The sequence below is a fragment of the Desulfonatronum thiosulfatophilum genome (genome assembly GCF_900104215.1).
In the GTDB taxonomy this organism is placed as follows: domain Bacteria; phylum Desulfobacterota; class Desulfovibrionia; order Desulfovibrionales; family Desulfonatronaceae; genus Desulfonatronum; species Desulfonatronum thiosulfatophilum.
The window spans coordinates 57672-115342 of the sequence record NZ_FMXO01000006.1; the positions used below are offsets into that span (position 1 = coordinate 57672).

A 57671-nucleotide genomic window follows, 5' to 3' on the forward strand; every position below is an offset into this window, starting at 1 on the left:
AACGGAACTCATAATTATCCTGCTCGTGGCGCTGGTGGTTCTCGGACCGGCCAAACTGCCCGGCATCGCCCGCTCTCTTGGAAAAGCTCTGGGAGAATTCCGGCGCGTGACCACGGACGTTCAGCGCACCTTGAACCTGGAAGCAGCCAGGATCGAAGAGGATGAGCGCGAAAAAACCAAGAAGGCTTCTCCCAAGGAAACGGAAGAGCCCAAGCCGGCTGCGGCCAAGGCGCAGACGGATGCCTGCGTCCCGCCGCCTCAGTGCGTTGATCCTAGCCCCACTCACACTCGGGTGACTGACAAAGCGGACCCGACACCCGAGATCAAGCCAACTTCCGAAGCGCCAGCATCTCCCGTCGAACCTTCCATCCAGAAATCTCCCGCCCAGGCCCCCCTAGGCGCTAACGCCCCGAAAACGGCGGTTCCCGAAGACGCGGTCGCCAAGGATGAACAGAACCAGCCGAGCACAAAGGACCAGGCATGAGCGAAACTTCCCAGCAACAGGAGCAACCCGGGGAGTTGAAGGAAATGACGCTTATGGACCATCTGGGGGAACTGCGCACCCGGCTGGTTCGTTCGGCAATTGCCGCCTTGGTGGGCTTTCTGATCTGTTACGCCTTTTCCAAGCAACTCTTTGAATTAATGATGAAGCCGCTGCTCGAAGTCATGCCTCCGGACAGCAGCCTGATCTTCACGGCCCTGCCGGAGGCCTTTTTCACCTATGTAAAAGTCGCTTTCGTGGCCGGCCTGTTTTTGGTCAGCCCGTATATTTTTTATCAGATCTGGAAATTCATTGCTCCGGGTTTGTACGAGAGCGAACGCAAGTACATGATTCCAATCGCAGCGGTATCTGCTCTGTTTTTCGTCTCCGGAGCATTGTTCGGCTACTTCATCGTCTTTCCCTTCGGCTTTGAATTCTTCATGGGCTATGCCGACGAGATGATCAGGCCTATGCCGAGCCTGCGGGAATATTTCAGCTTTTCACTAAAACTGCTGCTGGCGTTCGGTTTTATATTCGAACTGCCCCTGTTCATCTTTTTTCTGGCCAGAATGGGCCTGGTCACTGCCGCTTCCTTGCGGAAGAAACGCAAGTACGCAATACTATTTGCTTTTGTTATAGCAGCGATCCTGACACCGCCGGACGGCATCACCCAGATCCTGATGTCCGGTCCGCTGATCATCCTCTATGAGTTCAGCATTTTCGTAGCCCTGTTTTTCGGCAAAAAACCCAAGGTCGCCCCGGAGGCTCAGGCATGAGCGTGCCCACGGGTTCAGTACGGAGCATGACGGGTTTCGGTTCAAGCCGCCTCCAGAATGAGGACGGAGTGCAATCCTGGGAAATCCGGACCATCAACTCCCGTTATCTGGAGATCAAATGGCGCATTCCGGGCTATTGCCGCCGCCTGGAAAACGGCTGGGAAAAAATCGTTCGCAGCTATCTCACACGGGGGCGGGTGGACATCAGTCTCGACGTCCGCCTCACCCAGCCCGACGCGGTCTGCCCGACCCTGGACATAACCCAGGCCAGGGGCATGCTGAACCAGATGCAGGAATTGGCAAAGCTGACCGACCTCCCATTTCAACCCGATCTCAACCAGCTCTTCCTGCATTCCGGGTTGTGGCGCGACCCCTCCGGCGATCTTTCCGAGAGACTGGTCGATTATATGAGTCAGGGACTGCACGCGGCTTTGAAAGATGTTCAACAGGCCCGTCTCCGCGAGGGTCAAACATTGAGCCGGGATATTCTATCACGCCTGGAACGAATGACCGATATCCTGGTCAAGATTCGTTCCCGGACCGCGGGACTCGTTCCGAAACGGATGGAACTCCTGCATGAGCGTATTGATGCTTTGATTCAGTCCTACAACGCTCACCGGGATGCAGGGCCTTTGGTCCTGGACGAACCACGAATGCTCCAGGAGCTTGCCCTCCTTTCAGACCGGCTGGACGTGAGCGAGGAACTCACCCGCCTGGCCATGCACCTGGAAGAGGCCCGGCGCATTCTGAACCATGTCGCCGATTCCGGCAGGCGGTTGGACTTTTTGTTTCAGGAATGTCTGCGGGAAATCTCCACCTGCGGCAACAAAACCCAGGATGCCGAAATCAGCCGCGATGTCGTGGCCTTCAAGGCCGAATTGGAAAAGTGTCGGGAACAGATTCAAAACCTTGAGTAATTGCCTCCGGGTATCGTCAGTACGCCAGAATCGTCATACAAAAGGTTCGAACAGGAATTTCATCATGTCCAAAACGAGTTTGTTGAACATTGGTTACGGCAACTTTGTGGTCAGTTCCAGGATCATCACCATCGTCAACCCTACTTCTTCCCCCATGCGCCGCCTTCGGGAAGAAGCCAAAACGGACAAGCGTCTCATCGACGCGACCCAGGGGCGCAAAACCCGGTCCATCGTCATCACGGATTCCAATCACGTCATTTTGTCCGCCATCCAGGCCGAAACCATCGGTCAACGTTATTCCCTACGCGACGAGAATGTGGACGAGGAGAAGTAGCATGTCCTCTGCACGGTCGGGACTGCTTCTGGTCATCAGCGCCCCCTCGGGTACGGGAAAAAGCACGCTGATCAAGCGGTTGCGCCAGGAATTTCCCCGGCTGGCCTTCTCTGTTTCCTATACTACCCGCCCTCCGCGGCCGGGAGAAGAAAACGGGCGGGACTATCATTTCGTTTCCAAAGAGCAATTTCACCAGCTGCAGGTCGACGGCAGCCTGGCCGAATGGGCTGAGGTTCATGGCAATCTCTATGGAACGTCGCAGCCAGCCGTCCAGGAAATGCTGAATAAGGGCAGCGACGTGCTTTTTGATATTGACGTCCAGGGGGCCCGTCAGTTGCGACAAGCCTTTGACTACGGCTCTTTCATCTTCCTTTTTCCGCCGTCCCGACAGGTTCTCGAGCAGCGTTTGCGCGGGCGCGGGACGGAAGACTCCCGGTCCCTGAATCAAAGACTGGCCAATGCGCGCCGAGAACTGGAGCAAGCGGAACTTTTCGACACCTGGATCATCAACGACGACCTGGAACAGGCATACCGGGATCTGCGCAGCGTCTATCTGGCCGAAGGCCTCCGCAGTCGATACAACGGCGAATTGATGGCGCACATTCTGTCAACCTGGACGGAAAGCAAGCTTGGGAGTTCAAGCGATGGCTGAACTGATTGTTGCCCTGGATACGCCGGATCTGGACTCCGCGCTGGAACTCGTGGATCAGCTTCGACCTCGCGTGCAATGGTTCAAGATCGGTCTGGAACTGTTTTCCGCGCATGGCCCGCGGGCCGTGGAAGTCTTGCGGGAAAGAGAATGCAAAATCTTTCTGGATCTGAAATACCTCGATATTCCGAACACAGTCCGCTCCGCCACCCGGATTGCCTCCGGTCTGGGCGTGAACATGCTCACCGTGCACCTGTCTGGGGGCCAACGAATGATTCAAGCCGCCTTGGACGGGTGCCTGGAAGGATCGACATCTTCTCAACTCGTTCCCATGGTTTTAGGCGTGACCATGCTCACCAGTCTGGATCAGCCGGATGTCGCCTGGATGGACAACAACCGGACTCCTTCGGAACTCGCCGAAATTCTTGCAGAGCAGGGACGAACGTGGGGCATTCAGGGCGTGGTCTGCTCGGTTTTGGAGGCATCACGAATCAAAAAGCTTTGGCCCTCCTGCCTGTGCATCACGCCAGGCATCCGTAACCATAACACCTCAACCTCCTCGCCTCCTGATGATCAGTCCCGCATCGCCACTCCCGCGACGGCGGTGGCGGCAGGAGCAGATTTTCTGGTCGTCGGTCGTCCCATCACCAAAGCGGTTAATCCGGCGCAGTCCGCGGCGGATATGTTGGTCTCCATAGCAAAAGGATAAGGAGCCATACCCATGACGAAAACATCGGCAATCCCGGAAGATAAAAAAAACATCGTCAAAGACCGCATCAAGGGAGTATTTTCCACGCAAGTATTGACCAAAGTCGGTACGGGCACGACATTGCGCAAAACCATCCAGAAAAGTTATTGGTTTGCAAATGAACTTGAGGATGGAGCGATTGAAGTCCAACCGCTGAACGTAAATTATGTGCCTTCGGGACCGAAGAACACGTTGGGCAAAGATGAATTCCTGGATAAATTTTCTCCGGAACCGGAATTTTACACCGTTACGGTCATGCCGAAGATACGTGAAATGGAAAAGTCCGTTGCCCGCGGCGATCGGCACCGTAAACGCGGGGAATCGTTCAGCGCGGAATTCGAATACAACAATGCCGTTAAAGTGGACGAAGAAAACGTTCGCGCCAACTTCGGGCTGGGATTGACCTATTTGGAGCGAGGAGAAAAGGACAAAGCACAGGATATCTTTGACCGCCTGGTCAAGATCCAGGCGGCATACGAGCCTGAACACAAGCACCTGTTCAACGATTTCGGCATCAGTCTGCGTAAAAACAAGATGATCGACCAGGCAATTGTCTACTACGATCAGGCTCTGAGCCTCTCCCAGAATGATGAAAACCTCTACTACAATATTGCCCGAGTCTACCTGGAAAGCCAGAACATACCCAAGACCATCGAGATGCTTAAAAAAGCCCTCGAAATCAATCCGGAAATGCCTGAAGCCACCAAGTTCTTGGATTTTCTGAAAAACAAGGGTCTTGTGTCTCAAGACAGTTAATTCTCTTCGACTTTCATCACCCTGAAAATCGCTTAATGTGCTGGCACTATTTCGTCTGGCTTTATTAAGTTGATTACGTCATCCGAGTAACGGCTGATCCTGGGATTTTCTTCAGAAAGTTAATCCCAAGAGCAATTTTCCGATTAAAGATCACGTGCCGTGAGAAAGCACGTTCCACTCAATCTCAATCCAAAACCTCCTTTTTGGGTGATCAAGTATCACTTCGACTTCATTTTATTTCTATATGAATAATTTGCCTCATTTTTCTGATAAGTCATGGAAATTTCGCTCCACATTGCCTGGGGATGAACAAGTGCGCGTATTATCCGGCGAGCTGGACGTTTCTCCTCTCGTAGTGCGTCTGCTCTGGACCCGGGGACTTCGTTCCACAACGGAAATGGATCTCTTTCTTTCTCCCCGGATTCGGGATCTGGCGCATCCTGACCAATGGCACGGTTTGACAAATGCCGCCAAAACCATTTCCCAGGCCTTGGCATCCGGACAAAAGCCGGTCGTCTGGGGGGACTACGACGTGGACGGCATAACCGGCACTGCTTTGCTGCTGCTTTTTTTTCGTGCCCGGGGCATTTTTTCGGAGCATTACATTCCGAGCCGCCAAACAGAGGGCTACGGATTGAATTGCTCCGGCATAGAAGCGTTGGCTTCCAGGGACATTAAACTGTTGATCACGGTGGACTGCGGCATCAGCCACATCAAGGAGGTGGTCAGGGCCAAGGAACTGGGCATGACGGTTGTCATTTCCGACCACCATCTGCCAGGACCGGAACTTCCTCCGGCAGACGCAATCATGAATCCCAAGATCGGAGAATGTCCATGTTCCACTCTGGCAGGAGTAGGCGTGGCGTTTTTTCTCGCCGCCGTCCTGAACAGGATGCTCCCCGGCGAGCATTTGGACATGCGTCAGTTTCTGGATCTTGTTGCTCTGGGCACTATTGCCGACATTGTCGAACTGACCGGGCAGAATCGTATCCTGGCCAAGAACGGACTGACTGTTCTCAAGGACGGGTTGCGTCCGGGAATTTTTGCGCTGAAGGAAGTCTGCGGATACAAGCCCAGCGCCGTATTGGACGAGGACCGGGTCGGCTTCGGCCTGGCGCCCCGGATTAATGCGGCTGGCAGGCTGGGGAAGGCGGAAACCGCGCTGCGTCTGCTGTTGACCGAGGATCTGAACGAGGCCAGGGAGCTGGCCAAGGAACTGGATGGATTCAACGTCGAGCGCCGGGGCATCGGCAGGGAAATCCAGGATGAAGCCCTGCGCATGGCCTTGGAACAGCAAGGTCGTTTCGGTCTGGTGCTCCATGCGCCTCACTGGCACGAGGGAGTGATCGGAATCATCGCTTCCAAAGTGGCCGAAACGCACTATCGGCCGACGATTATCCTTACGGACGACGAATCCGGGGCACTGAAGGGATCGGGTCGAAGCATTCCGGAGTTTTCCCTATATGACGGTCTTCAGGCCTGCGAACATCTTCTGTTGGGTTTTGGGGGACACAGCCAAGCCGCGGGCTTGCGCCTGCACAAGGAAAACCTGGATCTGTTCCGGGATGCATTCAACGCCGTAGTGGCCCGGAAGCTGAACAATACGCCGCCCAAGCCCACCCTGATCCTGGACGCTCCCCTGAGCTTCGGGGAAATTGATTACGACCTGCTCAAGGAGCTCGAACTGCTGGCCCCCTTCGGAGCGGACAACCCCAAGCCTCTGTTCATCTCCCCTCAGGTGGTGGTGCGTAAACGCAAACCCGTGGGTGTGGATCACGTATTCCTGGATCTGCGCGACGAAATCGCCGGTGTGACCATGCGTGCCAAGGCCTGGAACCAAGCCAAGGCCTTGCCGCAAAGCATCACCGGGAAAAGCGTGTATTTGGCATATACACCCAAATTCAACGAATTCAACGGCGTCACAAGCATTGAATTGGCGCTACAGGACTGGTCGCTGCAGGGATGAGACGTGTCTGACGGCATGCCCTAATGAATATTTACTACCATTTGAGTCATTACATCAGCCATCGTAATGCCGGCATGGACTACATTGTCGGACTGAAAAATCTTGGCTTGAATCTGGTTCATGACATTAATGATGCGGATGTGATCATTCTTCATGACGACCCGTTAAATTATTCCAATGTACTTCGTTTAGTTTCCAAATCCCGGTACCGAAAAATTATTGCCTACAGCGTATGGGAGACGGAAGACCTACCGCTACAATACCTTGAACCACTGAGACTGGTGGACGAAATCTGGACTTGCACACCGTTTTCCGCAACGGCTTTTCTGAAACATTTTGAGAAGGTGCGGGTGCTGGAACACGTCGTATCTCGTGTTGAGCCAAGCATTGATGATCTGATGCGAATCACGTCGAGAATCGGTCATCATGAAGATGGTTTTTATTTCTATTCCATTGTCGATTCGGTCAACCCGAGAAAAAACCTGCGTTCCCTGCTGGATGTCTTTGCCAAAAATTTTCATTCCCACAAGAACGTCCATCTCGTCGTCAAGCAATACCGGCACGCTGTTGATCTCGCCTCATTGCCGCAGGTCATCAGCATAGACAAAGATTTGAGTCCGGGCGAATTGTCGGCACTGCATAGGTTTTGTGACTGCTACATAAGTCTGCATCATGCGGAGGCGTGGGGTCTGACCATTTCCGATGCGATGTTTTTTGGAAATCCGGTCATTGCCACAGGATATTCCGGAAACATGCATTATATGAGTGAAGCGAATTCTTATCCAGTGAATCACTTCCTGGATCATGTCCATGAGGAGATGTGCCGGCGCATTCCCCTCTACAGGCCGGAAATGAAGTGGGCCTATCCTGATCTCCGGCATGCCGGTTACCTGATGAAAAAATTATCCCGCGACAAAAAAAATCCGAAACTGCGGAACGCGATCAAGGACATGTCAGCTTTCGGACTGACGGAAATTACACATAAAATGCGATCTCTCCTTGAGCTACCATGATCACTTGATGAGCGACATCAAGTGATCATGGCTGTCCAATTGGCGGCTACTTCAAGGCCGCCTCGCGTTCCAAAAGAGTGGGATGGGAGTAGTGGAAGGCGCTGTAAAGAGGGTGGGGTGTCAGGTTGGAGAGGTTTTTTTCGCTCAATTTGCGCAGGGAACTGATCATGGGCCTGGGACCTCCGACATGATCCCGAGCGAAGCGATCCGCCTGGTATTCATGAGTGCGTGAGAGACGGTTCATAAGCGGGGACAGCCAGAACGTAATAAATCCGGCAAGCAGAGCGAACAGCAGAAAAGCGGGAGCATAGCCGCTATCCGCAAAAGAAAAACCAAAAGCTTCGACAAACGCCGGAGTATTCAACAGCCACGCCAGTACGGCAAACGCCGCCAGTCCGAATACTGCCGAAAGAATCAGCATTTTCGGCACATGCCCTTTCTTGTAATGCCCGATCTCATGGGCCAGCACGGCTTCCAGCTCGTCCTCCGTGAGCTGTTCGATCAGAGTGTCGAACAGCACGATCCTGCGAAACCGCCCGAACCCGGTAAAAAAAGCATTGGAATGTCCTGAGCGCTTGCTGCCGTCCATGACCTGGATGGTCCTGGCCTTGAAACCGGTGCGTTCAGCCAGGTTCATCAATCGATCCCGGAGCTCTCCATCGGGCAATGGGGACAACTTGTTGAACCATGGCAGGATCAGCATGGGATAGAGTATCATCATCAGGAGCTGAAAAACGAAGAATACCGTAAAGGCCCAAAACCACCAGTAATTCCCGATCCAGTCGATTAGGAACAAAATCAACGCCAGTAGCGGCAAGGCTATGGCCACACTGATGATCGTCGCCTTGATCCGGTCGCTGATCCACAACGCGACAGTGCTTTTATTGAAGCCGAATCGTTCTTCAAGAATGAACTGGGCGTAATAATCCAGCGGCAGTCCCGGCAGCGAAAGCAGAAAAAATACCAGGATTAGAAATAATCCCTCGAGCCATACGGATGCATCCGGAACACCGACCATCCAGCCGTACAGCCATGGCAGCACTCCGGACAACAAAACGAGGACCAGCAGCAACGCGCCGAAAACTTCGCTGAAGAGACTGAAATGTCCTTTGGCCAGGGTATACTGCACGGATTTCTCATAGGTCTGCTCATCCATCACTTCCCGCAAAGCTTCCGGTGGAGCATGACGCCTGCGATTAACTTCGCGCATGTTCAGAGTGAGCAGAAAGCATTCCCAGACTACTTTTGCCGCAAGGGCCGAAAATACGATGACGAGGATGAGTGTTTGCATGAAGTATGAGGGGATCAATGGGTTAAGGTAAGTGTTATGAAATCCTTGCGTTGACTTGCTTGATTCAGGAATGCCAAGCCTCGACTGAAGAGTTCCGGTTATTTTTCTGTTTATTCTTGATGGCGGATTGTCACGCCGAACCGGCTGGGATCAAGCTCTTGCCGCATCACGTCTGTTCTGATCCGCAAGACGTCGAGCAAGGCCTGGGTTTCCTGGAGCAGCTCCTCCAGTGACATACGCACATGTCGCAGCCCCGATGTCTCCGAAGGATTTTCAATAGCCCTGACCAGAGTATCGGTTTCAGGCATGTCCGTCCTCCGGGTCAGGGAAAAGGAGACCAACAGATATCCAGGAACAAGGCTGATCAGAAAGACCGCGACGGCCGTCAGATAGAAATCGAAGGGAAGCCAAGCCCCTTCAATCCATCCCGATACCAGCCGGAAGGCCGCATGACCAAAAACGAGCACCGGAAGGAGGTTTCCAGCCAGGGTATGCAGCATTCCGAGCCGTGTATAGACCATGTTTGAGGCAGACACGACCACGGCCTCTTCCAGTCGCTCCTGAAACATTTCCCGAGTTCGAACATCCTCGGACGGTCGAATGGGACCAATAACTCCTTGCGAACGGAGCAGACGCAGAAATCGCGCGGCCCACACCGCCTGTTCCTCATCGCCAAGACGCCCGACCTGGTCCTGGGCGGGATCAGGCTCACGACCGTGAAGTTGATCAAGCCCCATGTCCTGCAAGATGCGTTCGGCATCACGTCCAATTTCCAGAAGCCGACGCTCCTGGTCGGATGTGAATCCCTTGAGCAGCGTCTGCATGGGCAGGATGCCCTGCCACGCAGCTTTTGCGGCATGCCAACCAGCGCGGATCATCCGTCCCAGAGAAGGCCCTCCCGTGGACATGCGGGCGAGCTGGTAGGCCAGTCCGGAAAAGGCCATCCGACTGCGCATCCAGACCGGCAAGGCGAGAAAACCGCCCACGCGACCCGATGCGGATCGCCAGGCCTGCTCACGGATGATCCGGCGCAACATGTCCTGACTTTGCGCCGCATGGACGACCTGCGAAAACACTTCGCGCACCTGATTGTTCAGCGTCTGTTCATGGGCCAGCAATTGCTCCCGGAAATTTTCAATGGACTTGACGACATCCCCGGCCAAGGCAAACCGAATCAGACTGTACGAATCCTCAAGACGCAGGGCATGGATCTGCTCTATTGCCCGGTAGGAAAACAGGGCGTTCTGGAACCGCTCAAATTGGACCGTTCTTGGCTCAATCGCGCTGAGAGCAAAGAAAGCGCCCTGATCAACGTCAAATCCCAGTTCATGCAGACGCTCCAGGAAATCCCCGATGACCGCCTCCCGGTCCAGTTCCGCAATCTGGTCCATTTTATTGAGCACAAAAAACCAGCGCTTGCGCAGGGACCAGCGGCGGACTTCATCGTTGATTCGAAAATTCGCGCGCTTGTCCGGGCTACCCACATGGACCACGATGTCGGCGATCTCAATGAGTTTGCGGGTCCGATCCAAATGCAGGGCTTCAACACTGTCCACGTCGGGCGCGTCGATCAAGGCCACTCCGGGTAAGCGATGTTCCTTGAAAATCAGCTCGGCGCCGTCGATCTCCGGAAAAAACTGCCTGTCCGAAGGAGAAATCGCCACATAGGCATGCATGGTCTTCGGTCGAATGGATGCCGATGTAGGACTCAATCCGGCTCCGCCAAGCAGCGCATTGAACAACTCCGATTTCCCGACACCCGTGCCGCCCAGCAAGACAATACATACCGGGCGCTGCGCTCCGGCTTGCCCATGCTTCAGCATGTTCAGAACTCGTTCCAGACGCAAAGCCATGACCTGGGCCTCGGGCAGACGCTCCAGGCGACGCGCCTTGCGGATCAAGTTCTGGACTCGGGCCAGTATCTGCTCTGACACTGCTTGATGTTCCATGGTGACGTTCTGCTTATTGGAAGAGGCATGTCGTGACTGTATTCCCCACTGCGATGTACAAGCCGGAATTTCCGCTCAATCAATGCCTGGTCTTGCTCATCCATTGATCACGAACATTTTGACAGGCAAGAAGACATTGCTTCGGCTGCGCCTCGTTCAAGGTGTTCATTGTCTGCGTCCAGGATTGAAGGAAAAGCGGAAAGGCCAGATGTTCCCGGAGATGCGCCGCCAGTTCCGCGCTGCGTTGATCTCGCCAACTGGCATCGGCCTTGATCAATATCTCCTTCAGTTTCAACTCCTCGAACATTTTCATGACCGTTCCGGCACCGATGCTGCCGGCTCCCGCGGCGCCGGCAATTCCCAGCTGTCCCACGGCACCGAAAATACCTCCGGAGATAGCCAGATCCAGGACCAAAGCCGCACCGCCAAAAAGGACGAGCATTTCCGACAACGTCCCGATCAATGAGCCGAACCAGGGATGCTTTCCGGCCCATTCCCGGACATCGCCCCGCATGGCCTCTTTCCAATCACCGCGCACCCTGGGGAGTTCCTGTTGCCGGAATTGCTGCGCCGCCGTCCTGCATCTGCCCGCCTGGAGCAACCCCGTGGCGGCTTCGGACGGGAAATCAACGCGCCACCATTCCAGGAGCACCTCTACCGCATCATCGAGTCGCTGTCTTTCCAGATGTTGTCGTTCCTTCAAGATGGCGTTCCGGTCCGTCTTGCGAAATTTGGCTATCAATTTCCGCACCGAAAGGAACATTCTGGCACCCATCGCAAAGGGCAGCGTGACGGTTCGCAGCCACCTCGGTCTACTCTCCTTCACCGTGGAGATGATCAATTCCACCAGTTCACCGGCAGGAAACTGCGAACCGGCAATGCGCGCACCGATGTCGGTGATCCGTTGCTCGGCCCTGCGCCGCTTGTCCTCCAACTCCCTGATCAGGTCGACAGCCTGTTGAGACAGGCGAGCAGCCGAGGCAATTCCCTGTTCTGAAACCTCCAGCAGGTTGGACCAGTAAATCGCCGCGGCGTCTTGACCCTTGAGCAGGGACCGAAAATCCGGTGTTGTCGGATTCAGTGGTTTAACATCCGACAATGCCGGAGAAGAATTGCGAGGCGAATAATAGACGGCCGCATTATCTAGAAAATCGGCAATGCTTCCGCCGTCACTTCGCAACCTCTGAAATTCGGGAGCATGACGAGCATGATCCAGAACGTCTTGCCAAATTTCCCGCGCTGTATCCGCGGCATCTTCAGGCGGAAGCTTGGTTACGAGATACGCCAGATGTCCGGCCTTGGACGCGCATTTGAGAAGCTGATCAATGACGGCCTCATCCTTGTAGGCTTCCGGATAAACGACAAAAACCACGGTTTCAGCGCGTCCCAGCATTTTCTCGGCCTTGGACCAATTCCGGCGGACGACCGTATTGAAATCAGGAACATCGGCCAGAACCAGCCAAGCCGATGCCGTGTCGTTTTCCTCATAGTAGGCGTAGAACAGCTCATCCCCGGATCTTTGCGCATCCTTGAGCATTTCAACATCCGTCAACGGCAGCATCGAATGGCCAGGAAACAACCGGGTAACATCAACGACACCCTGCAACGGCGCCGGAACGGCCACGGCGCAATTATGCGTCATGGGCCGACGCCTTTCTCCGGAGGGCACGTCGATTGTTGTCAGGAGCTTGAAAAGGGTACTTTTCCCTGCGCCGCTCGGGCCGAACAAAACGCAAACCAGACAGATCCTGCCTTCATGGACCAGAACTTGACGCGGCTTGTCCTTCAGATCCGTCCAGCCGGGCAGATTGTCCGCCAGAGCCGAATCTCCCCCCATGGCATGGGAAATTTTTAGAACACAGGAGGTTATCGCGGCGAGCTGTTCCTGGAAAGCAGCAAAATCCGGCATGACGGATTGACGTTTTGGAGACAATGGAATGAGCATGATAATTAACGCTTATTCAACGGAATCCTCACTGCTCAACAACTTTGGCAGGCATGGCCTGGGAGCGTGATTTTGGGGTAAGATGATTCAAAGCCGGCACCTGAATGAGACAAAATCACCCTGAAGCGGAAAACCTGTCCTCTTTGATCCGGGCATGCCCTATCTTGTAATTGATTCAGCACTAAGAACAAAAAAAATATTTTTAAAAACAACAAGTTAAAAAACTTAGCTACAATTTTACGCACACTTGATCTGGTCGATGTATTTTTCCAGGCGAAACATGCCTTCTTCCAGTTTATCCAGCGAGTTGGCATACGAAAAACGTAGAAATCCTTCCGCATTGGAGCCGAAATCAATGCCCGGCGCAACCCCGATCCGGGCCTTTTCCAAAATATCGAAAGCCAATTTCAAGGAATCCTGGCCCAGATGCCGGGCATTAGCCAGGATATAGAAGGCGCCTGTGGGTTCGACCGCTACACCGAGTCCAAGCTCGCGCAATCGACTGATCATGAATTTCCGGCGGCGATCATAGATCGAGCGCATTCGGGCGACATCCGGTCCAGCGGATTCCAGAGCTGCTATTCCGGCCCATTGAGCCACGGAATTGGCTGAAATAAAAAAATTCTGATGTAAAATACGCAGTGTCGGAATGAATTGTCTGGGGGCGATGATATAGCCCAGCCGCCATCCGGTCATGGCGTAAGCCTTCGAAAAACCGTTAAACACAAAAGCCCTGTCAGTAAATTCCAGAATACTGCGCTCTCGTCCTTCGTAAACCAAGCCATGATATATTTCATCGGACAGAATCCACGGGTGCTCATCACTGTGTGCCCGCAGATCAGCCATGGCCTGCATCCGGTCATCGGATAGGAGCGTTCCCACGGGATTCGATGGTGAATTGATCAGGATCGCTCTTGTTTTCTCGGTGAGATAGGCAGCCGCATCCTCGGGGCGATACTGAAATCCGTCTTCCTCCCGCGTGGACACGCAAACAGGCACACCGCCGACAAACCGCACGAAATTCAGATAACAGGCATAATGGGGATCAGAAACAACGACTTCCTCTCCCATGGCCAGAAGTGCGGAAAACACCAGAAACATGCCCGGTGAAGTTCCCGCGGTCACGATGATCTGGTCCGGATGAATCTCAACGCCATAGGTATTCGCGTAATGGCGGCATATGGCCTCGCGCAGTTCGATGATGCCCTGACTGTGGGTGTAATGGGTATGGCCATCGGTCACTGCCTTGCAGGCTGCCTCTTTGATGCAATCCGGCGTATCAAAATCCGGTTCGCCGATTTCCATATGGATCACGTCCTCGCCTTGACAGGCAAGGGTTTGGCATTTTTCAAGAACTTCCATCACATAAAACGGTTTCATTGTCGCGCATCGGTTTCGACTCATGCGTTCTCCAAAAAGAGGAATCAGGATTTTTAGCTTTGATACCAGGGCAAACCCAAAGCCTATGCCATGATGCCACGAAAAGAAAGATTTGCGACCGTTCGCTGCTCATTTCAGTACTCGAAAACCCCGCATCAAGCGACGTGTTCCTATTTCAAATTTTGTGTACAAGCCACTGGAATATATTTATGATTCCTGATATAAATTTCTTTACTTTTTGGATGAAATGCATCCTTTTCGATAGGTCCACGTGCAACGTTTTCCTTTTTCAACAAAGCACATTCTGCTGCATCACCACCATTGCCTCCTGAACGTGGCGGATGAGCTGTATTATCTATCCTGGTTCGACAGGGAAGCAGTAAGTTGTCTCGATGACCAGTGGCTTTCTTCTCCAAGTTCGGCTTTTGCCCTTCACGAACAGATGATGGATCGAATCTTTGCCATTCTGCAAATTCACATTCCCGAGATCAGTTCCCATGGCTGTGCGCCATTGCCGATCTGCACGCCAAAAATGAATCTGATCCTCCGGCGATTTGATCTTGAACAAAAAACGAACGGACAATTGAATCACCCTTACGCGGTTCTCACCTTCTGGCCGTGGCGAGGCGGATGCGGCTGTTGCAGCCTGCAACAAAGCTGTTCAGCCCATGGTTTTTCCAGATGTTCGTAACTTTCGCGAGCATGCCTGTTTTCAACCTGAAAAAGGACAAAAAACTTAATAATTTTAAACAAGTGACATGGTAAGGAAGAATGTGATATGTATCTCTGTTTTTTGCGCACATAAACGACAGTCCCTTTCAGCCATACCTTCCGAATGAACAACGCGAAATCATGAACGAACAATTTTAACAACATAACTAAACAAATTAAATCAATACTTTATCATAATTATCTACATAATGACAGCGGTTACAACAAGAGGAGAAAAGAATGAAGTTTTCTATTCAGAGAGAAGAGATTCTTCCGGCACTTCAACAAGCAGCTCAGATCACAAGCGTGAAAACAGGTGCTGTCTTTCTTCGATCCATCTGGCTCAAGGTGGAAAACTCCCAGCTGCAGATCATGGCCACGGATTCCAATATTGAATTTTTCGGTTTTTTTTCCCCACAAATCCAGGAAGACGGACTTGTCGGCGTAAATGGTCGCCATCTCTACGAGCTGATTCGAAAGCTCCATCCTGGTGAGCTGCAATTTAACGTTGAAAAAGATGCGACCCAATTGCTGGTCAAGCAGAACAAGCGCAAGTATGTCATTCCCATCAATGAAAATTATTGGTTCCAGCAACTTTCCTCTTTTCCGGAGGAAGGCGCCGTCACCCTTTCCGGGGAAAAGTTGTCGAGAATAATCGACAAGGTTTTTTACTCCGTCAGCGAAGATGAGACCATGCAGGCCGTCAACTGCATGCTCATCAAGTACGCTCAAAAGGAGCAAAAAAGCGATTTTTGCGGTCTCAACGGCCACCAGCTGGCACTCTACCGCCTTGAAAATGACGGCCTGAGGGATCTTCTCCCAGAGCAGGGAATCCTGATCAGCAAAAAATATCTGCAGGAACTCAAACGTATGATTCCTCAGAAGGAAATCCAGCTGAACATCAGCAATAACCGCCTTTATTGCCGATCCGTGGATCAAAAGGATAACATCAGTCTTCCACTTTCACTTTATGAATACCCTGATCATAATCAAATGTTGGCTCGATACGAAGCGGACGATCCGAGCAGCATGAGTATCGACCGTAGGGGGTTGATGGATGCTCTGGATAGAATTCTGATCTTCAACACCGACAATAGCATCTGCACTTTTTTTGAATTCAACGATGGAATGGTGCAGATGGATGTCCAGTCCGAGGAAAAGGGAGAGGCGAAAGAATTTCTTGATAGTGTTTTCAGCGGGGGATTGCGAAAAATTGCCTTTCCGACACGGGACCTGATAGAAATTCTTAGCCATTTTGAATGTGAAACAATCCATTTTCACTTTACGAGCAGTGAGGGACCGTGTTTTATCGAAGACAAGGATGATCCGGATTACAAAGTCTTGATCATGCCGATGAAAATTACTGATGATATTGTTTATTCAGACACAGACTTTTAGGGGTTACATAGAAAAATGGAAAAAGATACCAAATACACCGCCAGTAATATAACCGTTCTCGAAGGTCTTTCCGCTGTCAGGAAAAGACCCTCCATGTACATTGGCAGCACAAATCTGCAAGGGCTGCATCATCTGGTGTATGAAGTCGTGGACAACAGCATTGACGAGTCCATGGCCGGATATTGCAGCAAAATCACGGTCCAACTTCATTTGGACAACAGCATTACCGTAAGCGACAACGGCCGCGGCATTCCCGTTGATATCCATCCGAAAGAGAAACGGCCGGCCGTGGAGGTCGTCATGACCGTGCTCCATGCCGGCGGCAAGTTCGACAAGGACACCTACAAGGTTTCCGGCGGATTGCACGGCGTCGGCGTGTCCGTGGTCAATGCGCTGTCATCCAATCTGGAAGTGATCATCAAACGGGACGGCAAACGCTATTTTCAACGGTATGAACGAGGCATTCCGGTCACGGAACTCAAGGAGATCGGAGAGTCGAAAAGCACTGGGACCATCATCCGTTTTCACCCGGATGAAGAAATATTTGAAAGCGTCGAATTCAATCCGAACACGCTCAAAAAGCGATTCGACGAACTGGCATACCTCAACAGCTCTATTGAGATCGAATTCATCGACGACCTGAACAATGCCGTCCACACGTTCAAGCATGAAGGCGGAATTGTTTCGTTCATCAAGGACTTGAACGCCAGCGAGCAGACCATCGGTCAAATCATTTCCGGATCCAGCGAAGCGAACAGCATCATCACGGATTTCGCCTTACAGTACAACACGACCTACAAGGAAAACGTACTGACCTTCGTTAACAATATCTGCACCCACGAAGGCGGATCCCACCTTGTCGGCTTCCGGACGGCCCTGACCAGGGCGATCAATACCTATGCCCAGAATTCGGATATGGCCAAGAAGATCAAGGTCAAGATCTCCGGGGACGATGTGCGCGAAGGTCTGACCGCGGTCATCAGTCTGAAACATCCCAATCCCCAGTTCGAGGGCCAGACCAAGACAAAATTGGGCAACAGCGAAGTCAGCGGTATTGTCACCGCCTCCGTCTACGAGACCCTCACCAGGTTTTTCGAGGAAAATCCGAAGGACGCCCGGGCAATTATTGAAAAAATCGTCGACACGGCCAGGGCGCGCGAAGCGGCCAGGAAAGCCAAGGAGCTGGTCAGACGCAAGGGAGCGTTGTTCGATTTCTCCCTACCCGGCAAGCTCGCCGACTGCCAAGCCAAAAAACCCGAGGAAAGCGAACTGTTCATCGTTGAGGGTGATTCGGCGGGCGGTTCCGCCAAGCAGGGCCGCAACCCGAAATATCAGGCCATACTTCCCTTGCGCGGCAAGATACTCAACGTCGAAAAGACGCGGATGGATAAGATCTTGTCCAACAAGGAGATCCAGGCCCTGATTACGGCCATGGGCGTGGGCACAGGCGATGAGGATGTGGACTTGAACCGGCTGCGGTATCACAAGGTCATCATTATGACGGACGCCGACGTGGACGGCTCACACATCCGGACCCTGCTGCTGACCTTTTTTTTCCGCAAGTTCCGGTCTCTGATCGACAATGGCTTTGTTTATATCGGGCAACCGCCTCTGTATCGCATCCACAAGGCCGGTTTCGAGAAATACATTCATGACGCGGACGAGATGGACAACTTTCTTCTGGACAAGACTTCGGCCCAGTTTTCACTGCAGGGCGAACAGGAAGATCGTATCGAGAACTCCAGGCTTCTGACGCTGCTGAAAAATGTCAAAAGCATCCATTCGGCGGCTTCAGAATCACGTAATCTCGGTCTGACGACGGAACTGTTCTTTCGTCTCGTGGCCTATCGAATCCGACTCGACGAAGATTTGCGGGACATCAACCTGCCGGCGTTCCAGGAATACATGAAGCTGCACGGTTTTTTCGTCGACCTCACCCATGAGACGTCGGAGATTGAAACCGTGGCCTTCATGCGCTTTACCCATGAAAACGGATACTTTCTGAAACTCAAGGGCGAATTTTTTAAATCCAAGAATTACGTCAAATCGTTTGATCTGATGAGTAAAGTCATCGAAGAGTATGGAACTTCTTTTTTCAAGGTATTCAAGGGCGCTGAACAGGTTGCGGAAATGGATCTTTTTGAAATTTATGGATACCTGCTCGGTGAAACCCAAAAAATGTTCAACATCCAACGCTACAAGGGTCTGGGCGAGATGAATCCTGAACAGCTTTGGGCCACGACCATGAATCCGGAAGCACGGACGCTGCTGCAGGTCGGCGTGGAGGATGCAGGCGAGGCGGATCAGATTTTCTCCCGGCTTATGGGCGACAATGTCGAGCAGCGGCGGTTGTTCATCGAAAAGAACGCCCTGTTCGTCGACCAGTTGGACATCTGATCATTTCGTCAACATTCAATCGTTCATGCCTTTCGGCAGGTCCATCGCGAATAATCTTTTTCGGGAGTCATTGTGAAGAACAGCATATTTATTGAAGAAGAGATGCAGCGCTCCTACCTGGAGTATTCCCTGAGCGTCATCATCGGACGCGCCATTCCGGATGTTAGGGACGGCTTGAAACCGGTCCATCGCCGAATTCTCTATGCCATGCACGACCTGGGAAATACCTATAATCGCGCCTACAAGAAATCCGCCCGTATTGTCGGTGACGTCATCGGTAAATATCACCCTCACGGCGACAGCGCGGTCTATGACGCCATGGTGCGCATGGCTCAGGATTTCTCGATGCGTCAGCCCCTTGTGGACGGTCAGGGAAACTTCGGCTCCATCGACGGCGATGCTCCCGCGGCCATGCGGTATACAGAAGTGCGCATGGCCAGACTCACTTCCGAGTTTCTGCAGGATATCGACAAGCAGACGGTTCCCTTCCGTCCCAACTACGACAATACCCTGCAAGAGCCGGAGGTCCTTCCGACCAAGGTCCCCAATCTCCTGCTCAACGGTTCCTCGGGTATTGCCGTGGGTATGGCCACGAATATTCCGCCGCACAATCTCGGCGAGTTGATCGACGGTCTGCTCTTGCTCCTAAACAACCAGAACGTCGAGGTGGCGGATCTTCTGGAATGCATCAAGGGGCCCGACTTTCCCACAGGGGGGTTCATTTACGGCCGCCACGGCATCATCGACGCCTACAAGACCGGCCGCGGGTCGATCAAAATTCGGGGTAAGATTGAAGTCGAGGAGCGGTCCAAGCAAGCCGAGTCCATCGTGATCACGGAAATTCCCTATGCACTGAACAAATCCAGCTTGGTAGAGAAAATCGCGTACATCATCCATGAGAAGAAGGTGGAGGGAGTCAGCGATCTGCGCGACGAGTCCGACCGCAACGGAATCCGCATTGTTCTGGATTTGAAAAAGAACGCCATTCCTGAAGTGGTCATCAATGCGCTCTACAAGTTTACTCCCCTGGAAACCTGGTTCGGATTCAACATGCTCGCGGTGGTGCACAACCGTCCTCAGCTTTTGAGTCTCAAGGAAATCCTGGAACTGTTCATCGAGCATCGCAAGGAAGTGGTCCTGAACCGGACCCGCTTTGATCTGAATAAGGCCGAACAACGCGCCCATATCTTGGAAGGGTTGAAGATCGCCCTGGAAAATATCGATGAAGTGATCGAATTGATCAAATCCTCCAAGACACCGCTTGAAGCAAAGGAGAAGCTGATCGAGCGTTTTGGTTTCACCGATGTGCAGAGCCAGGCCATTCTGGACATGCGTCTGCAGCGGCTGACCAATCTGGAGCGGGACAAACTTCTGGCCGAATATCAGGAATTGATTAAACGGATCGAATATTTAAAAAGCATTCTTCAGAATGTGGACGTACTCATACAGGTTATCCGCGAGGAGATGACGGAAATCAAGAAGTTGTACGCCACTCCACGTAAATCGATTATCGTGGAAGAGGATCCCAGCAGCATCAATATGGAGGATCTGATCGGGGACACGGAAGTGGTGGTCACGCTGTCCCAGCGCGGCTACATCAAGCGTACGCCCATGGACATCTACCAGCAGCAAAAACGTGGTGGAAAAGGCATCTACGGTGCATCCACGGTTTCCGAAGACATCATCTCCCAGGTGTTCACGACCACGAACCACAACTACATCCTGCTGTTCACAAACAAGGGCCGGATGTATCAGATCAAGGCCTACAATATTCCGGAAGGGTCGCGAACAGCGCGAGGAATTCACGCCTCAAACCTGTTGCCTCTGGACAAGGACGAGAGCATCGCCACGGTGATGACCATCAAGGACTTCTCCACGGACAGGGATTTTCTCTTTGCCACCAAGAAAGGCATCGTCAAACGTTCTCAGGCGCAACTGTACGTCAATTGCCGCCAAAGCGGTCTGAAAGCCGTAAATCTTAATTCCGACGACGAGTTGATCACGGTCCGGGAAATTTCAGCCCAGGCCGAAGTCCTGCTGGTGACCAAGCACGGCAAGTCGATCCGGTTTTCGTCTTCCGAGATCCGTCCTACAGGACGGGCCACGGCGGGGGTCAAAGGCATTGTGCTCTCTCATTCCGATCAGGTGGTTTCCTGCGTTGTGACGGACGATGACCAGCGGCATGAAGTGCTGACCGTCTCCTCCAACGGCTACGGCAAGCGAACCTTGCTGGAAAATTACCGCAGTCAGTCCCGGGGTGGCAAAGGCGTGATCAACATGCGCGTGACCCCGAGAACCGGACACGTGGTTGGATCGGTACTGGTGCAGCCCGAAGATGAATTGCTGATCCTGACCAGTGCGGGGAAGATCATTCGCATGAATGTCGCGGGAATCAGTCGAGTTGGCAGGGATGCCCAGGGAGTCACGCTGGTGCGGATGGACGCGGACATGATGGTTGTCGGCTTTGACCGGATCGATGAGAAGGAACTGCTTGAGAACGGTTCCGACTAGGTAGTTTCGACTGGCGAACCGTGACCATGTCATTTGCTGGTGAGATACAATGCCTGGACTATGCTCCGACAGAACTTGACGGTATCGGCTTGTCATCCCGGTTTTGAAACATTAGCCTCTTTGAAACCGCAAAACTTCTCGTCCAACCTGGGGTTTTTTCTTCATGTTCGAGGAGCTGTAAAACATCGTGATTCTGCCGTCATGAGAAACCGCCTTATCATGAGGGGTTCGGAGCAATACGGAGGTATGAATGAAATATTTAGTGACCATAATTTCTTTGTTTATTCTGCTTTCGGGAACGGCTGTTTTTGCCGATGAAGGCACCCTGGCCAAGATTCAGCGCCAGTACGAATCCATCGAGTCCTTTCAGGCCGATTTCACCCAGGAGCTGTCCGTTGCCGCCAGTCGGGAGATTGATGAGCGGCATGGACAATTGTTTTTTCAACAACCTGGATTGATTCGGTGGGAGACGGTCAGCCCGGAAAAGGAGCTGCTGGTCGTCGGGCCTGAACTGGTATGGAATTATTTCGAGGAAGAGGAAACTGCTTATCAATACGCCGTCGAGGATGTTCTCGGATCGGCCATGGTGCTGCGTATTCTCTCCGGTCAGGCCCGTCTGGATGAGGATTTCATTACCGAGGAAGATCTTAGCGAAGATGCCGAATACACGGTCATTCGGTTGCGTCCGCGCAATCCTGAACCGAACCTGGTGGAAGCAACTATCTGGGTCGACCCGGACACTTTTTTGCTGCGGCGCATTAAGGCCGTGGACTTTTACGGCAATACAAACCAAGTGGAGCTGGAAAAGTTGGTATTGAATTCCGAACTGGATCCGGATTTGTTTGAATTCACTCCCCCTGACGGCGTGGCAGTTCGGTAAGCGTGCCTCGTTTTGCGCAGGATCCTGGTGAGTACTTGTTCATTTTTAACCGGAAATTGACAAGGAAACTTTAATTTCAGCTTCTCCATGTCCAAGCCGATATCAATTTTACTGTGCCTTTTGATGATGTCTTGCCTGGTGACACAATCAAGAATTGAAGTCCGGGCAGAAACCGCCATGGACGAGCTGGAACAAGCCATTTTGGCTGATCCGGAGAACCCCCAACTCCTGTTTCAACGGGCGCGGCTGCATCTGGAAAAAAAAGCCTATCCCAGGGCGGTGATGGATTTTGATCATGCATTGCGTTTGCATCCACGGTTTGTCGAAGCCTTGGCCTTGCGGGGCGAGGCGTATTTGCGAATGGGAAATCCGGAACGATCCAGGCAAGACTTTGCTCAGGTCCTCAACCTGGCCCCGGAACATGAAACTGCCCGCTTCGGATTGGCTGACTCCTTGCTACGATCCGGCGATCTGAATAGGGCTCTTGAGGAATTCAACCAGCTTCTCCGCACCAATCCCGAACATGTCCAGGCCCGGTTGAAACGAGGTCAATTATTTTCAAGCCGTGAAAACCATGCCCAGGCCGTGACGGATTTTGACATTGTTCTCGCAAAAAGCCCCGGGATGGCGGAGGCCCTCCTCGGCAGAGGGAAAAGCCTGCGCGAACTCGGGCGACTGGAAAATTCTTTAGCTGACCTGAATCAAGCGGTTCTTCTTGATTCTACTGCTCTTGCGCTTATGGAGCGAGGTCTGACATTTGGTCGTCTAGGCGACTTGGACTCAGCGCTGCGTGATTTCAACACAGCCTTGAATATTTCTCCGAGAAATCCGGAAATACTATTGCATCGAGCCGTGCTTTACGCACTTGCCGCGGATCATCGCCGTGCTGTCGTGGATTTCACACAAGTTCTTCGAGAGCAGCCGAACAATGTTCACGCTCTATTGGGAAAGGGATTGGCTCATCAGGAATTGGAGCAATTTTCGCAGGCGTTGGATGATTATTCCCAGGTACTTCGATTGGATCCCACCAGCTACAGCGCGTTGAACAATCGAGGCATGATTCGCCTGCAACTTGGGCAATTGTCATCCGGCTGCACGGATCTGCAGGCTGCATGTGATTTTGGGTTCTGTACAACGTTGAATTTTGCCCGCAAGGAAGGATACTGCCCATGACACTCACTCCCAACCCAGAGGTCTGACAGTGGCGCAAATTGTGATTGTCGACGATGAAGAGGACATCCGCATCACCTTGCGCGGCATTCTGGAAGATGAAGGGCATGATGTCCTGGAGGCGGCCAGCGGCGAGGAGGGTTTGGCCCTTCTGTCCGGGGTGAATCCGGATCTTTGTTTTTTGGACATATGGCTGCCTGGAATGGATGGTTTGGACGTGCTGGAACGTCTGCAGATCACCGCTCCGAATTTGCCGATGATCATGATTTCCGGCCATGGAAACATCGAGACGGCAGTCACGGCCATCAAGAAGGGTGCATTTGATTTTATCGAAAAACCCCTTTCCTTGGAAAAAGTTTTGGTGACCACGGCCAAGGCTGTTGAATTCAAGGAGCTTCGGCAGGAAAACATGGTCCTGCGCAGTCAGATCCGCAATAGCCGTGTTCAGGATCTGACCGGTGAAACTCCGCAGATTCGACAACTCCGGCAACAGGTCATGCAGGTTGCCCCAACCGAAGCCTGGGTCTTGATCACTGGAGAAAACGGCACGGGTAAGGAGATAGTGTCCAGGTCCCTGCATCATCTCAGCCGCAGGAACGGCAAACCGCTGGTGGAAATGAACTGCGCGGCTATTCCCGAAGAATTGATTGAAAGTGAGCTGTTCGGTCATGAAAAGGGAGCGTTCACCAGTGCCGACAAGGCGCAGATCGGAAAATTCGAACTGGCCCACAGTGGAACGCTTTTTCTTGACGAGATTGGGGACATGAGCCTGAAGACCCAGGCCAAGATCTTACGCATCCTTCAGGAACAAAGATTCGAACGAGTGGGGGGACGAAAGACGATCCAGGTGGATGTCCGGGTGATAGCCGCGACCAACAAGGATTTGACCGAAGAAATCCGGGCCGGCCGATTTCGCGAGGATCTCTACTACCGGCTCAAGGTTTTTCCGTTGCATGTGCCGCCCTTGCGTCAGCGAGCCGAGGACATTCCCCTGCTGTTGACCAATTTCATGGAAGATCTGGTTAAAACCCAGGGCTTCAAGCCATTGCGCTTCCCTCCGGAGACGATGCGCCGGTTGCAGCAGTATCCGTGGCCGGGCAACGTCCGGGAGCTGAAAAATTTTCTGGAACGGCTGTGCATCATGTTTCCCGGTCAATGCATCACGGTGGAAATGCTGCCCCAGGAAATGTTCTCAGCTAACAGATCGGCATCACTGAAAACAGCACCGTCCTCTGCCGGAGAAGGCGCTTTCTGCAACGCATACAGCCCCTTCGATGCGGATTCCGATCCCTGGCCCGCGGACTTTAAGACTGCCAAGGCTCAGTTCGAAGCAAAGTTCTTGGAAGATAAATTAAATGGCTGTAATGGCAGCATCACCAAGCTGTCCGAGGTCATCGGCATGGAACGCAGTTATTTATATAAAAAATTGCGCAGCTTCGGGTTGTTGACGTCGGACTAGACGTTATTCGACCGTTGAACAAATTACGGATTGGGAAGGCTGCTACGCATAATCATGACAAACAGGATCCCAGCCTAATAGTCACATCACAAAAAAAACGAAGAGAGTATATCCAATATGACAACCTACAGCAAAGCCGGAATACTTGTCATAATTGTTGCCCTGTTTGCCTCTGTGGCGCTGATCCAGCATTACACCATCACTCAGTCGCAGTATGGTCCGGAGGTCGATCCGGGACCCGCTCTCCCCGGAGTGGCCGCGGAATTGCCGCGATTGGTTAATTTGAAAACGCAAAATTGCATTCACTGCAAACGGATGGTTCCGGTGTTGAGGGAGCTGGAGGAGCAGTATGCCGACGCTTTTTCCATTTATACTTTCGATGTCGGCGTCAGTCCCGAAATCGGGCGATCCTTCGGGACCATCCGTACCGTACCCACCCTTGTTTTCATGGACCAGTCCGGACGGGAGGTCTATCGCTTCGAAGGCTACATGTCCAAGTCCGAAGTCCTGGAACGCTGGCGCAGCCTCGGCTTGTCCGTCTGATCAAGACTTAATCAGAATCAAGAGTCTTCCGTACTGCTGCCGGATGCTTGGCTGCGTGCAAATTTATCAGATTCTATTCACAATACAGGCCTTAGCTGAGGAGTTGCCGCCGCTGTACGGATGCTGAAGAATCCGCCTGCCTCATACCCGGCAATCGAGAACTATGCGCGTGCAAGATCAGGAACACGATCAATCCTCCTCCCTGGGCACCTATCTCTGGAAAATCTTTCCCTTCGTAGCTCCATATAAAGCCCGTATTGGGACCGGATTGGCCTTGAACGCCATGGCCAGGCTTTTTGACTTGCTGCCCATGGTGATCATCGGCCTGGTTGTTGATGCGATCACCAGACAAGGAGTCGTCGGCGTCGATACGGATGTGTTGATCTGGTTCGGACTGGCAATCCTGGGCACATACCTCGGCCTCGCTGTGTTTCAGAGCCTGAGCGACTATTGCCTTGATTCCATGGCGCAACTGGTGCGCCATGATTTGCGTCTGGCCATATACGGTCATATGCAGCGCCTTGATGCGGGTTTTTTCGAGGAACGCCAGACGGGAGATCTTCTGGCGGTGGCCTCCAATGACGTGGACAACCTGGAAAATTTCTTTTCCGACGTCACCACGAGCATGGTCCGTCTGGTTATCACCTTCGTTGGAGTTTACGGATTTCTGTTCTGGCTGGACTGGCGACTCGCCCTGCTTCTGCTCGCGCCGTTGCCCTTCGCTGTCATTGCCGTGCGGTTTTTTGCAACCCGGGTGCAGCCCCAGTACCGCAAGGCGCGCCAAGCCGTGGGGGAAATAAACAGCGTCCTGGAAAACAACATCCGTGGCATCGGAGTGATTCAGGCTTTCACCGCGGAACAGGAACAACTTGGCCTGGTATCGAGGCGTTCCAAGGAATATGTGGATGCCGCGATTACCGCGGCCAAGGAACGCGCCAAATTCATTCCACTGATCTACATGGTGGCCGGCGTGGCCTTTGCCTTGCTGATAACCGTGGGCGCGGGGATGACCGCCACCGAGTCCGGCCCGAGTCTGGGCAATTTCACCACGTTCATACTTTTTGCGGTACGCCTGGTTCTGCCCCTGTTCGTTTTCGGCATGCTGATCAATCAGATCCAGCGTTCCGAGGCCTCGGCCCGTCGAATCTCCCAGTTCCTGAGCACCCAACCGCGAGTCATGGACAGCCCGGATGCTCCGGGCCTGGATGCTGAACCGACAAGCATCGCCTTCCATGAGGTTGGGTTTGAATATCTGCCCGGCAAGCCAGTGCTGCGGGCTGTGAATTTTCAGTTGAACCAGGGCCACGTGCTGGGAATTGTTGGGCCGACAGGCGCGGGAAAGAGCACCCTGGTCAAGCTGTTGCTTCGCTATTACGACCCGCGTTCCGGAGAAGTAATGGTGAACGGCCGGTCCTTAAGTACGCTGCGTCTGCAGAGCTTCCGACGTCACGTGGGATATGTTTCCCAGGAAGCCTTCCTGTTCTTCGGCACCGTGGCGGAGAATATCCGTCTGGGTTCTCCAAACGCGGATCTTGCTGCCGTCCGTCACGCGGCGCATATAGCCGGCGCGGATGAATTCATCGAACAGCTGCCCCAGGGGTACGAGACGTTGATTGGGGAACGAGGTATGAAGATCTCCGGAGGACAGCGCCAGCGCATCTCCCTGGCACGGGCGGTGTTGCGCGATCCGGCGCTGATTGTTCTGGACGAGGCCACATCCGCCGTGGACACAAGGACTGAAGAACTGATCCAGGCCAATCTGCAGCGCTTCAAGCAAGGCCGGATGACCGTAGCCGTTGCTCATCGCCTGTCCACCATCAGGCACTGCGATGAGATACTTGTCCTGGTGGAGGGCACCATTGCCGAGCGTGGCACCCATGAGAGCCTGCTGGAAGAGGGCGGGGTCTATGCAGGGCTCTGGCGGGTGCAGAGCGGAGAGATGGATAACAAGGGGAACTGAGACACCGGGGACTGATCCCTGTCACTAAATCAGAACTTGCTGGTGTGAGCTGGCTGGATCGCTAAAGTGATGCTCAACTGCTTTTCCCGTCGATCTGAACAAGCTTGGCGGGTTGTGGTACATCAGCCGCAAGCTGGGCGGCCAAGGCCGCTCCCCAGAGCCCGCTGTCCTCGTTGGTGTTCAAAAAGATCGGAATATCCCGCAGAAGTTCCCCGTAATTTGGATTATTGTGAAATTCACGCAGGAACTCCGGATGCTGGACCAGGATTGGATTTTTCGCGGCCACGCCTCCGGCAATGTACATTCCTCCCGTTGCCAGGACATTGAGGGCAAAATGGCGGCAGACACGGCCGTAGAATCGTGTAAACCACTGAAGAACCGGAGATTCGTCGTTCATGGCCGCTGCAGCCTGGTGCGGCAAAACCTTTTTTCCAAAATGGAAATGGTGCAGCAAGGCCAGTCCTTGTCCGGATACGATCACATCCGCATAGACATAATCCAATCCCAAGCGCTGCATCACAAATCGTTCATAGCTGCGTTCCTCATGATTGGTGAACGCAAACGCGGCATGTCCCGCTTCCGAAGGTAACGCGAGATAGCGTTCCTCCGTCAGAGGCACCAGCATGCCATGCCCCAAACCCGTTCCGGCTCCGATCACGCCCACCACGCCTTGATTGTCGGGGCGACCTTCGTTAATCGGCACTGCCTGATCCACTGCCCCGGTTTTGCACGCATACGCCTGAGCCGCGAAGTCGTTCAGGATGATCGTTGTTTTCGGCAAGCCTTGCAGATCCGTCCCTGGAATATCGATGTCCCAGGGAATGTTGGGCGGGTTGGCATAGATTCCGTGTTGAACGGCGCCCGGAACGGCCAGGGCTGCCGCCCGACAATCATTTATGAATGGTCCCAGGCGGCTCTGCTTGAGCAGGGATAGCAACTCGGCAAAAGATCCGGCCTGACGTGTGGGAATGCGAATCACGTCCGACTTTTCCAGAGTATGGTTATGATGACGGAATAGGGCGAAACGACTGTTGGTTCCGCCTATATCCGCCGCAAGGAAATACTGGGGGGAGTGCCGTGGCAAGGAATGTGGATTCAAAGTCATATCCGTGTTCGAAGTTGAAAAAAAAGATTCACAATTCGCGAGTATAGCGTGCAGCTTGTCGAAAAATACTCCTTTACGATAACGCACAGTGAGGGAGGAGACAACCGGATTGTCCCATTATTTGGTGACAGAGCAAAATAATACATTTTTATTTTGTTGCTTATGTCCGGGAAAGACATTCAAGTAAGATGGTTTGCTGAATAAGATGCTTGCCCTATCTTAACTCACGCTGTTAAAAGCGAGCGATTAGAATGCAATATTCAGATGAGTGGCCGTCGAATCAAATATCCTGATCGGATCCTCCGTCGTGAAGACAAGATATTCTGATGGGGGAATGTGTATGGAACAACTTTTTTTTGATTGGGGATGGGTATTCCGGCCTGAATTCCTGGTTGCAGGTGGGACGAGTTTTCTGCTTATTTTCGCGGCGGAAATGGGCGACAAGAGTCAACTGGTCTGTATGGTTCTCGCGGCAAGGCATCGGGCTTTGCCCGTTTTGGCCGGCAGTACGGCGGCTTTCGCGATTCTGAACGCTCTGGCGGTGATCTTCGGCGTGGCCATCGCCGGATGGATCCCGGAGACTGTTGTCTTCGGCATTGTCGCCCTGCTGTTCCTGGTCTTCGGCATCCAGGCGTTGCGGATTCAGGAAGATGTTCCTCAGGAATGCAAAGCCCCGCCGAGCAGCCAAAGCATTTTTCTGACAACCTTCATGCTCATCTTCATGGCAGAATTCGGAGACAAGACCCAACTGGCAGTGGTGGGGTTGAGCAGCACCAGCATCCCTCTTGCCGTCTGGGCAGGAGCCACCCTCGCCCTGATCACCACATCGGCCTTGGGTATCTGGGCCGGTTGCACGCTGTTGCAACGCATCCCCATCTCCCTGCTGCATCGGATCAGCGGGGTCTTTTTTATTGTGCTGGCCTTGTTTGCCGCATATCAAACATATCAGGCGCTGTAAGGTAGATTGACGCTGTCTGCTTCAATAATCAAAAGGACAAATCATGCACATTCACAAGCGGATATTGGTGACGGGCGGGGCTGGTTTTCTTGGGTCATGGCTGTGCGAGCGGCTTCTGGAGCGTGAATGCATGGTGATCTGTCTGGACAACTATTTCACGGGCACGCGCATGAACATCGAGCACCTGATGGACAACAAAAATTTCGAGATCATGCGCCATGACGTGACCTTTCCTCTTTTTGTCGAGGTGGACGAGATATACAATCTGGCTTGTCCGGCCTCGCCGATCCATTATCAGCACGATCCGGTGCAGACCACGAAGACCTCAGTCCACGGCGCCATCAACATGCTCGGTCTGGCGAAGCGCACCAGAGCCAAGATCATGCAGGCGTCAACTTCAGAAGTGTACGGCAATCCGGCTATTCATCCGCAGGAGGAGAGTTACTGGGGCAACGTGAATCCCATCGGTCCGCGTTCCTGCTACGACGAAGGCAAACGCTGCGCCGAGACCCTGTTTTTCGACTATCGCCGTCAGCATAATCTGCGGATCAAGGTGGCCAGGATTTTCAACACCTATGGCCCTCGGATGCACCCCAACGACGGCCGGGTCGTTTCCAACTTCATCGTCCAGGCTTTGCGCGGCGAACCCATCACCTTGTACGGCGACGGCTCCCAGACCCGATCGTTTTGCTATGTTGAGGACCTGATCGAGGGTTTTTTGCGACTAATGGACTCGCCGGACGATTTCACCGGTCCGGTTAATCTGGGTAATCCCGGTGAGTTCACCATTCGGGAGTTGGCGGAGAAAGTCGTTGCCATGACCAATTCTTCATCCGAAATTATCTTCAAGCCGCTGCCCAAGGACGATCCCGAACGCAGGCGTCCGGACATCACCTTGGCCAAGGAGCGTTTGGGATGGGAGCCGACCATCAAGCTGGAAGATGGTCTGGTCAAGACGATCGAATATTTCGAGCGTTTAATTCGCGAATTTGGCAATACCTGCAAAGGGATCTGATCACCACAGCGCGAATGGTCTCAGGGCGCTCCATCTCATCAAGAAAGGACCGGCTACCATGCAACAGCCCGTGCACGAACACGATACTCTGTATCTTTCCGCGCCTGTAAATGCGCTGGTTGAAGGCATTTACCGCCAGAACACCACTCTGGGCCAGCTCAGGGAGCATGGTGACTTTGGCTTGGGGACCTTCAACGACCTGGACGGAGAGTTGGTCCTGCTGGGAGGCTCAGCCTATCAGGTCACCGGAACCGGAGAGGTGCGCAGACCGGCGGATGACGTTTTGACCCCTTTTGCCTGCGTTTGCTTTTTCCGGGAACTGACCTTCGAAGATGTGGTTAGTGGGTTTGCCGACATGGCTGCCCTCATGTCCCTGCTTGAAAGGAGTTTTCCTTCGCCGAACATGATGTACGCGCTGCGGATCGACGGCGACTTCGAGTTCGTGCGCACCCGTTCGGTGCCCAGGCAGGATTATTATCGGCCCCTGGTGGAAGTGACAAAGGACCAGCCCGTCTTTGAGATGCACAGCTTGTCAGGCACCTTGGCCGGCTTCTACACGCCGCGGTTCATGGCCTCCATGAGCGTACCCGGTGTTCATCTTCACTTTATCTCCGAGGACCGCGCCTTCGGCGGCCATCTGCTCCAGTGCCGGGCCGTGCGCGCCCGGATCGGCATCCAGATTCTGCGCAGCCTGCGCATGGATCTGCCCGTGACCCTGGACTACATGACAGCGGACCTGCAGCGAGATACCGAAAAGGATCTGGAAATGGCGGAGAAGGAATAGCCGCCGACTATTTTTTTCTTGACTTCACACCGCCTCCTGGGGAAATAGGGGCGGTTCTTTTATAACCTGCACCGAAATTCGTACGGCGTTTCCATGGACTGCTCCCGGCGGACGGGAGTGACCATCGTTGATCATACCATTTATAAATTGTTTGGAGGATGCAGATGATGCGCAAGGTTTTGTGTTTGGTTGCCCTGGCAACGTTCCTGTGGTCCGGCGCTGCTTCGGCGGATGTTCTGGAGAATATCAAGTCCAAAGGATTCATCTCCTGCGGGGTGGCCGGTAAAGTGCCCGGCTTTTCCGCGCCTGACGAGAAAGGCGTCTGGAGAGGTCTTGATGTGGACTATTGTCGAGCTCTGGCCTCAGCCGTGTTCAATGATCCCGAGAAGGTCCGTTTCGTACCCCTGACCACATCGGAACGCTTCACCGCGGTACAGACCGGCGAAGTGGACGTGCTTTCACGGAACACCACTTGGACTTTTCAGCGGGACGTAGAACAAGGCATTGATTTTTCGGGTATCATCTTTTTCGACGGTCAGGGCTTCATGGTCAACAAGAATCTGGGCGTCTCCAGCGCCAAGGAGCTGAACGATGCCTCCATCTGCATCCAGATCGGAACCACCACGGAAATGAACGTCTCCGACTACTTCGCGACCCACGGCATGACCTACAAGCCCGTGGTCTTCGAAAGCGCGGACGAGGCCACAGTGATCTACGACTCAGGACGTTGCGATGTATACACCACGGATGCCTCCGGCCTGGCCGCCCGGCGGACCACCCTGTCCAACCCGGATGATCACATCATCCTGCCGGAAATTATTTCCAAGGAACCCCTGGGACCCTCAGTGCGTCAGGGAGATCCCCGTTGGAGCAAGATCGCCCGCTGGACCCTGTTTGCCCTGATCAATGCCGAGGAATTGGGCGTGAACTCCCAGAACGTGGATCAGATGCTGGAATCTCCCAATCCCAACATCAAGCGGTTGTTGGGACAGGAAGGGAATTTTGGCGAGCAGTTCGGGCTGACCAACGCCTGGGCCTATCAGATCATCAAGCATGTGGGCAATTACGGTGAGATCTTTGACCGCAACGTAGGTCCGAACACGGCCCTGAAGTTGAATCGCGTCCAGAATGATCTCTGGACCCGCGGTGGTCTGCTCTACGCTCCCCCGATTCGTTAATTCAATCCGTAATTCCCGATTTTTCCAGCCGCCTCGCTATGGTGAGGCGGCTGGTTCTCTTGGCAAGATCTTCGTTATTAAAAGAAATGAACACCGCGGAAGCCTTGGCGATAAAATCCCTTTGTCGCCGGGTTTCGCTTTTGAGACCCTTTAGAATCCATGTCCGTCCCTTCGCCTGATACGGCCCCCGGGAAATCCCGTACATCCCTGTTTGCCGCGCTTTCCGGACTTGCGAACAATCCCGCTTTTCGCTCCGCGCTGATCCAGTTGCTGGTCTTTGCCGTGGTGGTAGCCGGGCTGATCTGGCTGGTCTCCACCACGGCGGATAATCTGAAGCGAGCCGGAATTTCCTCGGGATTCGGCTTTCTCGATCAGACAGCAGGTTTCGAGATCAGTCAGACCCTGATCGAATACTCACGAGCCAGCACCTATGCCCGGGTCTTCTGGGTGGGCCTGTTGAATACCATGCTGGTTTCGGTGATCAGCATCGTGGCCTCCACCCTGATCGGCTTTCTGGTGGGCGTGCTCCGGTTGTCCTCCAACTGGCTGGTTTCGCGCCTGGCCGCGGCCTACATCGGATTGGTGCGGAACATTCCCCTGCTGCTGCAGATTCTGTTCTGGTACATCGCGATCCTGATGCCTCTGCCCGGGCCACGCTTGGCCTACAGTCTCTGGGACGTGTTTTTTCTCTGCAACCGGGGACTGATTCTGCCCCGACCTGAATTTCATCCCGGTGCCTGGCTGATTCTCACGTTTACTGTCTTGGCCGTGTTCTCGGTTATCGCCCTGGCGATCTGGGCCAGACGCCGCCAGCGCCTTACCGGCCGAATATTTCCAACTTTTCTCTCCTCGCTGGGACTGCTGATTGTCTTGCCCCTGCTGGGCACTGCCCTGGCCGGTTTTCCCGTGACCTGGGAGATCCCGGAACTGCGCGGCTTCAATTTCCAGGGCGGGGTGACCCTGCTTCCGGAACTGACAGCCCTGGTCCTGGCCCTGACTCTGTATACCGCGGGATTCATTGCCGAGAACGTCCGGGCCGGGATTCAGTCCGTGGACAGGGGGCAGGAAGAAGCCGCCGCGGCTCTTGGGTTGCGGCCCGGTCCGATCATGCGCCTGGTGATCATCCCCCAGGCCATGCGGGTGATCATTCCGCCATTGACCAGCCAGCATCTGACCCTGGTCAAGAACTCCTCCCTGGCCGTGGTCATCGGTTATCCGGACCTGATCTCGGTTTTTGCCGGTACCACGCTCAACCAGACCGGGCAGGCCGTCGAGATCATCGCCATGACCATGCTTTTCTATCTGACCGTGAGCCTGCTCATCTCCCTGTTCATGAACTGGTACAACAACCGGATGGCCCAGAAGGAGCGGTAGACCGTGTACGTGAAGACAACGCGCCATCCGGACCTGCCGCCGCCTCTGTCCGAAGTCGGGGTTCTGGGATGGATGCGCAAGAACCTTTTCTCGTCGTGGCTGAATTCGCTCATGACTTTGGCGGCCGCGGCCCTGCTTCTGGTTACCCTGCCCCCGCTGCTGAATTGGAGCTTGTTTTCAGCCAACTGGATCGGACAGACCCGCGACGCCTGCCTCCCGCCGCAGGGCAATCCGGATGGGGCCTGCTGGGTGTTCATCCGGGTGCGCTTCGATCTGCTGATGTACGGTTTTTATCCTATTGGCGAACGCTGGCGGGTGGATTTCACCCTGTTGCTGCTGATCGGCCTGGGTGGCCCGCTGATTCTGTCCACATTGCTTCCGTTCCGGAAACGGATCAACAAGATCCTGCTGCTTTTTCTGCCGCTTGGCATCGTGGGCTTCAGCCTGTTTTCCTACGGCATGTTCGCGGGCTTGGCCGCCGCGGCCCTGCTCATGGCTCCGGAAGTGTTGGGTCGGATTTTCAGAAAAAAAATCCTGCCGCCCACCATGGCGCCCCGGCTGCGCCAGACGCTTTTTATCGCCGTACCGCTCCTGGTCTGGTATCTAGCTGGCCAGGCCCTGGAAAGCATTGATCCGGGAGGGGCCGGTCCCCTGGCACTGATCGCCGGGGCCTTGATGTTTCTTTTTTTCGCCCTGTCCGGTCAATCCACCGTGACCTGGCGTTTCTACCTGCTTTTCACCATCTATCCCTGCGTGGCCTATATTCTCCTTCTGGGAGGCGGCGTGGGTCTGCCTCTGGTGGAGACGGACAGGTGGGGGGGCATGTTCCTGACCCTGGTCATCGCCGGAATCGGCATTGCCGTGTCCCTGCCCGTGGGCATTCTTCTGGCTTTAGGCCGGCGCAGCCAGATGCCGGTGATCAAGGCCCTTTGTGTCAGCTTTATCGAATTCGTGCGTGGCGTTCCGCTGATCTCGGTCCTGTTCATGGTTTCCGTGATGTTGCCCCTGACTCTGCCCCAGGGCGTGCATTTCGATAAACTGTTGCGCGCTCTGATCGGTGTGTCACTGTTCTATGCCGCCTACATGGCCGAAGTGGTGCGCGGCGGTTTGCAGGCCATCCCCAAGGGCCAGTATGAGGCGGCCGAAGCCCTGGGTCTAGGCTACTGGCAATCCATGCGCCTAGTGATTCTGCCCCAGGCCTTGCGCCTGGTCATTCCGGGCATCACCAACACCTTCCTGGGACTGCTCAAGGATACGACCCTGGTAGCGGTGATCAACCTGATGGACATCCTGGGCATTCTCAAGAGTGCCCTGGCGGACAGCAACTGGCTGGGCTACACCAAGGAGGCCTATGTCTTCGCCGGCGTGGCCTTCTGGATTCTCTGCTTCAGTCTGTCACGCTATTCCCAGCATCTGGAAAAACTGCTCCGGCCCGGCAGATCGTGACGAACTCTTGAAAAGCAACCATGATCACTTGAGCATAGTCCAGGAGACGCGGACTGAGCCTCTCCAGACATGGAAAGCAGTTATTGTCGACAAGGAATTGAAACATGAAGGAACAGATACAAGACGACGCCATGATCCGGATCGAGGGGCTGCACAAATGGTTCGGCGCCTTTCATGCCCTCAAGGACATTGATCTGGACGTAGCCCGGGGCGAGCGGGTGGTGATCTGCGGGCCCTCGGGCTCGGGCAAATCCACTTTAATCCGCTGCATCAACCGGCTGGAGATCCACCAGCGCGGCCGGATCCTGGTGGACGGGATCGAACTGACCGACGACCTGAAACGCATTGACCGGGTGCGGCGGGAAGTGGGCATGCTCTTCCAGAACTTCAATTTGTTTCCGCACCTGACCATCATGGAAAATTGCACCATGGCCCCGATCTGGGTGCGGCGCATGCCGTTGGAGGAAGCCCGCAAGCAGGCAATGCACTTCCTGGAGCGGGTGCGCATTCCCGAACAGGCGGACAAGTATCCGGTGCAGCTTTCCGGCGGCCAGCAACAGCGCGCGGCCATTGCCCGCTGCCTGTGCATGAGCCCGAAGATCATGCTCTTCGACGAACCCACCAGCGCCCTTGATCCGGAAATGATCAAGGAGGTTTTGGACGTCATGGTGGATCTGGCCAAATCAGGAATGACCATGCTCTGCGTGACCCATGAAATGGGGTTTGCCCGCGAAGTTGCCGACAGGGTCGTATTCATGGACGGCGGCGAGATCATCGAGGCCAATGCCCCGGATGATTTTTTCAGAAATCCGCGGTCGGACCGGGCCAAGCTCTTTCTTTCCCAGATCCTTTCGCATTAAGGGCGGAAAGAAAATTAAGCTGAAGAAAGACCAGCTGGCAGGATCAGAATCTTATCCGTTGAAAATGCAGGCGGCGCCGATCACGGCCAATACGGCTCCCATCCAAGCGAGTCCAGAAGGGCGTTGTTTCGTTGCTACCCAGAGGATAGGCAGAATGAGAATCGGCGAGGTCGCGGAGAGAGTGGAAACCACCCCGGCCGTACCCCTGGCCAGGGCGGCCAGGAGAAAGGTCATGCCCAGAGCCATGCCCACCAGTCCGCTGAGCGCGGTTAGTCCGGCCACCCTGGGCGTGAGCCTGGTTGGGGCATGGAACATGGCCTGGGGCAGCAGGGTCGTGGCGGTAAGGGCCAGAGCCGCCGTTCCCACGCGCAGGGCCGACGCGGCCACCGGGTCCACGCCGGAAGCCAGAACGGGCTTGGCAATAATCGTGGAGACAGCCTGGCACAGAGCGGCTCCCAGACCGATGAGCACGCCTACGATCAACCTCCCTCGAACCTCTTCGAAAGCATGGCGATGCACCGCCCCGGTTCCGTGGTAGATTGCCATGACCACCCCGGTCATCACCAGTGCGCATCCGGTCAGGGTGAGCAGGGACATGCGTTCGCCGAGAATGATTATTCCCAGCAGAGCGGTCATGGGAGCATTGGTGGCGAACAATATTCCGGAGCGCCGCGGGCCCAGGCGGCGCAGGGCCGCGAAGAGCGCCGTGTCGCCCATGAAAATGCCCACCATGGCCGAGATCACCAGCACGGAGGAATGCTCCACGGTCAGGCTCCACCAGCCGCCCGTGACCAGGGCGGCCAGGGCGAGCATCACGAAGACCATGGACATACGTAGGCGATTGAAGGGCAATGCGCCCAGTTCCCGGGCCGGAACCAGCGCAATCAGTCCTCCGAAGGACCAGCACAGGGCAGCGCACAACGCCAGAATTTCAGCAGGTATCATAATCGCAATCCATCATGATCATTATTTTTCCAAAATTACTCTCGTCCGAAATCGCAATCGTAATCAACAATCGTAATCGAAGATCTGATCAATCAACCCATATTCCAACCACATATCCAACAATTCCAAAACCCATGATCAAGAAATGACCGGGCTACCTACGCCCAAGTACACCAACCGTCAACGAACAAACATGAGGAAGTAATGCGGATCGGCATACCCAAGGAAATCAAGCCCCAGGAAGGAAGGATAGCCCTGCTGCCCCGGCAGGTAGAGCGTCTTGTGCAGGCAGGACATAGAGTGTTCGTGGAATCCGGCGCCGGTCGGATATCGCGGAGTGAAGACCGGGAATACGAGCAGGCCGGAGCCGCGATTCTGTCGGGACCGGCAGAGGTCTTCGCGGCGGCGGAACTGATCGTCAAGGTCAAGGAAATCCTGCCTCCGGAATATCCCTTGCTGCGCGGGGAGCACATCATTTTAACCAACATCCATGCAGCCATGAATCGGGAACAGTTGGACACCTTTCTTCAGGTCGGGCTGACCGCGATTTCAGCGGAGAACACCCACCGGTTCGGCTCCCCCAACTGCGTTCTGGCCGGAGAAGTGGGCGCGTTGGAGGCCGTTCGGCTGTGTCTGGCTTGCTACGGCGGCACGGGCAGGCACTTCATGGGCCATTTCGGCGAATCAGCCCTCAAGGTGCTGGTGCTGGGTCTGGGCAACGTGGGCCGGGGAGCGGTGCGCACGCTGCTGGGATTGGGGGCAACCGTGATTGGATTGGATGTGTTTGAGGGAGCGCGCAAGGCCGCGGCTCTGGACTGGCATGACCGGAGGATGATCGTCGGCGAGATAGATGAATTGTCGAATTACCTTGAGGATGTCGATGCCGTGGTCAACTGCGTGCTCTGGCCCAAGGAGCGCACTGACCACCTGATCCCGCGCGAAATGTTGGGCCGGTTCAAGCCCGGCGCCGTGATCGTGGACATCTCCTGCGACCAGGGCGGCGCCGTTGAAACCTGCCGCCCCACATCCTGGGCCGAGCCGGTCTACGAGGTGGACGGCGTGCGCCACTTCTGCGTGGACAACATTCCCGGCGCGGTGCCGGTCACGGCCTCGGCCGGTTACGGCGAAGCCCTGATGGACAAGATCCTGGCCATCGCCGCCAAGGGCGTGGTCCAGGCTTGCAAGGACGATCCCTGGCTCGCCCGCGGCCTGACCTGCGCCGGCGGCACGCTGCTGCTTGAAGAGGCCGCCCGGTATCAGAAGCGGGAGTTTACGACAGTGCAGGAATGGTTGGAATCGAGGTAGGAATTCTCACAGGCCTGCACAGAAGGCCTGCGAGAAACAGAACGCAATGTAATACTTGGTTGTATTGTGACTTCACACGCCACTCACCAGGGCGCATGCGAGTGCGCCCTGGTGAGCGGAGATGTTGTGTCCGGCGATCAGGCAATGGTCACGGTGGAATCGAGATAGACGTCTTGGATGGTGTTCAGCAATTTTGCGCCTTCTTCCATGGGACGCTGGAAGGCTTTGCGTCCGGAGATCAGGCCGGAGCCGCCGGCGCGTTTGTTGATCACCGCGGTGACGGCGGCCTCGACGAAGTCGTTCTCAGCGGATGCGCCGCCGCTGTTGATCAGTCCGGCCCGGCCCATGTAGCAGTTGGCCACCTGGTAGCGGCACAGGTCGATGGGATGATCCGAGGCCAATTCAGAGTAGATGCGTTCGTCGAACTTGCCGTAGCTGGAATCGCCCATGTTCAGGGCCTTGTAGCCGCCATTGGTTTTCGGCAGCTTCTGCTTGATGATGTCCGCCTGAATGGTCACGCCGAGATGGTTGGCCTGTCCGGTCAAATCCGCGGCGGCATGGTAGTCCTTGTCCTTCTTGAAGGCCGAATTGCGCAGATAGCACCACAAGATGGTGACCATGCCCAGTTCATGGGCTCGGGCAAAGGCTTCGGCGATCTCGATGATCTGGGTGTCGCTCTCCTCGGAACCGAAGTAGATGGTCGCCCCCACGGCGGCGGCACCCATATCGTAGGCCTGCTCCACGGTGCCGTAGAGAATCTGGTTGTACCGGTTGGGCACGGTCAGCAGTTCGTTGTGGTTGATCTTTACGATGAAGGGGATCTTATGTGCGTATTTCCGGGACATGACGCCGAGCACGCCGAAGGTGGAAGCCACGCCGTTGCAGCCGCCTTCCATGGCCAGCTTGATGATGTTCTCCGGATCGAAATAAATCGGGTTTTTTGCGAAGCTCGCCCCGCCGGCATGCTCGATGCCTTGGTCCACTGGCAGGATGGAAAGGTAGCCCGTGCCGCCAAGCCGTCCATGGTTGAAGAGCCAAGCCAAGTTTCCCAGCACACGATTGTTGCGGTTGGATAAGGCATAGACCCGGTCCACGAAATCCGGTCCGGGAAGATGCAACAGATCCTTGGAAATTTTCGGCGAGTTGAACGCCAGCAGGTTTTCAGCCCGTTCTCCCAACAATTCTTCGACATTACATCCCATAATTTTCTCCTCCATCAGGTCTTTTAAGATCGGCCTGCGCAGCACACTATAGACCGACCATGGTTTGAGACATCAGACAAGCCATCCTGATACATAATCACCTGCTTAACGAAATCCACCCCTCGACGGCCCCCACGAATGAAATCCCGCTGAAGAAGTGTGAGATGCGGATGGAATGCATTGCGCGTGCCACGTAAATGGTGCGGTCCTGGGCGGACGGCTAGCTTTCCCCGCTAACCCGCAATCCGTCGGAGTTGTTCGAAGTCGCTGAATCCTTGCAGAACCTTCTGGATTCCGTCCTGCATCAGAGTTCGCATCCCCTGTGACATGGCCTGGGTGCGAAGTGCCTGGGCAGTGGCGTTGCTTGAGACCATGGAGCGGATTTCCTCCGTGCCCACCAGCAGTTCATGGACGCCCATGCGGCCCTTGTAGCCGCTGTCGCCGCAGGCCTTGCAACCGTAGGCCCGGTAGAGGATCAAGGGCTCGGCCGTGAGGGGCAGCTCATGGAGGCAGTCTTCGCCGTAATGTCGGCGAATGAACCGAATTTCTTCCTCCGAAGCCTGGTAGGGAATCTTGCATTTGCCGCACAGGGTGCGCAGCAGTCGCTGGGCGAGCACGCCGAGCAGGGCATCGGCAAAGCTGACCGGCTCCACGCCGAGATCCAGGAGTCGGACAAGGGTTTCCGGGGCCGAGTTGGTGTGCAGGGTGGAGAAGACAAGGTGGCCGGTCAGAGAGGCCTCGATCCCAATCTGGGCTGTTTCCGAGTCGCGCATCTCGCCGATCATGATCACGTCCGGATCAGCTCGCAGAAAGGAACGCAGGGCCGAGGCAAAAGTCAGTCCGATCTTGGAATGGACCTGGACCTGCTGCAAGCCGGGCTGCGTGATTTCCACCGGGTCCTCGGCGGTCCAGATCTTGCGGTCCGGCTGGTTGATATGGCCGAGCACGGCGTGCAGGGTTGTGGTTTTCCCGGAACCCGTCGGCCCCACCACCAGAAAAATGCCGTGGGGCCGGGCGACGATGTCCAGAATCCGCTCGTGATTCGTTGATGACAGAGAGAGACGGTTCAGAGGCATGGCTTCGCTCGCGGAAAGCAGGCGCAGCACAGCGGATTCCCCATGCACCGTGGGCAGTGTCACGACCCGCAGTTCCAGCGGCTTGCCACCCAGACGGACCAGGCATTTTCCGTCCTGAGGCTTGCGGCGTTCCGCGATATCAAGTCCGGACATGACCTTGATCCGGGCTATGACCGCACGGACGTGGCTGGCCGGAATTTTCAAGGTCTGGTGGCACAGGCCGTCGACTCGGTATCGAACCTGGGCAGCCGCATTGGCACCCTCGGGTTCGATGTGAATGTCCGATGCATTCTGGCGATGCGCCTCTTGAATCAGCTTTTTGACCAGGATGATCACGGTTGCCGTATTTTCGCTCAAGGCGTCTTCAAGGTGATCCTCGCGTTCCAGTTCGCCGCCTTCCTCTTCCAGGCGGTCCACGAGATCGGAGATGCCTGCTTCGGAGGATTTGTCCAGGTCATGACGGAGATAGCGCTGAATGTCCTCGGGCAGGCCGATCCGCATAATGTAGCGATCCGCCGGGATGATTTTTTGGATTTCCTGAATTCTTTGACTGTCCGTGGGATCGTCGATGAGAATCACCACCTCCTGGTGATCCCCGGAAAGGGGCAGCCAGTTGTTGTTGCGCAAGTACTGCTCCGAAACTCCGTCCACAAGATGCAGCGCCGGCATGATTTCGGGATCGTAGGCCATGTACGGCACCTGGTGGAATTGTTCCAGCGAGTACCCGACTTCCTCGGGCCGCAGGCCGGCATCCGAGACCAGCAAGTGAGTGAGAGAAACCTGTTCCGCGGCGGCTCGTTTTTGCAGTTCCGAGAGCCGTTCCCGGGAAATCCGATTTTTCAGGATGAGATAATCGTATGGTCCGTTGGTTCCATGAAACTCGTAGGAGAACTGCCGGCCAATGATCATCCCGATTTTCTGGGCGTTGCGCAGATCCACTTCACTGAACACCGTCCCACTGGTGCAGTTCAAAAGCTGCAGCACGCCAAGGCCGACATTTTTGTGATGAATGGGAACAACCACCATGGATCTGCTCCGAAAGCCGGTTTGGCGGTCAAAACCCGCATTGAAGCGCAGGCAGGGATGAATCGCTTGAAGCTCTCCGGAATCGTACACGTCCCTGATCAGCAGGGTAGCATGGTTCAAGGCGACATATCCGGCTATGGAGGCCGGCGAGAGAGGAAGGCGGATTTCCTTGATTTCGTTGCCGGACTTGAACTTGGAAACAATTTCCTGCTCGTTGCGCAGGCGTTGATAGATGGTCAGCCGTTCAGCCCGCAACAACCTGAGCAGGTCCTGCTCAATAATGGGCAGGATATCCTGGAAGCTGTCCTGGGTGGAAATGCGTTGGACAATTGAATTGAACAGGGCTTGATAATCGCATGAAGCATGTCCGTGGCTTGCGTCCGTTCCAGTCATATTAACATCCTTCGTAAGACGGAGGAGAGGGTATCCGGGTTTGCGTTGATGGATTTATGGCGAACAGACAGTGCATTCACAGCCTCGCAATCGCAATCGCAATCGATATCGAATCGAAAAATAGATTATGAGACTATTGCTATCGATTGGGATATCGATTGCGTAATTACAATTACGATTACGATTACAATTACGATTACGATTACGATTACGATTACGATATTGATGAATTGCGAGTTCGATTCGGTTCCTCGCAACAATGCCAAGTTGAACCAGATAAATCTTTTTGATCACCGGCATGCCGAAATAAAAATCCCACCTCCGGAAGATTTCGAAGGTGGGATCAATTATGCATTCCGTCCGGCGGGCGCGGTTCAGGAAGCGGGTAGCGGAATTATTTTTTCAGCCACGCCATCATGCCTCGCAGGCGCTCTCCGACTTCCTCGATGGGATGCTCTTCCACCTGGCGGCGCAGAGCGTAGAAGCTGGGCCTTCCGGCCTGATTTTCCAGGATCCATTCCCGAGCGAAATGGCCCTGCTGGATCTCTTCCAGGACGCGCTTCATTTCCTGCTTCACCCGTCCGTCCACCAGGCGCGGGCCGCGGGTCAGGTCCCCGTATTCGGCGGTGTCACTGATGGAGTGGTGCATCTTCTTGAATCCGCCTTCGTAGAGCAGGTCCACGATCAGCTTCAGTTCGTGCATGCACTCGAAGTACGCCACTTCGGGCTGATATCCGGCCTCGATCAGGGTTTCGTAACCGGCCCGGATCAGCGCGCTGACGCCGCCGCAGAGCACGGCCTGTTCACCGAACAGGTCCGTTTCGGTTTCTTCCTGGAAGGTGGTCTGCAGAACGCCGGAACGGGTCGAACCGATACCGCGGGCATAGGCCAACGCCGTGGCCAGGGCCTGTCCGGAAGCGTCCTGGTGCACGGCGATCAGGGCCGGCACGCCTCCGCCGCGCTCATATTCCCGGCGCACCAGATGCCCCGGGCCCTTGGGAGCGACCATGACCACGTCCACGTCCTTGGGAGGCAGGATCTGATTGAAATGAATATTGAAGCCATGGGCGAAAACAAGGGTTTTGCCCGCCTTGAGATGGGGCAGGACTTCCTCGTTGTAGACCTTGGGCTGGTACTGGTCCTGAACCAGAATCTGGATCACGTCCGCGGCTTTTGCCGCATCCGCCGCGCTCATGGGCTCGAAGCCGTGTTCCTTGGCCAACTGCCAGTTTTCGCCGCCGGCTCGCTGGCCGATCACGACATTGCAGCCGGAATCCCGCAGATTCTGGGCGTGGGCATGGCCCTGGCTGCCGTAGCCGATGATGGCCACGGTTTTCCCGGCCAATGGCTCCAGAGGGGCATCCTGTTCATAAAATACGCGCATTCCTACTCCTTTTCATGCTCAAAATACGTGCTGATGTAAGACGGTTTCGGACGCAAGAGAGATGCGCCCGTCTGCTCTGCAGGTTTCGTAGTCATCCTTGGGGTAATTATCAAGAACCGCTGATCACTCCATCTGCATGCTGCGGCGCATGGCCACTGTGCCCGTGCGGGCAAATTCCTTGATGCCGAAGCGCTGAAGCAGGCTCACGATGGCCTTGATCTTGCCCTGGTCGCCGGTGATTTCCAGGGTCAGCTCGTTGCTGCTCACGTCCACGACCTTGCACCGGAAGATGTCAGCGATGCGAAGGATTTCGGCCCGGCGATCGTCCTCCGCGTTGACCTTGATCAAAACCATTTCCCGTTCAACAGACTGGAGGTGGGTCAGGTCCACCACTTTGACCACGGTGACGAGCTTGCGCAGTTGTTTGGTGATCTGCTCGATGATCTGCTCGTCGCCCGACGTGGTGATGGTCATCAGGGAAATGCCGTCCTCTAAGGTAGGGCCGACATTGAGGGTTTCAATGTTGAACCCCCGGCCGCTGAACAAGCCGACAACCCGGGAGAGCACTCCGGGCTCGTTTTCCACAAGTACCGACAGCACATGACGCATCAGAGGCCTCCTTTACACCAGCAGCATGTCGGTCAGCGCAGCGCCGGCCGGGACCATGGGATAGACGTTTTCTTCGGGTTCCACGACCACGTCCACGATGACCGGACCGGATACCGCAAAAGCTTCCCGGAGCACGCTTTCAACGTCCGCCGCTCTGGTCACCCTGAATCCCCTTGCTCCGTAGGCTTCGGCCAGCTTCACGAAGTCCGGGTTGATATGCATGCACGTGGAGCAGTAGTTCTTGGCATAGAACAGTTCCTGCCATTGCCGGACCATCCCCAGGTATCCGTTGTTCAGGATGACGATTTTCACCGGGATGTTGTAGCTCACCGCGGTGGCCATTTCCTGGATGTTCATCTGGATTGAGCCGTCGCCCGCAATGTCGATCACCAGCTTGTCCGGGAAGGCCACCTGGGCGCCGATGGCGGCGGGAAAGCCGTAACCCATGGTTCCCAGGCCGCCGGAGGTGAGGAAGGTTCGCGGACGATGGAACCTGGAGAACTGGGCCGCCCACATCTGGTTCTGCCCTACTTCCGTGGTAATGATCGCTTCGCCCTTGGTCAGCTCATAAATTTTTTCAACGACAAATTGCGGTTTGATGGGTTCTTCACTGAAAGTGTAGCGTAGGGGATGATTCTGCCGCCATTCCTGGAGCTGATTCAACCAGGGCTCATGCACAGCGGCCCAGTCGGGGCATTCCGCGCAGATTTCCAGTTCCTCGCGGATGGCGCGCAGAGCGTGCAGGCAGTCCGCCACGATGGGGATGTCCACGTTGACGTTCTTGCGGATGGATGTGGGATCCACGTCAATATGCACCACCTGGGCTGAAGGGGCGAAGGAACTGATCTTTCCGGTCACCCGGTCGTCGAAGCGCGCTCCAACCGCCAGAAGCAGATCCGTGTGTCCCACGGCCATGTTCGCGGCATATGTGCCGTGCATCCCGAGCATGCCCAGCCACAGGGGGTCGTCGCCAGGAAAGGCGCCCAGGCCCATCAGGGTGGAGGTGACCGGAATGTGCAGGTTCCGGCACAGCCAGGTCAGTTCCTCGGAGGCGTCCGAGGAGATGACCCCGCCGCCGGAGTAGACCAGCGGGCGCTTGCTGTTGCGCAGAAGCTCCGTGGCCTTGCGCACCTGCCGGCGGTTCGGTGCGAGGTTGGGATTGTAGCTGCGCATGCTGATGGTTTCAGGATATTCATATGTGCATTTGGCCTGGAGAACATCCTTGGGCAGGTCAACGAGCACCGGTCCGGGACGTCCGGTCCGGGCAAGATAGAAGGCCTGTTTGATGATCCAGGCCAGGTCCTTCACTTCCTTAACCAGGTAGTTGTGTTTCACGCACGGTCTTGAAATGCCGACGATATCAACTTCCTGGAACGCATCGTTGCCGATCAAGGGTGTCGGGACCTGGCCCGTGATAATAACGACGGGGATGGAATCCATATAGGCGGTGGCGATCCCGGTAACCGTGTTCGTCGCCCCCGGTCCGCTCGTTACCAGACATACTCCGACGTTGCCCGTTGCCCGCGCATATCCGTCCGCGGCATGAATGGCCCCTTGCTCGTGGCGGACCAGAAAATGTCGCAACTTCGGATATTCGGGCAGGTGATGGTAGATGTCGATGACAGCTCCGCCGGGAAATCCGAATACGGCGTCCACCTTTTCATGAAGCAGGCACTCCAGCAGGATTTGCGCCCCCGTCCTTTCCATATCAGGCCTCCGATTGGCGATGCTTGTCCAGGATCTGTTGCATTTTAGTCTTCCCCGCCAGCTTTTTCTTCTTCAAAAGCTTCAGTTCCGCATCTTCCGCGGGCGAGAGATAGGGTTTACCTTCGAACCTTGCCAGCTGTTTCTTATATTCCTGGTGATCATTCCATAATTCGGCAAGTTCCGGGTTCCCATCCACCAATTTACCAATGAGATCCACTTCATGCTGTTCCATGGGCATCACTCCTTAAGGTTGTCGTAAAATGTTAATCTAGGTTCTACCTGCGAGGGAACAACTTTTCCCAGTCAGGTTTCGCTTCCGCGACAATACGCAGCATCTTTCTTCTTCCTGTCATGCCCTTGACGATTTGCACCTGATCACGACGCAGTCCCAACAGCGCCGCAATGAATACGGTCAAAGACCGATTGGCCTTGTTGTCAACGGCTGGAGCGGCAATGCGGACCTTCAGACAACCGTCCATGATTCCGACGGCGCAGTCTTGCTTGGCGCCGGGTTGAATCCATACCGGCAGCAGCCAGGAGCAGTCCATCTGCTGAACAATACCGTCGAGGACCATGATCCATTCCGGTTACAGTCTCGCCGCGAACTGATACAGCGAATTGACGATGAAAATCTGTACGAACCGAATTCCCAGCAACAGAACGATGGGGGAGAGATCAAATCCCCCGATCATGACAAAGGGTACTGTGCTTCTGATCTTGTTCAAGACCGGGTCGGTGAGCGAGCGTAACGCTCGGACAATAGGATTGTACGGGTCCGGATTGACCCAGGAGAGCAGCGCCGAAATGATCACGATCCAGAAGTAGATGCTCAGGATCGAGTTCAGGACAAAAGCCAGCGCCATGATAAAGTTAGCCAGAATACCCATTCATCCTCCTTGCCTCAGGCTCGTTTCATCAGCCATTGGCTTAACATGAAAAAGTTTGGAATGTGCAGGTTGCAGCACAGCTTTTCGTTCTTGTAGGCCCAAAACCGGACTCCGGCTGCAACAGCGGCCTGTTCATCCACCTTGGTGTCGCCGATAAAGGCGATCTCGTCTCTGCTGACGCCCCAGACATTCAGGATCTTGTGCAAGCCTTCCGGATGCGGCTTGGGAAAGGTGACCGTGGCCGCGGTTTCCACGGGATGGAAAAAAGAGGTCAGTGCGTAATGGTGCAGAATAGATCCCATGGTATTTGTTCTGTTGGTGCAGATGGCCATGCGCAGGCCCTTGGAGCGAGCTGTTCGCAGGGCGCGTTCCAGGCCCGGCTCCAATTGCAGATAGGGCATCAGATCGGCGTAGTTGATTTTTTTCCGGATGGCATCAAGTTGGCTCCAATGTTCGCGCGGAATGATCCGGCGCATGGAATCGTGTACCGCATGGCTGTGAACGTAGGATTCTTCCTCCGCGTTCATTGGTCCGAGGCCGATGACCCGGCGCATGGCGTTGTAGAACTCCATGTTGGCCTGAAACGAATCCAGAATGACCCCGTCGCAGTCCAAGACGAGGCCTTTCAGTCGGGGATCGATCACGGCGTCCAGAGCGGTTCTCATGAAGACGCATCCTCGCGCAGGTCGTTTCCAGAGGCGGGCAGGAGCATGAATCGCGGCTGCGCGAGCCAAGGTTTGTGCTCCGGACAGCGGGTTTTGCCCATCAGTTTCCAGCCCGGGGCATGGATGATCCGGGCACCCGTTTTGCGGGCGGTTGAACGGAGAAGATCAGAGGCCTGGAGTTCGGTCAGCGCTTCCTCTGAGCAGGAAGCAATGTCCGTTAATGCGTCCGTCACGTCTTGATGCCTGGAAAGCAGCGCGGTCGACTCCGGCAGAAAAAAGAGGACCGCCTCCAAAATTCCCGACCAAGCCACGACCTGGTCCTGTTCCGGAGCGGCCATGGCAGCGCGGACGCCGAAAAGTTCGTCCAGATCCTCTCCATCCCCCACGCCCAGGGATTGTTCAAGATGTGCGAAGCCGTCGTCAATGCCCTGCTGGATGTTTCGGATTTCGAGCGTCTGTTCTTCATGTTGCCAGGCCAGTAACAGGGTCTGTTGGGAGCGCACGGCGGGGTCCTCCCGCCGGGGTTCGGCTCCTCCCGTCAGCTTGGACTGAATAGAGTAGACCGTTTGGGAATAAAAATCGTCCCCGGTCATTGCCGCCGCTTTCAGCGCCCCGACGCTCCGGCCGCGTTCCAGGGCGAAGGAAGCGGATTCCCGCAGGAAGATCTTCGCCAGTTCTTCGGAAAGAGGCAGATTGGAAGGACGCCATATTCTCCCGGAACCGTTTTCATTGATGCCCGGATCAAGAAACAGCACTTCTTCAGGCAGATCTTCAAGAAGATCCGCGGATTCCATTTCCGGATGCAAAAACGGGAAGTTTAGGATCAGAGGGTGTTGCCGGCGTTGGGGAGTCTTTTTTTCTTTTGATTGAGATGTCATGTTTAATGATGCTCCGGTTCTTTCGGCAGTCCGGATGAACGTAGTGCAAAACTCCTGCATGCCCCGGTACAGGAGGGCAGCGCCCTGATACATAAATGCCCATGCAAAAAGATGCAATCCAGCTCAGAGTTTGTTCCCGCACGGCGGTACTGTGGACACAGCAGTACGGGCTCCAGATCCAGGACAGTATTTTCCGCGATAAATGTCATGGACTCCTCCAAGGTCAACCTATACTGCTCCGCCGTGTCCAGCATGCCGGAGTGCGCGTTTTCCCATGCCGTAAGTACGCGGCATTGCAGGCGACTGGAGCCGATAGGATGAAGAATGTCGTCCTTGGCACATCTGTCAACAACGGAGAAACGGCAGGATCTGGCTGGAAAGGCAAGTATTTTCGCATGCATGCGCAATGCCTTTGTTTGTGGTGAGAAAAGAATGCCGTTGGTTTAAAGGGAAAATTCAGGTTATCATAACCGGATGAAATGTCCAGGTATCTTTTTGCGTATGAATCATTGACCTCTTGTTCAAGCCGGAGTAGAAATTGAAAATGTTTCTTAAGGAGGAGATTGCATGTTCGGAATTGGCATGACAGAACTCATCGTGGTGCTGGTGATCATCCTGGTCATCTTCGGTGCAAACAAGCTGCCCGAAATCGGGTCCGGCATGGGCCGAGCCATCAAGAATTTCAAGAAGGCAACAACGGAGCCTGAGGAAATAGAAGTTTCCTCGAAAGACAAAGAGCCCGCGGAATCCAAGGAAACCAAAGGATCGTCCTAGTCTGCGCATTTGCCGCAACGGAAAAAAGCTCCCGGGCAGTCCTCGATTTGGAGGATTGCCCGTTTTTTTTGGCAGCCCTCGAAAACTACGTCCGCGGCGCTGATTGCATCTTGTCAGGGAAGACGGAGCAGAGTAGTCAAAAAGCAGGAGACAATCATGACACGACCGATATCAAAAATGGATACCCTCAGTCCGACGAATCTGGAGCGACCCAAGTCGCCGAACCCCGAAGCCAAGGATACCGCCTTGGCTGTTGCCGCATGGCTTGAAGAAAAGAAAGGGGTGAACGTCAACGTTCTGGATGTTTCGCCTTTTTCTTCCGTGGCCGACGTGATGGTCATCGTTACGGCCCAGGGCCCACGGCACGCGCAGGCCCTGGCGGATTGGCTTCTGGAAAAATTCGCTGAAAACGGCGGCTCTTATCTCGGCATGGAAGGGTATTCCGAAGGCTTATGGATCCTTGTGGACGCCAACGACATCCTGATTCATATCTTCCAGGAGGAAACGCGGAAGTTCTATAACTTGGATGGACTCTGGTCCCAGAGCCGATCCCTGCTTCCGGACGCGAACAAAGTCGAGGGCGCCGCCGGAGCAAGCGAGGCCAAGACGGACGCCGAAGATTCATCTGGAACTGTTCGGAATTAACCATGAACTCCGGAAAAAAAGCCATGCTGCCGGTTAAGCCGGTGCGTATGGAAATAATCTACATCTATCCGTGTCCCTTTTGCGGCCGGGAACTCCCGCTTGCCTCCCCCACGCAACCGGCCCTGGCCCACTGCGACATGTGCAAGAACCAATACCCCGTCGTGCCCATCGACGAGCGTATGACTCGCTTTTTGAAGCTGGTCAACGCCGACGGCAAGGCCGCCATCGACCAGGATTACCTCTAGATCATCCCCCAGAATAATTTTTTTTTCTTGCCCCATGATTCACGACCACATCCTTTCCCTCATCGGCCACACGCCGCTTGTCGCCCTGGGACTACTGAATCCTTATGCCGCGCGGGTCCGTATCGCGGCCAAGCTTGAAGATTTCAATCCGGGAGGTTCAATCAAGGATCGGGTTGCCCTGGCCATGATTGAACAGGCTGAGGCATCCGGGACCTTGACGCCGGAGAAGGTGATCATCGAGGCCACTTCCGGAAATACCGGGATTGGGTTGGCCATGGTCTGCGCGGTCAAGGGCTACAAGCTGAAGCTGCTCATGCCGGAATCCGCCTCTGAGGAACGCAAGCGGATCATGCTGGCCTACGGAGCTGAAATTCATCTCACGCCCGGCCATCAGAGCACGGATGGCGCCATTGAAGAAGCCTACCGGCTGTACCGGGAATCCCCCGACCGGTACGTGCTCATGGATCAGTTCAATAATCCGGCCAGCATTGCCGCCCACTACCGGACCACGGCCCAGGAAATTTGGGATCAGACCGAAGGTCGGGTGACCCATGTCGTGGCGACGCTGGGAACCTCCGGAACCGTGATGGGGCTGACCAAGCGGCTCAAGGAACTCAACCCGAAGATTTGCATCGTGGCGGTGGAACCCTTTGCCGGCCATAAGATTCAGGGCCTCAAGAACATGCAGGAGTCGTATCCGCCGGGGATCTACGACAAGCATGCTCCGGACAGGATTTTGAACGTGGAGGATGAATCGGCCTTCGATCTGTGCCGTAAACTTGCCGCCCAGGAAGGGATTTTCGCCGGAATGAGTTCCGGTGCGGCCCTGAGCGGCGCCTTGCAGCTGGCCCGGGAACTGGACCAGCAGGTTGATTCGGAAGCAGAGCCGCCTTTGGTGGTGACCATTTTCCCGGACAGCGGCATCCGGTATCTCAGCACTCCCCTTTTCGCCCCGCCCCAGGAGCAAGGTGTCCAGGTTCGCGACCTGAAGCAGCGAGGGATGGTTTCCCTGCGTTCCGGCAAGGCCGGACTGCGATTTTTCACTCCCGGGCCGAGCCTGGATCAGTGGGCCGACATCAGCGCTTGGCGGCGGATAGTACTGCTGGATGTTTTGGCCAGGTTTCAGCGGCAGAAGGATAACCAGGCCGAGGTGCTGGTGGCCATTGCCGATCTCGACGACCGGGCCGTGGCCGCGGCCCGAGCCGAGGGCAAGAGTCTGGATGAATCGGGCCGGGAAATCCTGGCCGGGATCAGGGAACTGGCGGGGCTTTTGGGCGTCAGCGACGCGGTTCAATTTATTTCGGCCGGCCGGGACGTCCCGGGGCTGATGTCCGCGTGTCGGAAGCTGCTCAGCAAGGGACTCGGCTACGAAAAGCTGCGTTCGGTGTATTTCGATGTGCTCCGGGACAAGAACTACGGCTCTCTTCTCGGCGTTGATCCGGAAAAGTTGCGGGCCGGCATGACCGTGGACCTGGACGGCTACGTCAAGGACAATCCCCGGGATTTCACGCTTCTCAAGCGCACCTCCCTCGCCGAACTCAAGGACGGGTATTTTCTCCAGACCGAATGGGGCAACGTGCGCCCGAGCTGGTACCTGCAGATGGCCGGCGCGGTTCTGCAGGGATCGTCGCCCGAGCTGACCCTGGTGCTCGGCGATGAGGACCATAAGTTCCCTCACTTGGAAAATCTTTCCTCCATCTGGCGCGGCGCGGCCAATTTTCAGCCCCAGGCCTGGATCACGGCCCAATCCTCCATATGCGCCGAGCCGGCACAGGACTCCTCGCTGACGCATTTCCTGGACAAGGGAAGCGATGCCCTGGCCCTGCGCTTTTGGTTGCTCTCCGGTTCGTATCACTCGGCTCTCCAGTGCTCGGCGGACAATCTGGCCATGTGGTCCAGAAACCAGCAGCGGATTCAACAGACATTAGTCCGGCTGCACGCTCTGGCTGAAACGGAAGCCCCGTCCCCGGCACCCGTTCAGAACAGGAGCGTCGGACAGAACATAAGTCAGAGCATTGGTCAGTTGCTGTTCAACGTAAAGCAGTCCTTCACGGATTGTCTGGAAAACGACCTTAATCTCCCCGCTTTCTGGCCGACGTTGTTCCAATGCTCCAGGGATATCAATACTGCCATCAACCAAAGCCGCCTCGATTCCGGCGAAGCCTCGGCCTGCATGGATCTCTTCCGCCATTTGGATGAAGTCCTGGGGCTCTTGGATTGGGCGATCATTCCTTGCCGACAAAAAGAAATCCCGGAGCACGTCCGTACGCTGTGCACTCTCCGCGCCGATGCCCGTCGACAAAAAAACTACGCCGAAGCAGACCGACTGCGCCGGGAAATCGAGACCGCCGGCTACCGCATCCAGGATACAGCAGACGAACCGCTGATATTCCGCCGCTGATCCTTCAACCTTTCAGACAGTAAAGTTCAATGCTTGAAATAAAAACGATGGCGTGAAAAAAATCATTTGACATTTCATCGCCGAAGCACTAAATATCATATTCTTTGACGCGGGGTGGAGCAGTATGGCAGCTCGTCGGGCTCATAACCCGAAGGCCGGAGGTTCAAATCCTCCCCCCGCTACCAGAAATTTCAAGGGTTACAGTCGACAGACTGTAACCCTTTTTCGTTGGTGCCAACATATTGCTAACAAGAAATTTGCTGGGTTCACGGGCGACGATCCTCCCGCCAAGGAAATATCCTTGATTTAATTGACCTTCTTGTCCAAACAGATAGCTCCAGAACCATCCACGCCCATATCCTGCTTTTGGTGAATCTCAACGAAGCATCCGCCCACCCCAGACTGCGTTCTCAGCGGCCTCGGTACCGGCCTCGCCACAGCGTCGCACAGCAAGGCATCCTCGTCTTCCAGCAGCTTTCAAAAACCAGACTGGCCTCGGTAGGACCAAGCAGGCCCCACTCATCGACTCAAGCACCCGGCGAACCAAGGCGTTGATGAGGTTGCAGGGCCTTGAAACAATTGAAAGCATTAAGCCGAAGTGCCAAAAAAAGGGAACACCGCATTGGGCGTTCCCTGTCAGCAGAGGCGGGGATGAGAAACAGGATTGGTCAGCTGTAGTCAAGGGCTGAGAGCACGATTTTAATCTCAATAAGAGTGTCTTGCTTTGAGGGCAGCAAGCCGCCTGTTGTCTGAAGCTGCGTTCGGACCGCAGTGTTGCTACAGCCCACTGAAGTCAACCAGCCAAATCCTCCGGTTGTTTGCCGAAATGGTTCTCCATCCCTTTGCACAACACATTCGCCGCCGCCCCGAGATCCTGGTCATATTCGGCGCGACATGCCTCGCATATGACCATGATCCTCGCTGACATATCCTTTGCTATTTTGTTTTTGCACTCCGGACAAGTCCTGGAGGCTTTGTCCGATTTGCCGAAGATGAGCAGGCTGCCCGTCTTGTTGCAGAAATTTTGCAGTTCCTGCCGGAACGCGCCGGGTGATGCGACTCTGGCCCATTTGTTGGATGCACGTTGCAGCGCCAGTGGCGTGTCCTCGGCGTCCTTCTTCCTGCTGGACCAGGCCAGGTTGAACTCTTCCAGAAATACATGGGTATAGGTCTCGGCCAGTTTCTTGGCGAACAACCGGAACGCCTCCCTCCGCCTGTAGCGCATCTTCCGGCTCAGGTTGGAGTGCCAGGAATAGAGGTGGACAAAGCGCTTACGCCACTGGGCGAGGTCTTCGAAGACCTCCTGGTCCGCCTCCTGCCTGTCGTTTGCCCAGGTGTCGGCCAGGTGCAGGAAATACTGGTGCGACTTGACCACGGACACCTTTTGCAAGTCCAGCCAATGGGGGAGGTGTTCATGCTGCTTGCCCCAGTCGAGCAGCTGAGCTGTGATCTGGTCACGATTCTTGTCCAGCACGGACTTCAGCCCGTCCAGCCGATCCTGCGTGGCCACATACCCGACATCGAGGCGGAAGACGCCCTGTTGTCCGTCCGAGTCCACCCAGGCGGCGACTCTGAGGCCGTCGTCAGTCTTTCGCCAGCCCAGGTCCAGGCCGATGCAGTGTTGAACTTTCCGGACCTGCCCCGGCTGCGCGCCAGTCTGGGGTTCACGTTGGGCTTCCGGTTGAACTTCCGGGAGGACGACCGTGAGGTCCAGCTCCCACACCCAATCCAGGCCGACTTTCCTGCGCGAGACCTGAGCCTTCTTGATCTTGCCCTCTTCAGGTACCGGGCGATGCAGGACAATGGGGAATTCGAACCAGATCGGCTCGCGTCCCTGAAATCCCTCCGAGCCGATTCTGATCCTGCCCTGTGTTCTGGAAAGGCGACGCCGCTCGGCTCTGTCCGGGCTGGTCCAGGTGTCATCCGGCACCGGCCCCAGCTGCAACTGAGTGTTGATGCCCTCAAGGATTTCACTGAAGGGGGGGCCGTGCATCAACTGGACCGTCAAGCGGCCCTGGCCCGTGAACGGGCGGAACGTGAAGTCAGCGGGCAGCCCCTGGGCGCGCTTGCGCAGGATGTGCTTGCGGGCCGTCTCCATGCTGTTCAGCACGGCGTTGTAGTTGCACCAGTAGAGCCCCAGGGCGGCGAACTCGCGGCGCTTGTCGTTAATTTCCTGCAACCGCTGTGTGTTCAGGGCCTCGGCCTGGGGGCGGATAATGCCCTTGATGCGTTCCCGCAGTTCCTTGCGCTCGATTTTCAGTGCTTTGATCTGCCCCTTGATGTCCGCGATCTGTTTCTTGGTGGCCGGGTCCGTGGGCACGACCTTCCTGGCATTTTTCCGTTGGGCCTTTATATCGGAATTGATGTGCTCAAGGCTCTCGTTCATGCTGTCGATGCGTTCCTGGACGGCGCCGAGTCGGGCATCGGCGCCAGTGCGCAGCTCGTCGTACTTGACGGCATGAGCCTTTTCGATCTCCACCAGGGCGTTCCAGAACCGGTTCTGCAGCCGGAACTGCTCGAAAACCTGATCAGGCAGACGCTGGTCAGGCCCTTCGATGTTCTTTCCGAGGCCGTATTTGTAGATTCTGGGGGGCATTCAGGCTCTCAGGTGGCAACAATTGTTTGGCAGATTGTTTCAAGATTCACGCCAGTGATGCATCAAATAAGAAGCATTATAATCAAAATGCTATAACAAATCCATGCCGCACTCCTCCACATATACAGTCCTCTCCTGGATGCCCAGCAGGCGTACCGCAGTTGACAGATTTGTGCGGACCATGTCTATGCACTTTAGTTCTCGTAGACCTAAATGAAGAATTTATATGCCTCTTACAGGAGGGGAGAGACAGAACGTCATTTTTTGCATATTTACCGAGATGTGCCACAATTGTTGCAATACGGACTTGAATGAGGCAATGAATCTCAGGTGAGTAATTCATAGCGAATCGATTCAAACTGAACATGCCAAAGGTAACCATGGCCAGCGCAACGAACAGCGAAACTACGGCCCACCATGCTACCGGCACGATAGAGATCAGCGTGGTAGTGCCCGTGTACAACGAGGCAGCAAGTATTGCCGACCTGATCCACAATATCCGGGACGTATTGAAGAGACTAGGACGCGTTTTTGAGATCCTGGTGGTGGACGACGCCTCCATGGACGGGTCAGGAGAACAAGCCCGGGCCGCTGGGGCAAAGGTGATCAGCCACCCCTGCAACCTGGGCAACGGCGCGGCGGTCAAGACCGGGATGCGGCAGGCCCGAGGCGACATCTCCGTCCTCCTTGATGGCGACGGCCAGCATGGCGCGGCGGATATCCCCAGTCTGTTGGAAAAGCTAGACCAAGGTTTTGACATGGCCGTGGGCGCACGGAGTCGAAATTGTCAAGCCAATTTGGGCCGGATGCTGGCCAACGGTTTTTATAACCGGATGGCCACATGGATGACAGGCAGGCGTATCGATGACCTGACTTCCGGGTTCCGGGCCGTGCGGACGGCCAAGTTCCGGGAATTTCTGCACCTCCTCCCCAACGGCTTCTCCTACCCCACCACTATCACCATGGCCTTTTTCCGCAGCGGATATCCAGTAACCTACGTGCCCATCACCGCGGGCAAACGCCCCAGGAGCAGTTCCAGCAGTATCCGGCCCCTGCGCGACGGAATGAGGTTCCTGATCATCATCCTGCGCATCGGCACCCTCTATTCGCCCATGAAGATCTTCCTCCCCTCAAGCATGGCATTTTTCCTGCTAGGTCTGGGATATTATCTTTACACCTATGCCACTGCCGGTCGTTTCACGAACATGAGTGCCCTGCTCCTAACCACCTCCGTGTTCGTGTTCCTGATCGGCTTGGTCTCCGAACAGATCACCCAGCTCATGTACCGGCCGGTGATTATGCCCACATCGCACAGGATTGAGACCGAAATTGCAAAAAGGCAATGAAGCTCCTCCTTGTCACCACCAGCTACCCGGAAAGCAATGAAGGCGAGGCCGCGGCGGGTTTTTTCGTCAAGGACTTCGCGGATGCCCTGCATGCTGAAAATAACGAGGTCGAAGTCGTCGCACCGGCCAGGAACTCCCTGTACACAAATGAGAGCGGCGTCGGGGTGCGGCGTTTCGCTGTTCCCCGTTTGCCGCTTTCCCTGCTCCGCCCGTCTTCTCCAGGGCACTGGCCGGCCGTCGTGCGAACATTGGCTGGCGGGTATCGCGCCGTTGAGCATTCCTGCGCCGAACAACGGCCCCACCATATCCTGGCTTTATGGGCCTTGCCCAGCGGAGCCTGGGCGGCCAGGGCCGGGCGGCGCCTCAACATACCCTACAGCACTTGGGCCTTGGGCAGCGACATCTGGTCGCTGGGCCGCATACCGGTCATCCGAACGATATTAGGCAGTGTCTTGCGCGGCGCATCCCACAGTTTCGCCGACGGCTTCGCCCTGGCCCTGGATGTGGAACGGTTGTCAGGCCGGGCTTGCGGTTTTTTGCCCAGCAGCCGTTTTTTCCCGTGCAAGGCGCGAAACCGGTGGCGCGTTCAGGAGCCATGCCGGTTGGCCTATCTGGGGCGATGGCACCCGAACAAGGGGGTGGACATCCTGCTCGACTCCTTGAATATGCTGGAAAAGGAGGCCTGGAGCCGGATCGAGGGCATTCGGATTTGTGGCGGAGGGCCTCTGCGGGAAGCCGTTCATGAAGCTGGGGCCAGGCTTGCGGGAATGGGCAGACCGGTTGAAATTGGCGGTTTCCTGAACCGTGATCAGGCCGTGGAACTCTTTGAGTGGGCGGACTACGTGCTGCTGCCTTCGCGCATTGAGAGCATTCCCGTGGTATTTTCCGATGCCATGGCCGCGGGCTGCCCCGTGGTTGCCATGCCCGTGGGAGACCTTCCGCGCTTGGTGCAAGAGCATGAAGTCGGGATTCTTTCGGAATCCGTAACACCTCAAGGATTTGCAGTGGCGCTGGAGCGTGCCTTGGCGATGTCCACTGACCGCTTTCGCGGCAACATCGCCCATGTGGCGAGATTGTTCGATGTTCGGTCGGCGGCTGTTCAGTTCATGGAATGCTTGAAAAAGCCGTCTTCTGGAAAATGAACAAGACATTGTAATACTGGTGGCGAGGTCTTCCGGTCCGCTGCTCCATTTGGCGCAATTCCCAATCAGCGATGGTCGGCAACCAGGATCGGGGAATCAGGCCGTAGCGGATAAGATATATCATCCACCACCGGGCGGCCCGGAGAGGGACGCGGCGGACGAGCCGAAATCCTTCACCTGAAAAAATGTCGATGATCTCCTCTTCAGGAAGGAAATTTGGATGGCCGTCACGGATATTGTCCACAACCACGATCCAGCCATGATCCTGGACAAAACCTCCAATGCCGCGGACCACGCCCAGCCTCCGGCCCAGAAGGAGGGGTCTGAGCAGGTTTTGCATCAACACGAGTTGGATGGCTCCGGGCCTGAATGGCAAGTCGGGCAAGCCGGCCTGCAGGTAGGTTGGGCCAGGGTAGAGAGCCTGGGCATGAGCCAGCAGGGACCAGGAAGGGTCCACGCCTGCCGATTGCCAGCCCCGCCTGGGCAGGACA

At 55.2% G+C, this 57671-nt stretch carries 52 protein-coding genes and 1 tRNA gene (2 of these 53 cut by a window edge); 33 read left to right on the forward strand and 20 right to left on the reverse strand.

The genetic code is table 11. From position 1 onward, the window contains the following. From tatB to BLP93_RS06180, 9 genes are all read left to right on the forward strand, one after another. On the forward strand, window positions 1–484 hold the 3' portion of the coding sequence (gene tatB, locus BLP93_RS06140) for a Sec-independent protein translocase protein TatB (RefSeq protein ID WP_092118647.1). Its footprint begins 17 nt before the window's first position; 484 of the gene's 501 nt are visible here — the last part of the coding sequence; its start codon lies off the left edge, out of view; the stop codon is at window positions 482–484. A gap of 44 nt (window positions 485–528) precedes the next feature. Continuing rightward, window positions 529–1257: a twin-arginine translocase subunit TatC gene (tatC, locus tag BLP93_RS06145; protein WP_092119002.1), complete on the forward strand. Its 729-nt coding sequence runs from the start codon at window positions 529–531 to the stop codon at window positions 1255–1257. Then, window positions 1254–2174: a YicC/YloC family endoribonuclease gene (locus BLP93_RS06150; RefSeq protein WP_092118650.1), complete on the forward strand. Its 921-nt coding sequence runs from the start codon at window positions 1254–1256 to the stop codon at window positions 2172–2174. The genes tatC and BLP93_RS06150 overlap by 4 nt, the downstream gene beginning before the upstream one ends. Window positions 2175–2238: 64 nt before the next feature. Beyond that, a complete protein-coding gene (locus tag BLP93_RS06155) occupies window positions 2239–2508 on the forward strand; it encodes a DUF370 domain-containing protein (protein WP_092118652.1) in 270 nt (89 codons plus the stop codon). A 1-nt stretch (window position 2509) separates the two neighbouring features. After that, on the forward strand, window positions 2510–3160 hold the full coding sequence (gene gmk / locus BLP93_RS06160) for a guanylate kinase (protein WP_092118655.1): 651 nt from the start codon (window positions 2510–2512) through the stop codon (window positions 3158–3160). Further along, a complete protein-coding gene (pyrF, locus tag BLP93_RS06165) occupies window positions 3153–3866 on the forward strand; it encodes an orotidine-5'-phosphate decarboxylase (RefSeq protein ID WP_092118658.1) in 714 nt (237 codons plus the stop codon). The genes gmk and pyrF overlap by 8 nt, the downstream gene beginning before the upstream one ends. Before the next feature lie 12 nt (window positions 3867–3878). Further along, window positions 3879–4661 (forward strand): tetratricopeptide repeat protein, encoded by a 783-nt coding sequence (locus BLP93_RS06170; RefSeq protein WP_092118662.1) that lies wholly within the window; start codon window positions 3879–3881, stop codon window positions 4659–4661. A 313-nt stretch (window positions 4662–4974) separates the two neighbouring features. Further along, window positions 4975–6627, forward strand: coding sequence for a single-stranded-DNA-specific exonuclease RecJ (gene recJ / locus BLP93_RS06175; protein ID WP_244148663.1), 1653 nt, complete (start codon window positions 4975–4977; stop codon window positions 6625–6627). Window positions 6628–6650: 23 nt separating this feature from the next. Then, window positions 6651–7640 (forward strand): glycosyltransferase, encoded by a 990-nt coding sequence (locus BLP93_RS06180; protein WP_092118668.1) that lies wholly within the window; start codon window positions 6651–6653, stop codon window positions 7638–7640. 46 nt (window positions 7641–7686) lie between these two features. On the opposite strand, the gene BLP93_RS06185 is transcribed toward BLP93_RS06180, so the two are convergent. The 3 genes from BLP93_RS06185 to BLP93_RS17670 all read right to left on the reverse strand — a co-directional run bounded on the left by BLP93_RS06185 (window position 7687) and on the right by BLP93_RS17670 (window position 11418). Next, a complete protein-coding gene (locus BLP93_RS06185; protein ID WP_092119005.1) occupies window positions 7687–8931 on the reverse strand; it encodes a M48 family metallopeptidase in 1245 nt (414 codons plus the stop codon). 110 nt (window positions 8932–9041) lie between these two features. Next, a complete protein-coding gene (locus BLP93_RS06190; RefSeq protein ID WP_092118672.1) occupies window positions 9042–10880 on the reverse strand; it encodes a GTPase in 1839 nt (612 codons plus the stop codon). A gap of 79 nt (window positions 10881–10959) precedes the next feature. Further along, on the reverse strand, window positions 10960–11418 hold the full coding sequence (locus BLP93_RS17670; RefSeq protein WP_425248218.1) for a hypothetical protein: 459 nt from the start codon (window positions 11416–11418) through the stop codon (window positions 10960–10962). A gap of 669 nt (window positions 11419–12087) precedes the next feature. On the opposite strand from BLP93_RS17670, the gene BLP93_RS17675 reads away from it, so the two are divergent. Next, window positions 12088–12735 carry a hypothetical protein gene (locus BLP93_RS17675; protein WP_425248219.1) on the forward strand — a complete coding sequence of 216 codons (648 nt, stop codon included), beginning with the start codon at window positions 12088–12090 and terminating at the stop codon, window positions 12733–12735. 327 nt (window positions 12736–13062) lie between these two features. On the opposite strand, the gene BLP93_RS06200 is transcribed toward BLP93_RS17675, so the two are convergent. Together BLP93_RS06200 and BLP93_RS16600 are read right to left on the reverse strand one after the other, a co-directional pair. After that, window positions 13063–14229 (reverse strand): pyridoxal phosphate-dependent aminotransferase, encoded by a 1167-nt coding sequence (locus tag BLP93_RS06200; RefSeq protein ID WP_092118677.1) that lies wholly within the window; start codon window positions 14227–14229, stop codon window positions 13063–13065. 146 nt (window positions 14230–14375) lie between these two features. Further along, the gene (locus tag BLP93_RS16600; protein ID WP_139162935.1) at window positions 14376–14621 is read right to left on the reverse strand and encodes a hypothetical protein; all 246 of its coding nucleotides are present in this window, start codon (window positions 14619–14621) and stop codon (window positions 14376–14378) included. A 535-nt stretch (window positions 14622–15156) separates the two neighbouring features. Here BLP93_RS16600 and dnaN point away from each other — a divergent pair. The 8 genes from dnaN (at window position 15157) to BLP93_RS06245 (ending at window position 27234) form a co-directional block, all read left to right on the forward strand. Next, a complete protein-coding gene (gene dnaN / locus BLP93_RS06210) occupies window positions 15157–16314 on the forward strand; it encodes a DNA polymerase III subunit beta (RefSeq protein ID WP_092118682.1) in 1158 nt (385 codons plus the stop codon). A 15-nt stretch (window positions 16315–16329) separates the two neighbouring features. After that, window positions 16330–18711, forward strand: a complete 2382-nt coding sequence (gyrB, locus tag BLP93_RS06215) for a DNA topoisomerase (ATP-hydrolyzing) subunit B (RefSeq protein WP_092118685.1) — start codon at window positions 16330–16332, stop codon at window positions 18709–18711. Window positions 18712–18783: 72 nt separating this feature from the next. Continuing rightward, window positions 18784–21222: a DNA gyrase subunit A gene (gyrA, locus tag BLP93_RS06220; protein WP_092118688.1), complete on the forward strand. Its 2439-nt coding sequence runs from the start codon at window positions 18784–18786 to the stop codon at window positions 21220–21222. Window positions 21223–21472: 250 nt separating this feature from the next. Then, window positions 21473–22102, forward strand: coding sequence for an outer membrane lipoprotein periplasmic chaperone LolA (gene lolA, locus BLP93_RS06225; RefSeq protein ID WP_092118691.1), 630 nt, complete (start codon window positions 21473–21475; stop codon window positions 22100–22102). A gap of 138 nt (window positions 22103–22240) precedes the next feature. Then, window positions 22241–23275 (forward strand): tetratricopeptide repeat protein, encoded by a 1035-nt coding sequence (locus BLP93_RS06230; protein WP_161946207.1) that lies wholly within the window; start codon window positions 22241–22243, stop codon window positions 23273–23275. Between the two features lie 28 nt (window positions 23276–23303). Continuing rightward, window positions 23304–24731, forward strand: coding sequence for a sigma-54-dependent transcriptional regulator (locus BLP93_RS06235; protein ID WP_092118697.1), 1428 nt, complete (start codon window positions 23304–23306; stop codon window positions 24729–24731). 117 nt (window positions 24732–24848) lie between these two features. Continuing rightward, window positions 24849–25274: a thioredoxin family protein gene (locus BLP93_RS06240; RefSeq protein ID WP_092118700.1), complete on the forward strand. Its 426-nt coding sequence runs from the start codon at window positions 24849–24851 to the stop codon at window positions 25272–25274. A 163-nt stretch (window positions 25275–25437) separates the two neighbouring features. Next, a complete protein-coding gene (locus BLP93_RS06245; protein ID WP_092118703.1) occupies window positions 25438–27234 on the forward strand; it encodes an ABC transporter ATP-binding protein in 1797 nt (598 codons plus the stop codon). A gap of 73 nt (window positions 27235–27307) precedes the next feature. On the opposite strand, the gene BLP93_RS06250 is transcribed toward BLP93_RS06245, so the two are convergent. Beyond that, window positions 27308–28339: a glucokinase gene (locus BLP93_RS06250; protein WP_092118706.1), complete on the reverse strand. Its 1032-nt coding sequence runs from the start codon at window positions 28337–28339 to the stop codon at window positions 27308–27310. A 340-nt stretch (window positions 28340–28679) separates the two neighbouring features. Here BLP93_RS06250 and BLP93_RS06255 point away from each other — a divergent pair, with 340 nt between their 5' ends. The 7 genes from BLP93_RS06255 to BLP93_RS06285 all read left to right on the forward strand — a co-directional run bounded on the left by BLP93_RS06255 (window position 28680) and on the right by BLP93_RS06285 (window position 35954). After that, window positions 28680–29297 carry a TMEM165/GDT1 family protein gene (locus tag BLP93_RS06255; protein WP_208596579.1) on the forward strand — a complete coding sequence of 206 codons (618 nt, stop codon included), beginning with the start codon at window positions 28680–28682 and terminating at the stop codon, window positions 29295–29297. A gap of 43 nt (window positions 29298–29340) precedes the next feature. After that, the gene (locus BLP93_RS06260) at window positions 29341–30312 is read left to right on the forward strand and encodes a UDP-glucuronic acid decarboxylase family protein (protein ID WP_092118709.1); all 972 of its coding nucleotides are present in this window, start codon (window positions 29341–29343) and stop codon (window positions 30310–30312) included. Between the two features lie 58 nt (window positions 30313–30370). Next, window positions 30371–31096 carry an acetolactate decarboxylase gene (gene budA / locus BLP93_RS06265; RefSeq protein WP_092118712.1) on the forward strand — a complete coding sequence of 242 codons (726 nt, stop codon included), beginning with the start codon at window positions 30371–30373 and terminating at the stop codon, window positions 31094–31096. A gap of 164 nt (window positions 31097–31260) precedes the next feature. Continuing rightward, complete coding sequence (locus BLP93_RS06270; protein ID WP_092118715.1) at window positions 31261–32274, forward strand: amino acid ABC transporter substrate-binding protein; 1014 nt, start codon at window positions 31261–31263, stop codon at window positions 32272–32274. Between the two features lie 159 nt (window positions 32275–32433). Continuing rightward, on the forward strand, window positions 32434–33648 hold the full coding sequence (locus BLP93_RS06275) for an amino acid ABC transporter permease (RefSeq protein WP_092118718.1): 1215 nt from the start codon (window positions 32434–32436) through the stop codon (window positions 33646–33648). 9 nt (window positions 33649–33657) lie between these two features. After that, entirely contained in the window at window positions 33658–35094 is a 1437-nt protein-coding gene (locus BLP93_RS06280) for an amino acid ABC transporter permease (protein ID WP_208596581.1), read from the forward strand. Window positions 35095–35225: 131 nt separating this feature from the next. Continuing rightward, window positions 35226–35954 carry an amino acid ABC transporter ATP-binding protein gene (locus BLP93_RS06285; protein ID WP_139162939.1) on the forward strand — a complete coding sequence of 243 codons (729 nt, stop codon included), beginning with the start codon at window positions 35226–35228 and terminating at the stop codon, window positions 35952–35954. A gap of 51 nt (window positions 35955–36005) precedes the next feature. Here the strand turns inward: BLP93_RS06285 and BLP93_RS06290 are convergent, their stop codons facing one another. After that, window positions 36006–36899 (reverse strand): DMT family transporter, encoded by an 894-nt coding sequence (locus tag BLP93_RS06290; RefSeq protein WP_092118724.1) that lies wholly within the window; start codon window positions 36897–36899, stop codon window positions 36006–36008. A 204-nt stretch (window positions 36900–37103) separates the two neighbouring features. On the opposite strand from BLP93_RS06290, the gene BLP93_RS06295 reads away from it, so the two are divergent. Beyond that, entirely contained in the window at window positions 37104–38204 is a 1101-nt protein-coding gene (locus BLP93_RS06295; protein ID WP_092118727.1) for an alanine dehydrogenase, read from the forward strand. Between the two features lie 137 nt (window positions 38205–38341). Here the strand turns inward: BLP93_RS06295 and BLP93_RS06300 are convergent, their stop codons facing one another. The 11 genes from BLP93_RS06300 to BLP93_RS17000 form a co-directional block, all read right to left on the reverse strand. Then, window positions 38342–39406, reverse strand: a complete 1065-nt coding sequence (locus BLP93_RS06300) for a class I fructose-bisphosphate aldolase (RefSeq protein WP_092118730.1) — start codon at window positions 39404–39406, stop codon at window positions 38342–38344. 233 nt (window positions 39407–39639) lie between these two features. Beyond that, window positions 39640–41901 carry a GspE/PulE family protein gene (locus tag BLP93_RS06305; RefSeq protein ID WP_092118732.1) on the reverse strand — a complete coding sequence of 754 codons (2262 nt, stop codon included), beginning with the start codon at window positions 41899–41901 and terminating at the stop codon, window positions 39640–39642. 394 nt (window positions 41902–42295) lie between these two features. Beyond that, on the reverse strand, window positions 42296–43285 hold the full coding sequence (gene ilvC, locus BLP93_RS06310; RefSeq protein WP_092118735.1) for a ketol-acid reductoisomerase: 990 nt from the start codon (window positions 43283–43285) through the stop codon (window positions 42296–42298). Between the two features lie 123 nt (window positions 43286–43408). Next, complete coding sequence (gene ilvN, locus BLP93_RS06315) at window positions 43409–43894, reverse strand: acetolactate synthase small subunit (RefSeq protein WP_092118738.1); 486 nt, start codon at window positions 43892–43894, stop codon at window positions 43409–43411. Window positions 43895–43906: 12 nt separating this feature from the next. Next, window positions 43907–45601, reverse strand: coding sequence for a biosynthetic-type acetolactate synthase large subunit (gene ilvB, locus BLP93_RS06320; protein WP_092118741.1), 1695 nt, complete (start codon window positions 45599–45601; stop codon window positions 43907–43909). A 1-nt stretch (window position 45602) separates the two neighbouring features. Beyond that, complete coding sequence (locus tag BLP93_RS06325) at window positions 45603–45833, reverse strand: DUF465 domain-containing protein (protein ID WP_092118744.1); 231 nt, start codon at window positions 45831–45833, stop codon at window positions 45603–45605. 43 nt (window positions 45834–45876) lie between these two features. Next, entirely contained in the window at window positions 45877–46176 is a 300-nt protein-coding gene (locus BLP93_RS06330; RefSeq protein ID WP_092118747.1) for a DUF167 domain-containing protein, read from the reverse strand. A 12-nt stretch (window positions 46177–46188) separates the two neighbouring features. Then, window positions 46189–46488, reverse strand: coding sequence for a YggT family protein (locus BLP93_RS06335; RefSeq protein ID WP_092118750.1), 300 nt, complete (start codon window positions 46486–46488; stop codon window positions 46189–46191). 14 nt (window positions 46489–46502) lie between these two features. Next, complete coding sequence (locus tag BLP93_RS06340; RefSeq protein ID WP_092118753.1) at window positions 46503–47153, reverse strand: HAD family hydrolase; 651 nt, start codon at window positions 47151–47153, stop codon at window positions 46503–46505. Beyond that, window positions 47150–48031, reverse strand: coding sequence for a hypothetical protein (locus BLP93_RS06345; protein ID WP_139162936.1), 882 nt, complete (start codon window positions 48029–48031; stop codon window positions 47150–47152). Before BLP93_RS06345 ends, BLP93_RS06340 begins: the two co-directional genes overlap by 4 nt. 2 nt (window positions 48032–48033) lie before the next feature. Beyond that, a complete protein-coding gene (locus BLP93_RS17000) occupies window positions 48034–48432 on the reverse strand; it encodes a hypothetical protein (RefSeq protein ID WP_161946208.1) in 399 nt (132 codons plus the stop codon). Between the two features lie 166 nt (window positions 48433–48598). Here BLP93_RS17000 and BLP93_RS06355 point away from each other — a divergent pair, with 166 nt between their 5' ends. The 5 genes from BLP93_RS06355 (at window position 48599) to BLP93_RS06375 (ending at window position 52281) form a co-directional block, all read left to right on the forward strand. Then, window positions 48599–48805 (forward strand): twin-arginine translocase TatA/TatE family subunit, encoded by a 207-nt coding sequence (locus BLP93_RS06355; protein ID WP_092118762.1) that lies wholly within the window; start codon window positions 48599–48601, stop codon window positions 48803–48805. 156 nt (window positions 48806–48961) lie between these two features. Further along, entirely contained in the window at window positions 48962–49450 is a 489-nt protein-coding gene (rsfS, locus tag BLP93_RS06360) for a ribosome silencing factor (RefSeq protein WP_244148664.1), read from the forward strand. Between the two features lie 2 nt (window positions 49451–49452). Further along, window positions 49453–49695, forward strand: coding sequence for a hypothetical protein (locus BLP93_RS06365; protein ID WP_092118768.1), 243 nt, complete (start codon window positions 49453–49455; stop codon window positions 49693–49695). Window positions 49696–49729: 34 nt separating this feature from the next. Further along, complete coding sequence (locus BLP93_RS06370; protein WP_092118771.1) at window positions 49730–52096, forward strand: cysteine synthase; 2367 nt, start codon at window positions 49730–49732, stop codon at window positions 52094–52096. A gap of 108 nt (window positions 52097–52204) precedes the next feature. Next, window positions 52205–52281: transfer RNA gene (locus BLP93_RS06375), tRNA-Met, on the forward strand. A gap of 608 nt (window positions 52282–52889) precedes the next feature. Here the strand turns inward: BLP93_RS06375 and BLP93_RS06380 are convergent. Further along, window positions 52890–54692 carry a zinc ribbon domain-containing protein gene (locus tag BLP93_RS06380; protein WP_092118774.1) on the reverse strand — a complete coding sequence of 601 codons (1803 nt, stop codon included), beginning with the start codon at window positions 54690–54692 and terminating at the stop codon, window positions 52890–52892. Between the two features lie 380 nt (window positions 54693–55072). Between BLP93_RS06380 and BLP93_RS06385 the strand changes: the two genes are divergently transcribed. Both BLP93_RS06385 and BLP93_RS06390 read left to right on the forward strand, forming a co-directional pair. Then, the gene (locus BLP93_RS06385; RefSeq protein WP_092118777.1) at window positions 55073–56038 is read left to right on the forward strand and encodes a glycosyltransferase family 2 protein; all 966 of its coding nucleotides are present in this window, start codon (window positions 55073–55075) and stop codon (window positions 56036–56038) included. Next, window positions 56035–57180, forward strand: a complete 1146-nt coding sequence (locus BLP93_RS06390) for a glycosyltransferase (RefSeq protein WP_092118780.1) — start codon at window positions 56035–56037, stop codon at window positions 57178–57180. The genes BLP93_RS06385 and BLP93_RS06390 overlap by 4 nt, the downstream gene beginning before the upstream one ends. Here the strand turns inward: BLP93_RS06390 and BLP93_RS06395 are convergent. Then, window positions 57143–57671, reverse strand: the final stretch of a protein-coding gene (locus tag BLP93_RS06395; RefSeq protein ID WP_092118783.1) for a lysylphosphatidylglycerol synthase domain-containing protein. It continues 1139 nt past the right edge of the window; only the last 529 of its 1668 coding nucleotides appear in the window; its start codon lies off the right edge, out of view; its stop codon occupies window positions 57143–57145. The genes BLP93_RS06390 and BLP93_RS06395 overlap by 38 nt on opposite strands.

Bases quoted from the DNA above. Each gene is read 5' to 3' on its own strand.
- BLP93_RS17000 (WP_161946208.1), bottom strand. From the start codon at position 48,432: ATGCATGCGAAAATACTTGCCTTTCCAGCCAGATCCTGCCGTTTCTCC.
- ilvN (WP_092118738.1), bottom strand. From the start codon at position 43,894: ATGCGTCATGTGCTGTCGGTACTTGTGGAAAACGAGCCCGGAGTGCTC.
- BLP93_RS06365 (WP_092118768.1), top strand. From the start codon at position 49,453: ATGAACTCCGGAAAAAAAGCCATGCTGCCGGTTAAGCCGGTGCGTATG.
- BLP93_RS06200 (WP_092118677.1), bottom strand. From the start codon at position 14,229: ATGAGTCGAAACCGATGCGCGACAATGAAACCGTTTTATGTGATGGAA.
- BLP93_RS06155 (WP_092118652.1), top strand. From the start codon at position 2,239: ATGTCCAAAACGAGTTTGTTGAACATTGGTTACGGCAACTTTGTGGTC.
- BLP93_RS06370 (WP_092118771.1), top strand. From the start codon at position 49,730: ATGATTCACGACCACATCCTTTCCCTCATCGGCCACACGCCGCTTGTC.
- BLP93_RS06300 (WP_092118730.1), bottom strand. From the start codon at position 39,406: ATGGGATGTAATGTCGAAGAATTGTTGGGAGAACGGGCTGAAAACCTG.
- BLP93_RS06260 (WP_092118709.1), top strand. From the start codon at position 29,341: ATGCACATTCACAAGCGGATATTGGTGACGGGCGGGGCTGGTTTTCTT.
- BLP93_RS06245 (WP_092118703.1), top strand. From the start codon at position 25,438: ATGCGCGTGCAAGATCAGGAACACGATCAATCCTCCTCCCTGGGCACC.
- BLP93_RS06150 (WP_092118650.1), top strand. From the start codon at position 1,254: ATGAGCGTGCCCACGGGTTCAGTACGGAGCATGACGGGTTTCGGTTCA.
- BLP93_RS06340 (WP_092118753.1), bottom strand. From the start codon at position 47,153: ATGAGAACCGCTCTGGACGCCGTGATCGATCCCCGACTGAAAGGCCTC.
- BLP93_RS06380 (WP_092118774.1), bottom strand. From the start codon at position 54,692: ATGCCCCCCAGAATCTACAAATACGGCCTCGGAAAGAACATCGAAGGG.
- gyrB (WP_092118685.1), top strand. From the start codon at position 16,330: ATGGAAAAAGATACCAAATACACCGCCAGTAATATAACCGTTCTCGAA.
- BLP93_RS06385 (WP_092118777.1), top strand. From the start codon at position 55,073: ATGGCCAGCGCAACGAACAGCGAAACTACGGCCCACCATGCTACCGGC.
- BLP93_RS06290 (WP_092118724.1), bottom strand. From the start codon at position 36,899: ATGATACCTGCTGAAATTCTGGCGTTGTGCGCTGCCCTGTGCTGGTCC.
- gmk (WP_092118655.1), top strand. From the start codon at position 2,510: ATGTCCTCTGCACGGTCGGGACTGCTTCTGGTCATCAGCGCCCCCTCG.
- budA (WP_092118712.1), top strand. From the start codon at position 30,371: ATGCAACAGCCCGTGCACGAACACGATACTCTGTATCTTTCCGCGCCT.
- BLP93_RS06285 (WP_139162939.1), top strand. From the start codon at position 35,226: ATGATCCGGATCGAGGGGCTGCACAAATGGTTCGGCGCCTTTCATGCC.
- ilvB (WP_092118741.1), bottom strand. From the start codon at position 45,601: ATGGAAAGGACGGGGGCGCAAATCCTGCTGGAGTGCCTGCTTCATGAA.
- BLP93_RS17675 (WP_425248219.1), top strand. From the start codon at position 12,088: ATGATCCAGAACGTCTTGCCAAATTTCCCGCGCTGTATCCGCGGCATC.
- BLP93_RS06325 (WP_092118744.1), bottom strand. From the start codon at position 45,833: ATGGAACAGCATGAAGTGGATCTCATTGGTAAATTGGTGGATGGGAAC.
- BLP93_RS06345 (WP_139162936.1), bottom strand. From the start codon at position 48,031: ATGACATCTCAATCAAAAGAAAAAAAGACTCCCCAACGCCGGCAACAC.
- BLP93_RS06240 (WP_092118700.1), top strand. From the start codon at position 24,849: ATGACAACCTACAGCAAAGCCGGAATACTTGTCATAATTGTTGCCCTG.
- tatC (WP_092119002.1), top strand. From the start codon at position 529: ATGACGCTTATGGACCATCTGGGGGAACTGCGCACCCGGCTGGTTCGT.
- BLP93_RS06295 (WP_092118727.1), top strand. From the start codon at position 37,104: ATGCGGATCGGCATACCCAAGGAAATCAAGCCCCAGGAAGGAAGGATA.
- dnaN (WP_092118682.1), top strand. From the start codon at position 15,157: ATGAAGTTTTCTATTCAGAGAGAAGAGATTCTTCCGGCACTTCAACAA.
- rsfS (WP_244148664.1), top strand. From the start codon at position 48,962: ATGACACGACCGATATCAAAAATGGATACCCTCAGTCCGACGAATCTG.
- BLP93_RS06180 (WP_092118668.1), top strand. From the start codon at position 6,651: ATGAATATTTACTACCATTTGAGTCATTACATCAGCCATCGTAATGCC.
- lolA (WP_092118691.1), top strand. From the start codon at position 21,473: ATGAAATATTTAGTGACCATAATTTCTTTGTTTATTCTGCTTTCGGGA.
- BLP93_RS06390 (WP_092118780.1), top strand. From the start codon at position 56,035: ATGAAGCTCCTCCTTGTCACCACCAGCTACCCGGAAAGCAATGAAGGC.
- BLP93_RS06305 (WP_092118732.1), bottom strand. From the start codon at position 41,901: ATGACTGGAACGGACGCAAGCCACGGACATGCTTCATGCGATTATCAA.
- BLP93_RS06170 (WP_092118662.1), top strand. From the start codon at position 3,879: ATGACGAAAACATCGGCAATCCCGGAAGATAAAAAAAACATCGTCAAA.
- BLP93_RS06270 (WP_092118715.1), top strand. From the start codon at position 31,261: ATGATGCGCAAGGTTTTGTGTTTGGTTGCCCTGGCAACGTTCCTGTGG.
- ilvC (WP_092118735.1), bottom strand. From the start codon at position 43,285: ATGCGCGTATTTTATGAACAGGATGCCCCTCTGGAGCCATTGGCCGGG.
- BLP93_RS06185 (WP_092119005.1), bottom strand. From the start codon at position 8,931: ATGCAAACACTCATCCTCGTCATCGTATTTTCGGCCCTTGCGGCAAAA.
- BLP93_RS06190 (WP_092118672.1), bottom strand. From the start codon at position 10,880: ATGGAACATCAAGCAGTGTCAGAGCAGATACTGGCCCGAGTCCAGAAC.
- BLP93_RS06335 (WP_092118750.1), bottom strand. From the start codon at position 46,488: ATGGGTATTCTGGCTAACTTTATCATGGCGCTGGCTTTTGTCCTGAAC.
- BLP93_RS06275 (WP_092118718.1), top strand. From the start codon at position 32,434: ATGTCCGTCCCTTCGCCTGATACGGCCCCCGGGAAATCCCGTACATCC.
- pyrF (WP_092118658.1), top strand. From the start codon at position 3,153: ATGGCTGAACTGATTGTTGCCCTGGATACGCCGGATCTGGACTCCGCG.
- BLP93_RS06330 (WP_092118747.1), bottom strand. From the start codon at position 46,176: ATGGTCCTCGACGGTATTGTTCAGCAGATGGACTGCTCCTGGCTGCTG.
- BLP93_RS06250 (WP_092118706.1), bottom strand. From the start codon at position 28,339: ATGACTTTGAATCCACATTCCTTGCCACGGCACTCCCCCCAGTATTTC.
- BLP93_RS06355 (WP_092118762.1), top strand. From the start codon at position 48,599: ATGTTCGGAATTGGCATGACAGAACTCATCGTGGTGCTGGTGATCATC.
- BLP93_RS06255 (WP_208596579.1), top strand. From the start codon at position 28,680: ATGGAACAACTTTTTTTTGATTGGGGATGGGTATTCCGGCCTGAATTC.